60 protein-coding genes, 3 pseudogenes and 3 other annotated features are annotated in these 57671 nt (G+C 33.9%); of the genes and pseudogenes, 49 read left to right on the forward strand and 14 right to left on the reverse strand.

Annotated elements, in window-relative coordinates:
• Nucleotides 1–728, forward strand: a 728-nt coding sequence (locus tag AC3WTA_RS00205; RefSeq protein WP_492332769.1) for a 3D domain-containing protein, incomplete at its 5' end; no start/stop codon positions are given.
• Between the two features lie 108 nt (nucleotides 729–836).
• On the opposite strand, the gene AC3WTA_RS00210 is transcribed toward AC3WTA_RS00205, so the two are convergent.
• Nucleotides 837–1361 carry a kinase gene (locus AC3WTA_RS00210; RefSeq protein WP_000070099.1) on the reverse strand — a complete coding sequence of 175 codons (525 nt, stop codon included), beginning with the start codon at nucleotides 1359–1361 and terminating at the stop codon, nucleotides 837–839.
• A 100-nt stretch (nucleotides 1362–1461) separates the two neighbouring features.
• On the opposite strand from AC3WTA_RS00210, the gene AC3WTA_RS00215 reads away from it, so the two are divergent.
• The 3 genes and pseudogenes from AC3WTA_RS00215 (at nucleotide 1462) to AC3WTA_RS00225 (ending at nucleotide 2859) form a co-directional block, all read left to right on the forward strand.
• The gene (locus AC3WTA_RS00215) at nucleotides 1462–1758 is read left to right on the forward strand and encodes a YfzA family protein (protein ID WP_002096505.1); all 297 of its coding nucleotides are present in this window, start codon (nucleotides 1462–1464) and stop codon (nucleotides 1756–1758) included.
• Between the two features lie 21 nt (nucleotides 1759–1779).
• Nucleotides 1780–2313, forward strand: a pseudogene (locus AC3WTA_RS00220) (GNAT family N-acetyltransferase); the annotation flags it as partial.
• Between the two features lie 15 nt (nucleotides 2314–2328).
• Nucleotides 2329–2859: a cysteine hydrolase family protein gene (locus AC3WTA_RS00225; protein ID WP_033657764.1), complete on the forward strand. Its 531-nt coding sequence runs from the start codon at nucleotides 2329–2331 to the stop codon at nucleotides 2857–2859.
• A 170-nt stretch (nucleotides 2860–3029) separates the two neighbouring features.
• Here AC3WTA_RS00225 and AC3WTA_RS00230 read toward each other — a convergent pair whose 3' ends face one another.
• Complete coding sequence (locus tag AC3WTA_RS00230; RefSeq protein WP_001013097.1) at nucleotides 3030–3473, reverse strand: YndM family protein; 444 nt, start codon at nucleotides 3471–3473, stop codon at nucleotides 3030–3032.
• A gap of 180 nt (nucleotides 3474–3653) precedes the next feature.
• Between AC3WTA_RS00230 and AC3WTA_RS00235 the strand changes: the two genes are divergently transcribed.
• From AC3WTA_RS00235 to AC3WTA_RS00275, 9 genes are all read left to right on the forward strand, one after another.
• The gene (locus AC3WTA_RS00235; RefSeq protein ID WP_000265237.1) at nucleotides 3654–7133 is read left to right on the forward strand and encodes a DUF4020 domain-containing protein; all 3480 of its coding nucleotides are present in this window, start codon (nucleotides 3654–3656) and stop codon (nucleotides 7131–7133) included.
• A gap of 107 nt (nucleotides 7134–7240) precedes the next feature.
• Nucleotides 7241–7477, forward strand: a binding site (T-box leader).
• A 54-nt stretch (nucleotides 7478–7531) separates the two neighbouring features.
• Nucleotides 7532–7767 (forward strand) — a binding site (T-box leader).
• 194 nt (nucleotides 7768–7961) lie between these two features.
• Nucleotides 7962–9038 (forward strand): bifunctional 3-deoxy-7-phosphoheptulonate synthase/chorismate mutase, encoded by a 1077-nt coding sequence (locus AC3WTA_RS00240; RefSeq protein ID WP_001273578.1) that lies wholly within the window; start codon nucleotides 7962–7964, stop codon nucleotides 9036–9038.
• Between the two features lie 9 nt (nucleotides 9039–9047).
• Nucleotides 9048–9267: a binding site (T-box leader), on the forward strand.
• 53 nt (nucleotides 9268–9320) lie between these two features.
• Nucleotides 9321–10493, forward strand: coding sequence for a chorismate synthase (gene aroC / locus AC3WTA_RS00245; RefSeq protein WP_001269422.1), 1173 nt, complete (start codon nucleotides 9321–9323; stop codon nucleotides 10491–10493).
• An 18-nt stretch (nucleotides 10494–10511) separates the two neighbouring features.
• Nucleotides 10512–11612, forward strand: coding sequence for a histidinol-phosphate transaminase (hisC, locus tag AC3WTA_RS00250; RefSeq protein ID WP_001197255.1), 1101 nt, complete (start codon nucleotides 10512–10514; stop codon nucleotides 11610–11612).
• Nucleotides 11605–12705 carry a prephenate dehydrogenase gene (gene tyrA / locus AC3WTA_RS00255; protein ID WP_001228147.1) on the forward strand — a complete coding sequence of 367 codons (1101 nt, stop codon included), beginning with the start codon at nucleotides 11605–11607 and terminating at the stop codon, nucleotides 12703–12705. Before hisC ends, tyrA begins: the two co-directional genes overlap by 8 nt.
• Nucleotides 12706–12721: 16 nt before the next feature.
• Nucleotides 12722–14011 carry a 3-phosphoshikimate 1-carboxyvinyltransferase gene (gene aroA / locus AC3WTA_RS00260; protein ID WP_000664596.1) on the forward strand — a complete coding sequence of 430 codons (1290 nt, stop codon included), beginning with the start codon at nucleotides 12722–12724 and terminating at the stop codon, nucleotides 14009–14011.
• Between the two features lie 135 nt (nucleotides 14012–14146).
• Entirely contained in the window at nucleotides 14147–15307 is a 1161-nt protein-coding gene (locus tag AC3WTA_RS00265) for a GNAT family N-acetyltransferase (protein WP_001100976.1), read from the forward strand.
• Nucleotides 15308–15537: 230 nt separating this feature from the next.
• Entirely contained in the window at nucleotides 15538–16104 is a 567-nt protein-coding gene (locus tag AC3WTA_RS00270) for a TetR/AcrR family transcriptional regulator (RefSeq protein WP_001107298.1), read from the forward strand.
• A 243-nt stretch (nucleotides 16105–16347) separates the two neighbouring features.
• On the forward strand, nucleotides 16348–19464 hold the full coding sequence (locus tag AC3WTA_RS00275; RefSeq protein WP_000040222.1) for an MMPL family transporter: 3117 nt from the start codon (nucleotides 16348–16350) through the stop codon (nucleotides 19462–19464).
• Nucleotides 19465–19493: 29 nt separating this feature from the next.
• Here AC3WTA_RS00275 and AC3WTA_RS00280 read toward each other — a convergent pair.
• A pseudogene (locus AC3WTA_RS00280) lies at nucleotides 19494–19667 on the reverse strand (stress protein); the annotation flags it as partial.
• Nucleotides 19668–19831: 164 nt separating this feature from the next.
• On the opposite strand from AC3WTA_RS00280, the gene AC3WTA_RS00285 reads away from it, so the two are divergent.
• Complete coding sequence (locus tag AC3WTA_RS00285) at nucleotides 19832–21457, forward strand: ABC-F family ATP-binding cassette domain-containing protein (protein ID WP_000633872.1); 1626 nt, start codon at nucleotides 19832–19834, stop codon at nucleotides 21455–21457.
• Between the two features lie 529 nt (nucleotides 21458–21986).
• Nucleotides 21987–23960, forward strand: a complete 1974-nt coding sequence (ltaS, locus tag AC3WTA_RS00290) for a lipoteichoic acid synthase (RefSeq protein ID WP_000811615.1) — start codon at nucleotides 21987–21989, stop codon at nucleotides 23958–23960.
• 58 nt (nucleotides 23961–24018) lie between these two features.
• Here ltaS and AC3WTA_RS00295 read toward each other — a convergent pair whose 3' ends face one another.
• The 3 genes and pseudogenes from AC3WTA_RS00295 to AC3WTA_RS00305 form a co-directional block, all read right to left on the reverse strand.
• Nucleotides 24019–24690 carry a TerC family protein gene (locus tag AC3WTA_RS00295; protein ID WP_000346929.1) on the reverse strand — a complete coding sequence of 224 codons (672 nt, stop codon included), beginning with the start codon at nucleotides 24688–24690 and terminating at the stop codon, nucleotides 24019–24021.
• A 115-nt stretch (nucleotides 24691–24805) separates the two neighbouring features.
• Nucleotides 24806–25468 (reverse strand): annotated as a pseudogene (locus AC3WTA_RS00300) (DUF3841 domain-containing protein).
• 181 nt (nucleotides 25469–25649) lie between these two features.
• Complete coding sequence (locus tag AC3WTA_RS00305; RefSeq protein WP_000551432.1) at nucleotides 25650–26477, reverse strand: peptidoglycan-N-acetylglucosamine deacetylase; 828 nt, start codon at nucleotides 26475–26477, stop codon at nucleotides 25650–25652.
• A gap of 217 nt (nucleotides 26478–26694) precedes the next feature.
• Here AC3WTA_RS00305 and AC3WTA_RS00310 point away from each other — a divergent pair, with 217 nt between their 5' ends.
• The 27 genes from AC3WTA_RS00310 (at nucleotide 26695) to AC3WTA_RS00440 (ending at nucleotide 49033) form a co-directional block, all read left to right on the forward strand.
• On the forward strand, nucleotides 26695–26955 hold the full coding sequence (locus AC3WTA_RS00310) for a hypothetical protein (protein ID WP_001106983.1): 261 nt from the start codon (nucleotides 26695–26697) through the stop codon (nucleotides 26953–26955).
• A gap of 686 nt (nucleotides 26956–27641) precedes the next feature.
• Nucleotides 27642–28463, forward strand: a complete 822-nt coding sequence (locus AC3WTA_RS00315) for an MBL fold metallo-hydrolase (protein ID WP_000248723.1) — start codon at nucleotides 27642–27644, stop codon at nucleotides 28461–28463.
• A 205-nt stretch (nucleotides 28464–28668) separates the two neighbouring features.
• The gene (locus AC3WTA_RS00320) at nucleotides 28669–29058 is read left to right on the forward strand and encodes a VOC family protein (RefSeq protein ID WP_000800662.1); all 390 of its coding nucleotides are present in this window, start codon (nucleotides 28669–28671) and stop codon (nucleotides 29056–29058) included.
• A 166-nt stretch (nucleotides 29059–29224) separates the two neighbouring features.
• Nucleotides 29225–30172 carry a PLP-dependent cysteine synthase family protein gene (locus tag AC3WTA_RS00325; RefSeq protein ID WP_000172773.1) on the forward strand — a complete coding sequence of 316 codons (948 nt, stop codon included), beginning with the start codon at nucleotides 29225–29227 and terminating at the stop codon, nucleotides 30170–30172.
• 237 nt (nucleotides 30173–30409) lie between these two features.
• Nucleotides 30410–31093, forward strand: coding sequence for a DNA alkylation repair protein (locus AC3WTA_RS00330; protein ID WP_000923446.1), 684 nt, complete (start codon nucleotides 30410–30412; stop codon nucleotides 31091–31093).
• Between the two features lie 16 nt (nucleotides 31094–31109).
• Entirely contained in the window at nucleotides 31110–31811 is a 702-nt protein-coding gene (locus tag AC3WTA_RS00335; protein ID WP_000803739.1) for a nucleotidyltransferase domain-containing protein, read from the forward strand.
• Between the two features lie 15 nt (nucleotides 31812–31826).
• A complete protein-coding gene (locus tag AC3WTA_RS00340) occupies nucleotides 31827–32372 on the forward strand; it encodes a GNAT family N-acetyltransferase (RefSeq protein WP_001102509.1) in 546 nt (181 codons plus the stop codon).
• Between the two features lie 34 nt (nucleotides 32373–32406).
• The gene (locus AC3WTA_RS00345; RefSeq protein ID WP_000620337.1) at nucleotides 32407–32907 is read left to right on the forward strand and encodes a GNAT family N-acetyltransferase; all 501 of its coding nucleotides are present in this window, start codon (nucleotides 32407–32409) and stop codon (nucleotides 32905–32907) included.
• 15 nt (nucleotides 32908–32922) lie between these two features.
• Nucleotides 32923–33444: a DinB family protein gene (locus AC3WTA_RS00350; protein ID WP_000653841.1), complete on the forward strand. Its 522-nt coding sequence runs from the start codon at nucleotides 32923–32925 to the stop codon at nucleotides 33442–33444.
• Nucleotides 33445–33513: 69 nt separating this feature from the next.
• Nucleotides 33514–34452 carry a DMT family transporter gene (locus tag AC3WTA_RS00355; protein WP_088107303.1) on the forward strand — a complete coding sequence of 313 codons (939 nt, stop codon included), beginning with the start codon at nucleotides 33514–33516 and terminating at the stop codon, nucleotides 34450–34452.
• 56 nt (nucleotides 34453–34508) lie between these two features.
• Nucleotides 34509–34919: a GNAT family N-acetyltransferase gene (locus AC3WTA_RS00360; protein ID WP_001053323.1), complete on the forward strand. Its 411-nt coding sequence runs from the start codon at nucleotides 34509–34511 to the stop codon at nucleotides 34917–34919.
• 301 nt (nucleotides 34920–35220) lie between these two features.
• Complete coding sequence (locus AC3WTA_RS00365; protein WP_097860256.1) at nucleotides 35221–36411, forward strand: DUF418 domain-containing protein; 1191 nt, start codon at nucleotides 35221–35223, stop codon at nucleotides 36409–36411.
• Between the two features lie 189 nt (nucleotides 36412–36600).
• Nucleotides 36601–37212 (forward strand): hypothetical protein, encoded by a 612-nt coding sequence (locus tag AC3WTA_RS00370; RefSeq protein ID WP_060749002.1) that lies wholly within the window; start codon nucleotides 36601–36603, stop codon nucleotides 37210–37212.
• Between the two features lie 20 nt (nucleotides 37213–37232).
• Nucleotides 37233–38480 carry a glutathionylspermidine synthase family protein gene (locus tag AC3WTA_RS00375; protein WP_070168896.1) on the forward strand — a complete coding sequence of 416 codons (1248 nt, stop codon included), beginning with the start codon at nucleotides 37233–37235 and terminating at the stop codon, nucleotides 38478–38480.
• A gap of 303 nt (nucleotides 38481–38783) precedes the next feature.
• The gene (gene aacC / locus AC3WTA_RS00380) at nucleotides 38784–39584 is read left to right on the forward strand and encodes a BA2930 family N-acetyltransferase (RefSeq protein ID WP_131799179.1); all 801 of its coding nucleotides are present in this window, start codon (nucleotides 38784–38786) and stop codon (nucleotides 39582–39584) included.
• Between the two features lie 12 nt (nucleotides 39585–39596).
• Nucleotides 39597–40286, forward strand: a complete 690-nt coding sequence (locus AC3WTA_RS00385; protein ID WP_070168894.1) for a phosphopantothenoylcysteine decarboxylase domain-containing protein — start codon at nucleotides 39597–39599, stop codon at nucleotides 40284–40286.
• Nucleotides 40287–40423: 137 nt separating this feature from the next.
• Nucleotides 40424–40897 (forward strand): tetratricopeptide repeat protein, encoded by a 474-nt coding sequence (locus AC3WTA_RS00390; RefSeq protein ID WP_070168893.1) that lies wholly within the window; start codon nucleotides 40424–40426, stop codon nucleotides 40895–40897.
• Between the two features lie 12 nt (nucleotides 40898–40909).
• Entirely contained in the window at nucleotides 40910–41959 is a 1050-nt protein-coding gene (locus AC3WTA_RS00395) for a hypothetical protein (protein WP_492332770.1), read from the forward strand.
• Nucleotides 41952–42446, forward strand: a complete 495-nt coding sequence (locus AC3WTA_RS00400) for an NUDIX hydrolase (protein WP_001057918.1) — start codon at nucleotides 41952–41954, stop codon at nucleotides 42444–42446. Before AC3WTA_RS00395 ends, AC3WTA_RS00400 begins: the two co-directional genes overlap by 8 nt.
• Nucleotides 42447–42549: 103 nt before the next feature.
• Nucleotides 42550–43059 carry a ribonuclease FAU-1 family protein gene (locus AC3WTA_RS00405; protein WP_001037868.1) on the forward strand — a complete coding sequence of 170 codons (510 nt, stop codon included), beginning with the start codon at nucleotides 42550–42552 and terminating at the stop codon, nucleotides 43057–43059.
• Between the two features lie 202 nt (nucleotides 43060–43261).
• Entirely contained in the window at nucleotides 43262–43852 is a 591-nt protein-coding gene (locus AC3WTA_RS00410) for a TetR/AcrR family transcriptional regulator (protein ID WP_000822636.1), read from the forward strand.
• Nucleotides 43849–44577 carry a hypothetical protein gene (locus tag AC3WTA_RS00415; RefSeq protein WP_492332771.1) on the forward strand — a complete coding sequence of 243 codons (729 nt, stop codon included), beginning with the start codon at nucleotides 43849–43851 and terminating at the stop codon, nucleotides 44575–44577. The genes AC3WTA_RS00410 and AC3WTA_RS00415 overlap by 4 nt, the downstream gene beginning before the upstream one ends.
• A gap of 227 nt (nucleotides 44578–44804) precedes the next feature.
• The gene (locus AC3WTA_RS00420) at nucleotides 44805–45560 is read left to right on the forward strand and encodes an ABC transporter ATP-binding protein (protein WP_492332772.1); all 756 of its coding nucleotides are present in this window, start codon (nucleotides 44805–44807) and stop codon (nucleotides 45558–45560) included.
• A gap of 15 nt (nucleotides 45561–45575) precedes the next feature.
• Nucleotides 45576–46562 (forward strand): aliphatic sulfonate ABC transporter substrate-binding protein, encoded by a 987-nt coding sequence (locus AC3WTA_RS00425; RefSeq protein ID WP_000277004.1) that lies wholly within the window; start codon nucleotides 45576–45578, stop codon nucleotides 46560–46562.
• Nucleotides 46563–46578: 16 nt separating this feature from the next.
• Entirely contained in the window at nucleotides 46579–47427 is an 849-nt protein-coding gene (locus AC3WTA_RS00430) for an ABC transporter permease (RefSeq protein ID WP_000432139.1), read from the forward strand.
• A 177-nt stretch (nucleotides 47428–47604) separates the two neighbouring features.
• On the forward strand, nucleotides 47605–48717 hold the full coding sequence (gene ssuD, locus AC3WTA_RS00435) for an FMNH2-dependent alkanesulfonate monooxygenase (RefSeq protein WP_000422243.1): 1113 nt from the start codon (nucleotides 47605–47607) through the stop codon (nucleotides 48715–48717).
• A 223-nt stretch (nucleotides 48718–48940) separates the two neighbouring features.
• A complete protein-coding gene (locus AC3WTA_RS00440; protein ID WP_001289320.1) occupies nucleotides 48941–49033 on the forward strand; it encodes a putative holin-like toxin in 93 nt (30 codons plus the stop codon).
• Nucleotides 49034–49261: 228 nt separating this feature from the next.
• Here the strand turns inward: AC3WTA_RS00440 and AC3WTA_RS00445 are convergent, their stop codons facing one another.
• Entirely contained in the window at nucleotides 49262–50083 is an 822-nt protein-coding gene (locus tag AC3WTA_RS00445) for an HNH endonuclease (protein WP_000189697.1), read from the reverse strand.
• 149 nt (nucleotides 50084–50232) lie between these two features.
• Here AC3WTA_RS00445 and AC3WTA_RS00450 point away from each other — a divergent pair, with 149 nt between their 5' ends.
• Nucleotides 50233–51318: an AI-2E family transporter gene (locus AC3WTA_RS00450; RefSeq protein ID WP_000837880.1), complete on the forward strand. Its 1086-nt coding sequence runs from the start codon at nucleotides 50233–50235 to the stop codon at nucleotides 51316–51318.
• A gap of 240 nt (nucleotides 51319–51558) precedes the next feature.
• On the opposite strand, the gene AC3WTA_RS00455 is transcribed toward AC3WTA_RS00450, so the two are convergent.
• From AC3WTA_RS00455 to AC3WTA_RS00480, 6 genes are read right to left on the reverse strand one after another with little or no spacing between them, the layout of a single operon-like run.
• On the reverse strand, nucleotides 51559–51699 hold the full coding sequence (locus AC3WTA_RS00455; RefSeq protein WP_000668504.1) for a YrzI family small protein: 141 nt from the start codon (nucleotides 51697–51699) through the stop codon (nucleotides 51559–51561).
• 25 nt (nucleotides 51700–51724) lie between these two features.
• Nucleotides 51725–51865, reverse strand: a complete 141-nt coding sequence (locus tag AC3WTA_RS00460; RefSeq protein WP_000669812.1) for a YrzI family small protein — start codon at nucleotides 51863–51865, stop codon at nucleotides 51725–51727.
• 25 nt (nucleotides 51866–51890) lie between these two features.
• A complete protein-coding gene (locus AC3WTA_RS00465) occupies nucleotides 51891–52034 on the reverse strand; it encodes a YrzI family small protein (RefSeq protein ID WP_000668981.1) in 144 nt (47 codons plus the stop codon).
• Between the two features lie 26 nt (nucleotides 52035–52060).
• Nucleotides 52061–52204, reverse strand: coding sequence for a YrzI family small protein (locus AC3WTA_RS00470; RefSeq protein WP_000668975.1), 144 nt, complete (start codon nucleotides 52202–52204; stop codon nucleotides 52061–52063).
• 28 nt (nucleotides 52205–52232) lie between these two features.
• Complete coding sequence (locus AC3WTA_RS00475; RefSeq protein WP_000142719.1) at nucleotides 52233–52376, reverse strand: YrzI family small protein; 144 nt, start codon at nucleotides 52374–52376, stop codon at nucleotides 52233–52235.
• 27 nt (nucleotides 52377–52403) lie between these two features.
• Entirely contained in the window at nucleotides 52404–52544 is a 141-nt protein-coding gene (locus AC3WTA_RS00480) for a YrzI family small protein (protein WP_000156191.1), read from the reverse strand.
• Nucleotides 52545–52984: 440 nt separating this feature from the next.
• Between AC3WTA_RS00480 and AC3WTA_RS00485 the strand changes: the two genes are divergently transcribed.
• The 6 genes from AC3WTA_RS00485 (at nucleotide 52985) to AC3WTA_RS00510 (ending at nucleotide 56791) form a co-directional block, all read left to right on the forward strand.
• Nucleotides 52985–53569, forward strand: coding sequence for a DUF4825 domain-containing protein (locus tag AC3WTA_RS00485; RefSeq protein WP_000876702.1), 585 nt, complete (start codon nucleotides 52985–52987; stop codon nucleotides 53567–53569).
• Between the two features lie 179 nt (nucleotides 53570–53748).
• A complete protein-coding gene (locus AC3WTA_RS00490; protein ID WP_000805186.1) occupies nucleotides 53749–54129 on the forward strand; it encodes a GntR family transcriptional regulator in 381 nt (126 codons plus the stop codon).
• Entirely contained in the window at nucleotides 54126–54998 is an 873-nt protein-coding gene (locus AC3WTA_RS00495) for an ATP-binding cassette domain-containing protein (RefSeq protein WP_000560938.1), read from the forward strand. The genes AC3WTA_RS00490 and AC3WTA_RS00495 overlap by 4 nt, the downstream gene beginning before the upstream one ends.
• The gene (locus AC3WTA_RS00500; protein ID WP_000178190.1) at nucleotides 54995–55666 is read left to right on the forward strand and encodes a DUF4052 family protein; all 672 of its coding nucleotides are present in this window, start codon (nucleotides 54995–54997) and stop codon (nucleotides 55664–55666) included. The genes AC3WTA_RS00495 and AC3WTA_RS00500 overlap by 4 nt, the downstream gene beginning before the upstream one ends.
• Before the next feature lie 40 nt (nucleotides 55667–55706).
• Nucleotides 55707–56186 (forward strand): CcdC family protein, encoded by a 480-nt coding sequence (locus tag AC3WTA_RS00505; protein ID WP_000502959.1) that lies wholly within the window; start codon nucleotides 55707–55709, stop codon nucleotides 56184–56186.
• A gap of 95 nt (nucleotides 56187–56281) precedes the next feature.
• Nucleotides 56282–56791: a 2'-5' RNA ligase family protein gene (locus tag AC3WTA_RS00510; protein ID WP_001259192.1), complete on the forward strand. Its 510-nt coding sequence runs from the start codon at nucleotides 56282–56284 to the stop codon at nucleotides 56789–56791.
• Between the two features lie 6 nt (nucleotides 56792–56797).
• Here the strand turns inward: AC3WTA_RS00510 and coaW are convergent, their stop codons facing one another.
• Nucleotides 56798–57628 (reverse strand): type II pantothenate kinase, encoded by an 831-nt coding sequence (gene coaW, locus AC3WTA_RS00515; protein ID WP_000446260.1) that lies wholly within the window; start codon nucleotides 57626–57628, stop codon nucleotides 56798–56800.
• Between the last annotated feature and the right edge of the window lie 43 nt (nucleotides 57629–57671).

The following is a 57671-nucleotide window of genomic DNA, read 5'->3' on the forward strand; positions in this document are numbered from 1 at the left end:
AAGAAGTGAAAGTACAAGAAGTAGTAAAGCCTAAGGAAGAAGTGAAAGTACAAGAAGTAGTAAAGCCTAAGGAAGAAGTGAAAGTACAAGAAGTAGTAAAGCCTAAGGAAGAAGTGAAAGTACAAGAAGTAGTAAAGCCTAAGGAAGAAGTGAAAGTACAAGAAGTAGTAAAGCCTAAAGAAGAAGAGAAAGCCCAAGAAATAGCGAAGGCTAAGGAAGAAGAGAAAGCCCAAGAAATAGCGAAGGCTAAAGAAGAAGAGAAAGCCCAAGAAATAGCGAAGGCTAAGGAAGAAGCAAAAGCCCAAGAGATAGCAAGGGCTAAGGAAGAGGCAAAAGCAAGAGAAATAGCCAAGGCTAAGGAAGAAGCGAAAGCAAGAGAAGTAGCAAAAGCAAAAGAAGAGTCTAAAAATAACACGCAGGCTGCTAAGCGTGAATTAACGGTAGTAGCGACTGCATATACTGCGGATCCAAGTGAAAATGGTACATATGGTGGACGCGTTTTAACTGCGATGGGGCATGATTTAACGGCTAATCCGAATATGAGAATTATCGCAGTAGATCCGAAAGTAATCCCATTAGGATCTAAAGTATGGGTAGAAGGTTATGGCGAAGCAATTGCTGGTGATACTGGAAGTGCTATTAAAGGAAATCGTATTGATGTTTTAATGGGTTCAAAAAGTAAAGCTATGAATTGGGGAAGACAAACTGTTAAAGTTAAAATTCTTTAATCGATATAGTTATCTAGATAGAAGTCAGTTCTCTTTATTGAGACTGGCTTTTATTTTTGTGAAAGTAAAATACAAAGTGCATAAAGAAAATAAGACTAACATATTATGTTAGTCTTGTTTTTTGATCGCAACATTAGTAAGAATCGCATTAAATATATCTTTTTGCGTGAAGTTATCTGTAAAAATAGTTTCTCTAGTAACTTCAATTGTATCGTGCGGATTATACCATTTTTGTAGGGAATCCTCACCAAATTCATGCCGTTTGTCCCTTGTAGTATGTCGTCGAATCGTTTCTTTTAACGATAAATCAAAGTAATATGTATAGACGTTTCCTTCAAAAATATGTATTAATTCTTTCAACATTTCACCGTATCTACGACTGTTTAAAATGCCTTCTAAAATAACAAATTCACATTTTCCTTTTCCGTATTTTGTAATTTCAAATAGTAAATCATGTGATAAATTACCCATCGTATCATGTACCCTAAGCATATCTCTACGTACAACATCTTGTGATACTAAAAGTGTACCTTTTCCGAAATGTTCTTGTAGTTGCTTTGCGATTGTTGTTTTACCACTTGCGGAGTTTCCTCTAAGAATGATTAATGATGATTTAAGGATAGGATTAGACATAATGTATTCCCCCAGCACGAATGATTATATAGAAAATTTTAACAAATAAACCGTGAAAATTGTATAATTAATAGGATGGAAGTAAAAAGGTGGGAGCTAGATGGAACATAAATTAAATAAGGCGCAGCCGATTTTGAAACGGACATGGTTTCGCTATCTAGGGGCATTTATTATTGTTCAATTGTTGTTTATTATTTGTGAGGTTACTGGATGGGCACCAAATTTTAAACCAAGTGGGGAATTTTTAAGTAGAATTTTACATTCCAAATTTTTTACGGAATGGTTCACTCCATATGAAATCCCTCATTTTAATTTGTTTACTGCTCTTTTTGCGGTTACATTGTTACCATACGCACTAATAGGTGCAATGAAAGATTTTAAAAAAGGAAAAATATAAATAATTAAAAAGAGGTACTATATGCTATTTCAAAAAGATAATGTATCAGTTAGGTACGTAATAGAAGAGGATGCAACAACTATTTCAAAATGGTTAACAGACCCAGAAGTCTTGCGGTATTACGAAGGACGAGATAATCCGCAATCTGTAGAAATGGTACTGAATCATTTTATACATAATCCAAATAGTCATGAAAAAAGATGTTTAATAGAGTTTGATGCCGTTCCAATTGGTTACATACAAATGTACCCAATTGATTCTGAGTGGAAAACATTATATGGCTATGAAGAATCACAAAATGTATGGGGAATGGATCAATTTATCGGAGAGCCGACTTATTGGGGAAAAGGAATTGGAACGAAAATCGTTCAGGCAGCAATTACATATATTATGGAGAACACGGGAGCAGAAGCAATCGCAATGGATCCGAAAGTAAATAATGAACGTGCGATAAAATGTTATGAAAAATGCGGCTTTAAAAAAGCGAAGATATTAAAGGAACATGAGCTGCATGAGGGGAAATTAGAAGATTGTTGGATGATAGAATACAAACAAAGGGAGCTGCGCGAAATGAAAAAAGCTTTAATAGTAATTGATGTGCAAGCAGGTATGTATACAGCAGGAATACCAGTACATAATGGGGAAAAGTTTTTAGAAATATTGCAAGAGCTTATTGGGGAATGTCGTTCAAATGATATTCCAGTTATTTATGTACAACATAATGGGCCAAAAGATCATCCGTTAGAAAAAGGTACAGCTGGTTGGAAAGTGCATGAGGCAGTTGCCCCGCAAGAAGGGGACAGTATCATTGAAAAGACGACGCCAGATTCATTCCATAAGACGAACTTAAATGAAGTATTACAAGAAAAAGGAATTGAACACGTTATTATTTCAGGGATGCAAACAGAGTACTGTGTGGACACGACAACGCGAAGAGCGTTTAGTGAAGGGTATAAAGTAACGTTAGTGAGTGATGCACATAGTACGTTTAATACAGAAGTGTCACGTGCTGAAGACATTGTAAAGCATCATAATGTAGTGTTTGGAGCGTTTGCTAATGTTGTTCTGTTAAAAGATTTGAAAGTGACTGCCTCTAAATAAGAGGCAGTTTTTTTATTGTAAGAAATAGTTTCAAATATTGCTGGTAAGTCGATATTCTTTGTCGAAACGTCGATATATTTGAAAAATCGTTCATATAATTTCACGTACCATAATGAAAACAAAATAAAGGAGCACCACATAATTAAAAAGGGCGCTCCTGCATCAAAATGTCATTTCTTCTTATTCTTATCTTTATCCAATACATTCTGTTCTTCAGCAAATTCCGTACCATATGCAAAGCGGCGATTAATATGAATGTTATCATTGTTGTGCCTTGTGTGTGAGTTAGAAAAGCGATGAACGATTACTTCAGATAATGTAAAGACAGTAGCGGAAAGGAAACTACCCCATGCAATTTGCATGTAATTGTCTAATAAAATATTACCGAAAATCCATACGCTTAAATACGTTAGTAAGAAATCCGACATAATGGCACCGGTATTGCCTATTCGGTTTAATATGATTTTATCGACGAACATATAGGATACGATTGTAACAAAGAGACTAAATGAAATAATTTGGACGAACGTTGCAGGGAAAAATAAAGCGAGTCCGATACTAAATGCGATAATGCACGATATAAACTTAATAAGAACTACAGTAAAACCATTCAATATTTACACCTCCGATTTATACATAGTTTTACAATAAATTTAGGAGTTCATACATTGTAACAAATATATTTACATAAAACTTTTTCACGTTCGATTTTTGTCTAAATATTAAAAAAACAAAGAAAAAATGTTATAGTAAAATGAGAGTATATGACATTTTTAGGTAAGGGGGAATCCATGATGTGGATTACTTCAGAAGTAGAAATTCCAGAGGAGTTAATTGATCATCTTGAACAAGGAAAGTTAGTACTATTTGTTGGAGCGGGAGTTTCTATGAAAGGGAAATCAAACTTACCGAATTTTGATGATCTAGTTGATGAGATTGCGAAAACGTTATATGTAGAAACGCGTGAAATAACAGAACCTCATGATTATTATCTTGGTAAAATTGCGAAAACAAAAGATATACATCAAGTTGCAAGAGATTTAGTTCATATTGAAAAATCAAAGCCGAATCCTCTTCATTATGCGATTCCGAGATTGTTTCCTTTAGATACGGAAGTCCGCATTGTAACGACAAATTTTGATCGGCATTTTACAACTGCGATGAAAGAAATGAATAGAGAATTAAACGTATATTACGCACCTGCGTTACCTACAGGTAGAGCGTTTAAAGGACTCGCCTACATACATGGCAATATAGAACAAGAGAAAGAAGCATTAATATTAACAGATGGTGATTTTGGAAGGGCTTACTTGACGGAAGGATGGGCAAGAAGATTTTTAGTTGATTTATTCTCGAATTATACCGTTTTATTCGTTGGATATAGCCATAATGACCCAGTAATGAAATATTTAGCAACTGGTTTACCACCAAGTACAAGGCGTTATGCATTTGTTGCGCAAGGGGAAAATACGTACCATTGGGAGCATTTAGGAATACGGCCGATTGTATACCCGAATAAAGGTAATAATCATCAATCTCTTGTTAAAGCAGTGAAGCGATGGGCGGAATTAATGGGAGATAATTATATTACAAAACGAATGCGGATTCGTGACATAGTAACAGTTCCACCGTCAGTAGAGCAGGAACAATTATCATACATAAAACAATCCATAAAAAAAATTGAAACAGTCCGCTACTTTGTTGAATTTGCTCATGATTATGAATGGGTGGAATGGCTTGAAGCAGAAGGGACATTACAAAATTTATTTTTAGTTACATCAAACGATAATGAGGTAGATGAATTACTTGCAGAATGGTTGGTGGAACAATTTCTTTTTAGTCATCAAAAAGAATTATTTCAATTAATTTTTAAAAATCATTCTAAACTATCTCTGTTATTATGGAGAACAATTTGTAGCTACTTAAACGAAACGAAAATTAAAATGGACCCGTTGTTGTTTGCAAGATGGACACTTCTTTTACTAGAAACAGCTGAAAAAGATAGTAAATCAATTGAAAAAATTTCTTACTTACTCCAAAAATGTTCTTTTCCTGAGCATAAAGAGATTGCTTTATTATTACTAACGTTTATTTTGGATGGAAAGCTTAAGTTAAAGCGGGAGAGAAAATGGGGAAATGATACACAAGAATCAATAGAACTTGAGGAATCGAGTCGTTTACCAGTTTCTACATTTTCTTATGTGGAGCAAATTTGGAATGAGAAGATGAAACCTCATATTTCCTATTACGCCGTACCAATTATGATGATGGGAATAGAGAAGATGCGAATGTTATCACTACGACAAACGGCACTGAAAAAAAAGGATAAGGAAAATGTTGAAAAAGAGTTTCAGCAAAATGATCTTGCATTTTTAATTCAAATTGTAAAAGAGTGTTTAGCCTATTTGTGTGAAAATAATGAAAAAAAAGCAAATTATTATATTACAGAAATGATAGAAGCAAACAGCATGCTTCAGAACCGAATTGCAATTGATGCGATGAATAAAAATATATTCGTTAGTGCCGATGCCAAAATGAAATGGTTGTTACAGGAAGGACTTCTTTTAGATGTCACGTATAAACACGAAGTTTTTCAACTTATAAAAAATCATTTCGCACTCTCTTTAGAAAAAACAAAGGAAGAGGTTATTCAAATTGTATTGAAGGACCTTGCAGAGGAGAGAGCATTTGATGCTTGTTTAGTTTTAGATTTATTATTCACTTGTGATTCGAATAGTCCATCTACAGCAAAAGGTTATGAGTTAATGAAGCAAAAACATCCTCACTTTCATTCTGATCGATATAGTGTACAAAAGAAAGAGACGGCAGAACAAAGTATTACTTGTAATGTAACTGCTGATGGATTATTGCAGTTGAAAGACGATGAAATTATGAAGCAAGTTCGTCAATTTTCTCAAGATGGTGTTTTTGAACAACGCCATTTTTTAGAGATGTTATCGAAAGCATGTAAGTTGAATACAGAATGGAGTATTTCATTTGCCTATCAATTAGTTGGTATGCACGAAATAAGTAATGAAGTATGGTTTGTTTGTATTAGAGAGTGGCGAAATAACCGAGGATTGACAAATGAACAAATCCAAAAAGTTATTCCGCTATTGCAGAAATTTGTTAGAAATACTGCTTTTCATTGGTTAATTAGTAGCTTTCTATATGAAATTAGTAATCGATTAGAAGAGTTAGAGGAAAATAGTATACGCAATGTGAAACGGTTTGCTTTTTCGGTATTCCCTCAAGTAATGAAAAGCGATACAGATTTTAAGCTTGGAAAACAAGATTTTTACAATGAATCGATCCAGCATCCAGTTGGGAAAATGACAGCTGTATTATTAAAACTGTTATCATATGATCATTTATACGATCGTAACGTGTATGAATATTTATTTTTATTTGAAGAACAAGTAAGAGTTAGTACAGAACGGACAAATTTTATGTTAGCTCGTTTAGTAGCAGATATTACATTTCTTTATCATATTGAGAAGCAATGGTGCCGAAAATATTTGTTACCGTACTTAGATTTAAAGCAGGAAAATGAGATTACGAAATATGCATGGGCAGGCTTATGTTACACGCAAATCAATTTACCTTTATTTACAGAGATGAAGCGATTTATTAAGTATGCGGTAGAACATTTGGAAGTATTACATCCGCATACGAGGGAAGCTTTCTTGAAATGGCTTAGTTTTGTATTTATTAAATGTGTACTGTATTGGGAGCAAAAAACAGATTGGTTATACCCGTTACTTATACAAGAAAATGAAGAAAATAAAATTAAATTTATGCAGTTTTTATGCTATTACGTAAAAACGCTAAGTGCAAAAGAACAACAAAAATTTTGGGCATCTTGGCTCAGTGTATTTTTGCGGGAGCGACCGAAAATGGCTGAAATCACAGCTAGAGAATATGTAATGCTTTTGCGTATTATTTTATTTATGGATGAAATAGTAGAAAGAGGATTATCTATAATAAAAACATTTTCAGATGTGCTTGGAAAAGGGAATCAAACGGAGTTAAAACAGTTGTTTAATGAAATACTTGAAAAGACAGAGAGTATAAAAATGTATAAAGAATTGTATGCAAATGTATTTTTCACTTTACTACAAACGCTTCAGGAAGCTGATTTACTTGAAACTGAAATTATTCAAATAAAAGAAATATTAATCCAGTATGGAGTAGAAAAATATGTATTAAATGCAATAGATAATGAGATAATTCGCATCGGAATTGTTATGGAGAATTTACAAGAAGAAATGTAGGACGGAAGTGGAATTTTAAAAAAAATATAAAAAGTTGTTGACAGTGTTTTGAAAAGCGTTCTATAATACGAATCATACTTATTCAATTTCAAAAACATTTGAATAAACAAAGTGCAATGAAGAGATCACAGTAGTGGTTAGTCTTACTGTAACAGAGAGCTGGTGGTTGGTGTGAACCAGTACAGGGATAATCATGAATTACAGTCTTGGAGCATCTTTTTCGTAGTAAAGATAGTATTGTCTTTATGAAGAAAAAGCGGTCAATTGATCGTTAACAGTGAAGAGAGGTAGACGGAAAGTTAGTCTACAACTAGGGTGGTACCGCGATAAATATCGTCCCTACTGATTTATTCAGTAGGGACTTTTTGTATTTTAGTGGTCTAACTTGAAAATTAAATATATATGCGTTGAAAGGAAAAGCAGTAGTTGTTGTTTCCCTGTAACAGAGAGCTGGTGGTTGGTGTGAACCAGTACAAAAACAAGAGCGAATTACAGTCCTAGAGCATCTTTTTCGTAGTAAAGATAGTAATGTCTTTATGAAGGGAAAGACGGTCAGATGATCGTTAACAATGAAGAGAGGTAGACGAAAGAAGTCTACAACTAGGGTGGTACCGCGATAAATATCGTCCCTACTGATTGGATCAGTAGGGATTTTTTGTACAAAAAAGTGGGTTTTTAACTAGTAGATAGTGTCCTTATAGTAAGTATTCGTTTAAAATAAGAAGAGGTATCGATTCCACTAAAATTTTGTATAATTTATCAGTTCAGAAAATAGAGAATTTTTCATTCTCTTACTATACTTTTAAAACATTAGAGGAGGATTTCCAAATGGCAAATCATGAATTAGATCAATTACGTAAACAGGTAGATGAAATTAACTTACAACTATTACACCTTTTAAACAAACGTGGTGAAATCGTTCAAAAAATTGGAGAGCAAAAGCAAGTACAAGGTACGAAACGTTTTGATCCAGTACGTGAGCGTGAAGTACTTGATATGATCGCAGAGCATAACGAAGGACCATTCGAAACGTCAACTGTCCAACATATTTTCAAAACAATCTTCAAAGCTAGCTTAGAATTACAAGAAGATGATAACCGTAAAGCATTACTAGTATCACGTAAAAAGAAACAAGAAAATACAATCGTTAATGTAAAAGGTGAATTGATTGGAAACGGAACACAAACGTTCATCATGGGACCTTGTGCGGTAGAAAGCTTAGAGCAAGTTCGCCAAGTAGGGCAAGCGATGAAAGACCAAGGTCTAAAATTAATGCGCGGTGGTGCTTTCAAACCGAGAACATCTCCATACGATTTCCAAGGTTTAGGAGTAGAAGGATTACAAATTTTACGCCAAGTAGCAGATGAGTTCGACTTAGCGATCATTAGTGAAATCTTAAATCCGAACGATGTTGAAATGGCGCTAGACTACGTTGATGTCATTCAAGTTGGCGCACGTAACATGCAAAACTTCGATTTATTACGAGCTGTAGGTAAAGTTAACAAACCAGTATTACTAAAACGTGGATTAGCAGCAACAATTGATGAGTTTATTAACGCAGCTGAGTACATCATTGCACAAGGTAACGACCAAATTATTCTATGTGAGCGTGGTATCCGCACATACGAAAGAGCGACACGTAACACATTAGACATTTCAGCAGTACCGATTTTAAAGAAAGAAACACATTTACCAGTAATCGTTGACGTAACGCATTCAACTGGACGCAGAGATTTATTATTACCAACAGCGAAAGCAGCACTTGCAATTGGCGCAGATGCAGTAATGGCTGAAGTACACCCAGACCCAGCGGTTGCATTATCAGATTCTGCACAACAAATGGATATTCCAGAATTCCATAGATTCATGGATGAGTTAAAAGGTTTCAAAAATAAATTATCTTAATTCCATATCATATATGCGCTGAAGAGGAAACAGTAGTGCTTATCTCACTGTTAAAGAGAGCTGATGGTCGGTGTGAATCAGTACAAAGATAAGCATGAATTACAGCCTTGGAGCATCTTTTCCGCCAACTTTTGGAGGGAAAGACGGTCAAACGATCGTTACAGAAGAAGAGAGGTAGACGATAGTTGTCTACAACTAGGGTGGTACCGCGATAAACATCGTCCCTACTGAGCGCTCAGTAGGGACTTTTTTGTACAAAAAAATAGTAAAGGGGCAAGAGAAATGAGATACATTACAGCTGGAGAATCACATGGACCGCAGTTAACAGTTATTTTAGAAGGTGTACCAGCAGGTTTAACATTAACAGCGGAACATATTAATAAAGAATTATTAAGAAGACAAAAAGGGCACGGACGCGGAAGACGCATGCAAATAGAAACTGATACAGTTGAAATTGTAAGTGGTGTTCGTCATGGGATGACACTTGGCTCACCAATAACGTTAATCGTTAAAAATGATGATTTCAAACATTGGACGAAAGTAATGGGTGCAGAGCCAATTTCGGAAAAAGAAAGTAAAGATATGAAACGTACAATTACAAAACCACGTCCAGGACATGCGGATTTAAACGGCGCAATTAAATATGGACATCGTGATATAAGAAACGTACTAGAGCGCTCATCTGCAAGAGAAACAACAGTTCGTGTAGCTGCTGGTGCAGTTGCGAAACAAATTTTGAAAGAATTAGGCGTAGAAATTGCAGGGCATGTTCTTGAAATTGGTGGGGTACAAGCGAAACGAATTTCAAACTTACCAATAGAAGAAATTCAAACGATTACTGAAAATTCACCAGTTCGATGTTTAGATAAAGAAGTAGAACAAGAGATGATGGATGCGATAGATAACGCTAAAAGTAGTGGGGATTCAATCGGCGGTATTGTTGAAGTCATTGCAGAAGGTATGCCAATTGGCGTTGGTAGTTACGTTCATTACGATCGTAAATTAGATGCAAAACTTGCTGGTGCAATTATGAGTATTAATGCATTTAAAGGTGCTGAAATTGGCGTTGGTTTTGAAGCAGCAAGACAGCCAGGAAGTAAAGTGCACGATGAAATATTATGGGATGAAGAAAATGGATACACGAGAAAAACGAATAATGCCGGTGGTTTAGAAGGCGGTATGACAACAGGAATGCCAATTGTCGTAAGAGGTGTTATGAAGCCAATACCTACATTATATAAACCGTTAGCAAGTGTTGACATTGATACGAAAGAAGCATTCCAAGCGAGTATTGAAAGATCTGATAGTTGTGCAGTACCAGCAGCAGGTGTAGTAGCTGAATCTGTTGTAGCATGGGAACTTGCACATGCACTAGTCGAACAATTCGGAAAAGATCGTATGGATTTAATTCAGCAAAACATTACGCAACATAACAAATACGCAAAAGAATTTTAATAAAAAGGTGGTTTTAACATGCAAGTAAAAGATCAGCTATCATCATTACAACCATATAAACCAGGTAAATCACCTGAACAAATGAAAGAAGTGTACGGAGATCATTCATTTGTGAAATTAGCATCAAATGAAAATCCATTCGGCTGCTCACCACGTGTTTTAGATGAGTTGCAAAAATCGTGGTTGGAACATGCTTTATATCCTGACGGAGGTGCTACAACGCTCCGTCAAACAATTGCAGATAAGTTACATGTCCAAATGGAACAAATACTTTGCGGTAGTGGTTTAGACGAAGTCATTCAAATAATAAGCCGTGCAGTACTTAAAGCAGGAGATAACATCGTAACGGCTGGTGCAACATTCCCGCAGTACCGTCATCATGCAATTATTGAAGGTTGTGAAGTGAAAGAAATCCCTTTAAATAACGGTGTATACGATTTAGACGAAATTTCGTCAGCAATAAATAATAATACGAAAATCGTATGGATTTGTAATCCGAACAACCCGACAGGCACATATGTGAATGATCGAAATTTGACTCAATTTATTGAAGGTATTAGTGAAAATACGTTAATTGTCATTGATGAAGCGTACTATGAATACGTAACAGCAAAAGATTTCCCGGAGACATTACCGCTTTTAGAAAAACATAAAAATATTCTTGTACTTAGAACATTTTCTAAAGCGTACGGATTAGCTTCTTTCCGCGTTGGATATGCGATTGGACAAGAAGAGTTAATCGATAAATTAAATGTCGTACGTTTGCCATTTAACGTATCTTCATTAGCGCAAAAAGCAGCGACGATTGCTTTTGGTGATAATGAGTTTATTGAAGAAATAGTTCGTGTGAATACAGAGGGATTACAACAATACGAGAGCTTTTGTAAGGAAAATGAAATTCCATTTTATCCATCGCAAACCAATTTCATCTTCTTGCCAGTTGAGAATGCTGGAGAGATTTATGAAGCTTGTGCACACGCAGGGTTTATTATACGTCCGTTCCCGAATGGTGTCCGTATTACAGTCGGAACAAGGGAGCAAAATGAAGGAGTGATTTCAGTGTTAAAACAACACTTTGAAAATAAAAAAAGAAAGTCTCGAGATGAGGCAAATGCGTAAAAAGGTAGTATTAATTGGAACAGGTTTAATAGGAGGCTCTCTTGCATTAGCAATTAAGAAAGAGCACGATGTAACGATAACAGGTTATGATATATTTCAAGAACAAGTAGAGCGTGCAAAAGAATTACACGTAGTAGATGAAGTAGCAGTAGATTTACAGCATGCATGTGAAGAGGCACATTTAATTGTGTTTGCTTCTCCAGTTGAAGAAACGAAGAAGTTATTACACAAATTAGCGTCATTTCATTTACGGGAAGATGTTATTGTAACAGATGTTGGTAGTACAAAAGGGACGATCATGAATGAAGCGGAAGCTTTATTTTCAAAGGAAGTTTCTTTCATTGGTGGACATCCGATGGCAGGTTCTCATAAAACGGGAGTTGAAAGTGCAAAAGCACATTTATTTGAAAATGCATTTTATATTTTAACGCCGATGAATCATGTGCCAAATGAACATGTGGAAGAACTAAAGCGTTGGTTACAAGGAACAGGATCTCATTTTCTCGTTCTAAATACAGAGGAACATGATTATGTAACAGGGATCGTTAGTCATTTTCCGCATCTTATCGCAGCTGGATTAGTAAAGCAAGTGGAGAAACATGCAGGAGATAATCCGCTCATTCATCAACTAGCTGCGGGAGGGTTTAAAGACATTACACGTATCGCATCTAGTAGCCCAAAAATGTGGAGTGATATTGTTAAGCAAAATCGCGAGCATTTAATGGTATTATTAAAAGAGTGGATCTCTGAAATGGAAGATTTATATGATACAGTTTCTACTGGAGATGCAGGCGAGATTCAAACCTATTTTGCAGACGCGAAAGAATACCGTGACTCTTTACCAGTACGAAAGAGAGGGGCAATTCCTGCCTATCACGACTTATACGTCGATGTTTTAGATAAAGTAGGGGCATTGGCTCATATTACGAGTATTTTGGCACGCGAAGAAATTAGTATTACGAACTTGCAAATATTAGAAGCGCGTGAAGGGTTGCTTGGGGTATTACGTATTAGCTTCCAAAGAGAAGAAGATCGTATGAAAGCAAAGCTAGCGCTTGGAGAAGAAAAATACCAAACTTATGAAACAATTTAAATGAGAAGGTGAAAACATGAAGGAAAGAACAATAGAACCTGTTAATAACGGATTAAATGGTATTATTACAATTCCAGGAGATAAATCCATTTCACACCGCGCTGTCATGTTCGGCGCGATTGCAGAAGGAAAAACAACGATTAAAGGTTTCTTGCCCGGTGCAGACTGTTTAAGTACAATTTCTTGCTTTAAAGAAATGGGAGTAGAAATCGTGCAAAACGGTGATGAAGTCACTGTAGTTGGTAAAGGATTAGAAGGCTTACAAGAACCGAAAGCTGTATTAGATGTTGGCAATTCTGGTACAACAATACGTTTAATGTCAGGAATTTTGGCAAATACACCATTTTTCTCTTGCGTACAAGGTGATGCATCTATCGCAAAAAGACCGATGAAACGTGTTACAAATCCATTAAAACAAATGGGTGCAAACATTGATGGCCGCGAAGAAGGGACGTTTACACCGTTAACAATACGTGGTGGAGATTTAAAAGCAATTGAATACACTTCACCTGTAGCAAGTGCGCAAGTAAAGTCAGCTATTTTACTTGCAGGACTTCGAGCAGAAGGTGTAACAGCTGTTACAGAACCACATATTTCACGCGATCATACGGAAAGAATGCTTGAAGCCTTTGGAGTTAAAGTAATTCGTGAGGGAAAAACAGTGAAACTTGCAGGTGGACAAAAGTTAACAGCAACAGACGTTCAAGTGCCAGGTGACGTATCGTCAGCAGCATTCTTCTTAGTAGCGGGCGCAACCATTCCAAATAGTAAACTAGTATTACAAAATGTAGGGATGAATCCAACTCGTACAGGGATCATTGATGTTTTAGAGAAAATGGGTGCTACGTTCACTGTAGAGCCAATTAACGAAGGAGCATCAGAACCAGCTGCAAATATTACAATTGAAACATCTTCATTAAAAGGAATCGAAATTGGCGGAGATATTATCCCAAGATTAATCGATGAAATTCCTGTTATCGCCTTAGCGGCAACGCAAGCAGAAGGAATTACAGTAATTAAAGATGCGCACGAATTAAAAGTAAAAGAAACGAACCGTATCGATACAGTCGTTGCGGAGTTAACGAAACTAGGAGCTCGCATAGAAGCAACTGATGACGGCATGATTATTTACGGGAAATCAGCACTAAAAGGCAATACAGTAAATAGTTACGGTGATCACCGCATTGGAATGATGCTTGCAATTGCCGGCTGTCTAGCAGAAGGAAAAACAACAATTGAAGACGCAGAAGCAGTAGGCGTATCATATCCTACATTCTTCGAAGAACTTCAAAAGTTAGCAAAATAAAGTAATAAAAAGCAGATACGGGATGTATCTGCTTTTTATATTGGATTCTTGTCGTTAAGTCTATATAATTTCATTCACCGCGCTGGAATATTGAGAATTGTGGTACAATTCAAACAAGGAATGGAGGAGAAATATATGAACGTTATACGATTAAAAGAAGATAGATTTAGAGAAGCATTACGCTTATCGGAATACGCTTTTCAATATAAAGTTGATGAGGAACGATTGCAGCAACAACTTACAAAGATGAAAGAAAGTCATGAAATATACGGTATTATGGAAGGTAAAGATTTAGCAGCAAAACTGCATCTTATTCCGTTTCATATATACATAGGCAAAGAGAAATTTAAAATGGGAGGCGTTGCAGGGGTAGCGACGTATCCAGAGTATAGAAGAGGCGGGTATGTAAAAGAATTGCTTCAACACTCACTTCAAACGATGAGAAATGACGGATATACAGTATCAATGCTACATCCATTTGCTGTTTCATTTTACCGTAAATACGGCTGGGAACTTTGTGCGAATCTCTTTGTATGTCATATGTCAAAGAGTGATTTAGTTATGAAACAACAAGTAAATGGTACTGTGAAACGTTTCAATAAAGAAAATCACCCAGAAGAGGTCGAAAAGATTTATGAAACATTTGCAGAACGTTTTTCCGGTATGCTAGTTCGCGATGAAAAATGGTGGTTACAAGCTGTTTATGATGATTTAACATTAGCGATTTATTCCGATAAAAATAAAATGGCAGCTGGCTACATGCTATATAAAATAGAAAACTATAAAATGACAGTAGAAGAATTTGTTTCACTGCATAATGAAGCGCGAAATGGTCTGTGGAACTTTATTTGTCAGCATGATTCTATGATTAAAGAACTTGAAATGACAGTAAGTGAAAAAGAACCGTTATTATATACACTGCAAGAGCCACGCGTGAAAGCAGAAATAAAGCCATATTTTATGGGCAGAATTGTAGATGTGGAGCAGTTCTTAAAACAATATGAGTTGAATTGGAACAATGCACAGCAAGAAGTGATTTTACATATTACAGATTCATTTGCACCGTGGAATAACGTTACAGTGAGGCTTGCAAATCATGAAATAACAATTATAGAAGAAGAAATAAAGGATAAAGGAATTAGTCTAGATATAAATGCATTATCTACAATAATGTTTGGATACAAACGTCCGTTACAACTTAATGAACTAGAATTAATTAGCGGAAGTGAAGAGGAAATACGAGCGTTTGAGAATATAGTTCCAGTACGTAAAGCATTTATTTATGATTTCTTTTAAGTTATAAATAGGAAATTGAGCTGTCCCAAATAAAATTTTGGGACGGCTTCAAATTATACTGTCAGTTTTTGTCGGTAAATCGATATATCTTGAAAATCGCTGATATAATTTTTTCACAAACAAGGGATTAAAAACCGAACCGATACTGGTCACGCACTTGACTTTTAATCCATGTAATTTATAATTAAAAACGGAATGAATTTTCATTCCTGAAAATAGAGGTGGAAAAAATGGCTAAAAACAAACAAGAGGATATTTTTGATGCTGCGATGAAACTTTTCGCAGAGCGTGGTTACGATGGTACGACAATTCCAATGATCGCTGAAAAGGCAAAAGTCGGTGCGGGTACTATTTATCGCTATTTTGAAAATAAAGAGGCACTTGTTAACTCATTATTTTCAAAAAGTATGTTAGAGCTTTCTGAAATGATAAAAACGGATTTTCCTGTTGAAGCAAATATTCGTGAACAGTTTAGTCATACGTACAACCGTTTATTTGAATTTGCGAGAAACAATGTGGATGCTTTTTTATTTACAAATTCTCACTGTGATAGTTATTTTCTTGATGAACAAAGTAAGAAAATATTTGAAGATTTTATAGGCTTCTTTATGAATATTATTGAAGATGGAATCGCAAAAGGTTTTCTTCGTCCATTGCCTCCAGTTGCTTTAATTATTATTGTATATCAACCGCTAGAAAAACTAACGAAGGTAATTGCAACAGGGCAATTAGAATACTCAAAAGAATTAGTAAAAGAATTGGAAGAAAGTTCTTGGAACGCTATTAGAATCATTTGATTCTATAGCTAATAAGTATAGGAATGAATATTCATTCCTGAATAGATTTAAAACATGAGAGTAGGAGAGGATATTTGTGTAACAATAGGAATGAACATTCATTCCGGAAAAGGTAGTTTAATAAAGTTAAAAAAATAATGTAATAGAACGAGAGGAATGAACGTTCATTCCGAAAAAGTATTTTTAAAAGGATAGGAATGAATATTCATTCCCTTTTAATTTTCAAAATGGGAGATGATTAAAATGAGTAAGCTGAAAAATTGGAAAAGTTTATCTTTTCTATTATGGATAGTTATTACTATTGCAATGATCGTAACGATGCCTAATATGGATAAATTAGTGAAAGAAAAAGGGCACATTACGATTCCTAATACAGAACAAAGTAGTATTGCTGACAAGATGATAAAAGAGATGGATAAAGACGGGACTGAAAAGTATGAAATTATAGCTGTTTTTAATAGTGGAAGTAAAACAGCTTTAACAACTGAGCAAAAAGAGGAGATCGTAAAAACAATCCATGCTTTACAAAATGAAAAAGAGCAATTAGGAATTAAGGAAGTTGTTTCACATTTAGATAATAAAGATTTGGAAAAACAGTTGATATCTAAAGACAATACAACCATTTTAACGCAAATCTCTGTAGATAAAAAAAATGGTGAAATATCAAAAGTTACGAATGGACTTCATAAAAAAGTGCAAACGAAGGGTGTTAAAACGTACTTAACAGGAAGTGATTTAATAGCGGGTGATTTTCTTACTTCCTCCCAAGAGGGAGTGAAGAAGACGGAAGTTATTTCTATCATTTTCATTCTAGTTGTATTAATCATTGTATTTCGTTCACCAATTGTTCCAATTGTTTCCCTTCTTACTGTTGGTGTATCATATTTAGTTTCAATGGGGATTATTGCCCATTTAGTAGATCAATTTAATTTTCCGTTTTCTAACTTTACACAAGTGTTTGTAGTCGTTGTCCTGTTTGGGGTTGGAACAGACTATAACATTTTATTATATACAAGATTTAAAGAAGAATTAAGTAAACAAGAAAATGCATTTTTAGCTACGAAAGAAACTTTCAAATCAGCAGGGAAAACCGTTTTATATAGCGGAATAGCAGTACTAATTGGTTTTGCATCTCTTGCTTTAGCGAGTTTTAAATTATATCAATCTACTTCAGCGGTAGCAATTGGTGTCGCAGTATTATTACTCGTATTAACTACGTTAAATCCATTTTTTATGGTGCTTTTAGGAAAAGGAATGTTTTATCCAGTTAAAACATTTAAGGGGCATGAGGATAGTCGTTTATGGGGATTTCTTGCGAAAAACTCAGTAGTAAGACCATTCGCAGCTTTAATCATCGTATTTGTGATATCGATTCCTTTCGTAATGAAATACTCTAACACACTAAATTACAATGATTTATTTGAAGTAGATAATAAATATGAGTCGAAAATGGGGATTAACGTAATAGAAGAGCATTTTCCACCAGGTTTTTCTTCACCAAGTACGTTAGTCATTCAATCAGATAACAAGTTAAATGAGGCGAGTTCGTTGCAAACTTTAGACGAACTAACTGATAAGATTTTGAAAGTGAAAGGTGTTTCAGAAGTATATTCACCGACGCGTCCAACCGGTGAAAGGATAAAAGAACTATATATAAATAAACAAGCGGGAGAACTGAATACAGGTTTAGGAGATGCGAATGGTGGTATAAAGGAAATTAATGATGGATTAACTACTGCAAAAGATAAAATGGGTAGTAAAGATTCAAATAGTCTTGCAAACGTTCAAAAATTAATTGATGGAACAACGAAAGCGAAAAATGGTGTAACAGCATTAGGAACAGCTTTAAATCAACTTTCAAATGGTATAAATGACGGAGCACAAGGTGCGCAGCAAATTGAGAGTGGGTTAACTTCAGTAAATGAAAATATTAGTGTATTATCTAATGCAACTTCACAACTTCATGCTGGCTATGCGCAGTTAGAAAAAGGTTTAAGTTCTTACGATCAATACTTCGGAAGTATTTCTCAAGCGATTGATGGGGCGAAAAAAGGTTACGAACAAATTGAAATGTTAATGACCAATTTCATTCAAACGAAACCAGAATTAGCAAATGATCCGAACATACTGCAGACGATAGGAATTGCTAAAGAGGCTCAAAAACAATTAGGTGGGCTTTCAAATGAATTAAACCAATTAGCAACGCAACATAAAGCAGCAATGGGTTCATTTAAAGAAGCAAATCAATCGTTATCGAAAGTGGATAACGGCTTAAAAGAAATGAGCGATGGAGTTACTAAGTTACAAAAAGGAGCAGCTGATCTTAAAAATGGATTAAATGAAGGTGCTTCAGGCTCAAAACAAATTGCGAACAAGTCATCTGAGTTACAAACCGGATTAACAAAAATAAATGATGGGCAAGGCCAGTTATTAACCGGGCTGAAAGACTTGCAAGAACAGATGGGGCAATTACAATCAGGATTATCTAAAAGTACAGAAGGGCTTGAAAAGGTAAGTAACGGCCTAGGAGATGCTCAGAAATATTTAGGGGAACTAAATGAATCAAAAAGCTCTGCGAAATTTTATATACCAAAAGAAGTTTTAGAGGGGGAAGATTTCCAAAAAGCATTGAATACGTACATGTCACAAGATAGAAAGACTGCTAAAATGACAATCATTTTAGACGTAAATCCGTATTCCAAAGAAGCGATGCCAATTATTGAGGAAATTAATAAAACGATAGACGGTACGCTAAATGGTACAGAATTAAATTCGGCGAAAAAAGCAATCGGAGGTACAACAGCTAGAAACGTTGATTTAAAAGAAGTAACAGGTCAAGACTTCTTACGTACAGCTACAATTATGTTAATTGGCATTGCGATTGTATTACTCGCTATTACACGGTCATTTTTAAATACAATCTTTATTATTGGATCTTTAATATTAGCCTATTTTGCATCACTTGGCATAAGTGAACAAATTAGTACACACGTATTAAACGTAGAGTCATTAAGCTGGAATGTACCATTCTTTAGTTTTATTATGATTGTCGCTTTAGGTGTGGATTATAGCATTTTCGTAATGATGCGATACAATGAACTAGAAGGGGACCCAGCAACGAAAATTGTAAATGCATCTCGTCACATAGGAGGAGTTGTATTATCAGCGGCACTTATTTTAGGCGGAACATTTGCTGCATTAATCCCTTCAGGTGTATTGACACTTATACAAGTAGCATCCGTTGTTGGTGTTGCACTGTTACTATTAGCTATCATTGTGATGCCAATATTGTTACCTGCATTAATAGGGTTAACGAGTAAAATGAAGCATTATACGAAAAAATTAAGTAAAAGAAAATAAAAGAATCCCTTTTTAAAAGGGGATTCTTCTTATTTAATAAACTTGTCCATCACGTCTTTATATTTTGCAAATTCTTCATCTTTCATATCTCCATTCATTTGTAAAAGAAAATTGCCTTTTGCATGTGTATGCGAGAATAACATAGGAGTAGAATTTCCTAATTCATCGTAATATTTCTTAACTTTTTCTAGGTCTTCTTTCTTTTTATTCAAGGTAGAAAAGGGATGAATAGCAATCAACCGTTGCTATTCATCCATCTTCTACTATATAATAGCTATAGTCTACAATAATTGAGTCGTAATATGCGATTTTTTAAGACAATCGGTGAGAAAACGCTGAAATAAGCGGTATTAGTAGGAGGACACAAATGATTACAGTAAGTAACGTTAGTTTGCGTTTCGCGGATCGCAAATTATTTGAAGATGTTAACATAAAATTCACGCCAGGTAACTGCTACGGTTTAATCGGAGCAAACGGTGCGGGTAAATCAACATTTCTAAAGATTTTATCTGGAGAAATTGAACAATCAACAGGTGATATACATATTACGCCAGGTGAGCGTCTAGCAGTATTAAAACAGAATCACTTCGAATATGAAGAGTTCCCAGTATTAGAAACAGTAATTATGGGTCACACGCAACTTTACAAAGTAATGCAAGAGAAAAATGCCATTTACATGAAAGAAGACTTTAGTGATGAAGATGGTATGCGTGCTGCTGAACTTGAAGGTGAGTTCGCTGAGCTTAACGGTTGGGAAGCAGAATCAGAAGCTGCAATCCTTCTTAAAGGTTTAGGTATTGGTGAAGATGTTCATGATAAGAAATTGTCAGAATTAACTGGTGCAGAGAAAGTAAAAGTATTACTTGCTCAAGCATTATTTGGTAAACCTGACATTCTATTACTAGATGAGCCTACCAACCACTTGGACTTAAAAGCGATTCAATGGTTAGAAAACTTCTTAATGAACTTTGAAAATACAGTAATCGTTGTATCCCATGACCGTCACTTCTTAAATAAAGTTTGTACGCACATGGCTGATCTTGATTTCGGTAAAATTCAACTTTATGTTGGTAACTATGACTTCTGGTATGAGTCAAGTCAATTAGCTTTAAAATTAACACAAGATGCTAATAAGAAAAAAGAAGAGAAAGTAAAAGAGTTACAAAACTTTATTGCACGCTTTAGCTCAAACGCATCTAAAGCGAAACAAGCAACTTCTCGTAAAAAATTATTAGATAAAATTACATTAGATGATATTAGACCATCATCACGTCGTTACCCATTTGTTGGCTTTACACCTGAGCGTGAAATAGGAAATGACTTATTAACTGTTGAAGGTCTTTCTAAAACAATTGATGGTGAAAAAGTGTTAGATAATGTGTACTTTACTTTAAATAAAGGTGATAAAGTTGCATTTATCGGTCGTAACGATATTGCGATGACAACATTATTCAAAATCCTTATGGGTGAAATGGAGCCAGATAGCGGTTCATTCAAATGGGGCGTTACAACATCTCAATCTTACTTCCCAAGAGATAACTCTAAATACTTTGAGAACAGTGACTCCAACTTAGTTGATTGGTTACGCCAATTCTCTCCACAAGATGAGTCAGAAAGCTTCTTACGTGGTTTCTTAGGCCGTATGTTATTCTCAGGTGAAGAAGTTAAGAAGAACGTTTCTGTATTATCTGGAGGCGAAAAAGTTCGTTGTATGCTATCTAAAATGATGTTAAGTGGTGCGAATGTAATCACACTTGACGATCCAACGAACCACTTAGACCTTGAGTCTATCACTGCATTAAACAACGGTTTAATCGCATTTAAAGGTACAATGTTATTCACATCTCATGACCATCAGTTCGTACAAACAATTGCAAACCGCATTATCGAAGTAACGCCAAACGGTGTAATCGATAAAGAGGCTACTTACGATGAGTTCTTAGAAAATGAAGAACTTCAAAAACAAGTAGAAGCAATGTACAAAGGTCAATAATAAATGATGAAAAACCTCGCTCTCTTTATGAAAGCGAGGTTTTTTTATAATCTTTGATTTTATGAATTATGAATAATTATTCAAAAATAACTTTAGAGAAGGAAAGACATTTTGAAGTTACATATAGAGGAATGGCTGAAGTATGAATAAACTTGAAATACATTAAGATATTTAATATACACCGAAAAAAACAAATGCTATCTATTGTGAATTTCATTATATTACATTAATGTTCCAGAACTGGAGACATATTTATTTGCGAAGCAGTGAATAAAGGTTTATAGTATGTGGAGTCATAATTAGTGGATGAGACTTGGGAGAAAACAGAAAATGTTACAAATTTATTTTATTAAATAGAAACCAAGGTCAAAATGTCTAGAAAGAAATAGTTGAATAAATACTAGCTTCAAATTATAATTACTAATATTCTTCATTTAGTTAAACAAACAAAATCTATTTGAAGATAAAAAATTGAATAAAGACAGACTTATAAAAAAATAAGCCTTGGATGATCAAAAGAGGTGGAGAGATGAAACAATTACTATTAAAGAGTAAGCGAGTGTTAAGCAATCACTTTGGATTTTTCGTGTTTGCCATTATTTTATTCTGGTTAAAAACATACGCAGCATATGTGACAGAATTTAATTTAGGGATATCCAACACAATCCAAAAGTTTTTACTGTTTTTCAACCCGTTAAGCTCAGCAGTTTTATTTTTAGGGCTCGCATTATTCGCAAAGGGGAAACGTGCTTACATTTGGTTAATTGTTATTAATTTGTTAATGTCTATACTGTTATACGCAAACGTAGTATATTATCGCTTTTTCAGTGACTTTATTACGTTCCCGACATTAACACAAACGAATAACTTTGGAGATTTAGGTGGTAGTATTTTTGCATTGCTACACGTCTATGATCCACTATATTTTTTAGATACAATCATTTTAATTGCTTTAGTCGCAACAAAATTTGCAAGTCCAAAACCAATTCGTGTTGCGAAACATAAATTATCACTAGTATTTGTAGCAGGTATTTTATTATTCAGTATTAACTTAGGTCTTGCAGAATCTGATCGTCCTGAATTATTAACAAGAACATTTGACCGTAATTATATTGTGAAATATTTAGGGGCATACAACTATACGATTTATGATGGCATTCAAAGTGCGAAAGCATCAACAGAACGAGCGTTAGCTGATGGAGATAATATGACAGAGGTTAGAAATTATCTTGCATCAACATATGCAAGTCCAAATCCTGAGTACTTTGGTAAAGGAAAAGGAATGAACGTAATTTATATTCATTTAGAATCATTCCAAAACTTTTTAATTGATTATAAATTAAATGGGCAAGAAGTTACACCGTTCTTAAACTCATTTACAAAAGATGCGAATACGTTATACTTTGATAACTTCTTCCATCAAACAGGACAAGGTAAAACATCTGATGCGGAGTTCATGCTAGAAAACTCAATGTTTGGATTACCACAAGGATCTGTTTTTACAAATAAAGCTCATAACACGTTTCAATCAGCACCAGCTATTTTAGGTCAACAAGGATACACATCAGCAGTGTTCCACGGTAACTATAAAACGTTCTGGAACCGTGACGATATTTATAAATCATTTGGTTTTAATAAATTCTTTGATGCGTCATACTACGATATGAACGAAAAAGATGTAGTAAACTATGGATTAAAAGATAAACCGTTCTTTAACGAATCTATACCATTATTACAAACATTGAAACAACCGTTCTATACGAAGTTCATTACGCTATCAAACCATTTCCCTTATCCAATTGATAAAGAGGAAGCGACGATTGAACCAGCTAAAACAGGTGACTCTTCAGTAGATACGTATTTCCAAACAGCACGTTATTTAGATGAGTCTGTAAAAGGATTCTTGGATTACTTGAAACAATCTGGTTTATACGATAACTCAATTATCGTTATGTACGGTGATCATTACGGTATTTCTGATAATCATGGCGCAGCAATGTCTCAAATAATGGGTAAAGAAATGAACTCATTTGAAAATGCACAACTGCAACGTGTACCATTAATCATTCGTGTTCCAGGAATGAAGGGTGGCGTACAACATCAATACGGCGGAGAAATTGATGTTCTTCCGACACTATTACACTTACTAGGTACAGATACGAAAAATTATGTCCAGTTCGGATCAGATTTATTATCACCAGAGCATAAACAAGTCGTTCCATTCCGTAACGGTAACTTCGTAAGTCCAACAGTTACTGCACTGAATGGAAAATACTATGATACAGCTACTGGTGAATCTGTAGAATTAACAGACGAAATAAAACAAAATGAACAAATGGTTCAAAAATCACTGAAATACTCTGACCAAGTTGTTAACGGTGACTTATTACGATTCTATACACCGGAAGGATTTACACCGGTCGATCGTTCGAAGTACAACTATAACCATCGTGATAAAAATAAAACGAAGGTAAAGACGACTGAAGACGGAGAAACGAAATAAATATTAAAAAGCGCTACTCATTTGAGTAGCGCTTTTGTTTGTACATATAACGTTGGCATTATATAGAATTATCTTTCGTTTTTTGTTTCATCTTTCCAAAGAATACTACACCGGCAATGATAATAATGATAAATACCCATTTTATGAAAGGATTACTTTCGAAAAATCCAGCGAACCATTTTTCATCTACAATCATTTTCGCGGCAGTATAAGCTAAAACAGCTGCTCCAATTGTAATGATGACAGGGAATCGGTCCACCCATTTTAAAATTAATGTACTACCCCATACTACTACTGGAATGGACACTAATAGCCCGATGATGACTAAAGAAAAATTGCCATGCGCAGCTCCGGCAACAGCGAGAACATTATCAATTCCCATTAACGCATCAGCTATAATAATGGTTTTTATAGCAGACCAAAATCCTTCTTCTGCTTTAATATCATGATCTTTACCTTCAGCAATTAATTTGTAAGCGATCCATATAAGGAGTACACCACCAATTAGAAGTAGCCCTGGTATTTTTAACAACCAAACGACAACTAAAGTAGCGAGGGCTCTAATCGCGATTGCCCCGATAGTTCCCCATATAATAACTTTCTTTTGTTGATCTTTCGGTAATCGCCTTGCTGCTAATCCAATTACTATGGCATTATCACCGGCTAACACTAAATCAATTACAATGATGGCAAGTAATGCTGATAAATATTCGGCTGAAAGAAAATCCATATACACATCACTCCTTAAGAGTAATATGTGCTAAAGTGTTGATAATATAAAAAATAGGATTGAATTTGTATATTCAATCCTATTTTTTGACTGTCTTTTGATATGTATATGTGTTTTAATTCCGTATAAGTCGCTTTTGTAGTTTTTTTTGCTTATCTTTTTTCTTTTTTAATTTTCGATTCATCTTATTAATACGGCTTTCTTTTCTGTTATCCCATTTATCACTTCTGATTGTATTAATAGACTTATCTTCCTTAGCACGAAAACGTCGTACTTTTTTCACGAAGGAAAGGGGAATTCTACCAATGACACCTTGTTTTTCTAATGAATCCTCTTTGCCTAGACACCAATCAGGATGTGATAATAAATAGTCGAAATCGAATATTATCCCGTATTCTTTATCCATATAGGTATACCATTCATCTAATGTACACTTATTTTTTGTATGTAAATATATTGATTCATCAGTCATAGCGCAGCACCAATAGTCAAAATAGCTCCATAGCACCCATTCATTCGGCACATCAAGTGTTAAAATTACCATTTTTGAATTTTCTCTACCCCAAGCTATCTGATTTCGGTTTGGATAATTATTTTCTTCCCATACCCAAATAGGATAGTTACCTTCGTAGTAGGGTAATCTTTTTTTAGCTACACGTACCATTCAATCGTATGAATATATAAAATCAGGATCGATGTATTCTTTACTTCCTTCTAAATAACCAAGATTCTTAAATTGTTTCCACGCTGCTTCATTTTGAACTGTATATACGATCATGTGACACCTACTTATGTAATGTAGGTTACAGTATAGCATGTGATGATACTAAATTAAATTAATGTGATTTATATTTTCTATTGATATAAAGGAAGAGGGGGGAATCGAATATACGAGAAGAAATTTCAAAAACGATAAAAAAAGACTCAATAACCTACTAGAGGAAATCAAGTCTTTTTTATTACATACGGTTATCGTGCCAGAAGTTTAATGGGAAGTGTTCGTTCTCACTATAACTTTCTAATTCATATCCTTTTTCTTTCAACCCTTTAATAATTCCAGGTACTGCTTTAACGGATTGTGGATGAATATCGTGCATTAGAATAACTTCTGTTGGCTTGTTAGCTCCATTTACAACGTTTTGCACAATTTTAGCTGATGCAGCATCAACAGGCATTTTACTGTATGTCCAGTCTAAAGAATCAATTGTCCAATCCCAAACTTTTAATCCGTTTTCGACAACTTTGTTGCGAAGAGCTTCGTTTAATCCTGGCATTGAGCCGTAAGATGGACGAGTTAATACTGGTGATTTACCTAGAACACCAGCGATTAAGCCTTGATCTTCCTTCATTTCATCTACATAACGACCTTCTGTGTAAAGTTTCTTGTAGTTATGAGTCATACTGTGCATCCCAACGTAGTGGCCTTCAGCATCTTCACGTTTTACAAGATCAGGGAAAGCTTTTACGTTTGAACCAATTAGGAAAAATGTTGCTTTTGCATTTTCTTTCTTTAACATATCTAAAAGCTCAGCTGTGTATTTTCCAGGACCGTCATCAAATGTTAAGTAAGCTACTTTTCTAACTTGCCCATTATATTGTTTTGGAGCTTCTTTCGGTGCAAGAGATGATTGAATTTCACTTACAAGTTGAACAGATTTTGCTTCATCCTCTGTACTTGCTAGAGCAGTATGTGCTGATCCTAAAGCCGCTTCGTATGTAAATAATACCCCCGCGCAAATCAACATAGCCCTTTTTACTAAAGTTGTCATTCGAATTCCATTGTGCATAATTTTCCTTCTCTCTATAAAAGTTCTACTCTACTATATTAGCAATTATAGGGCGGTAATTGCAAAAAAACTTTTTTACAAGAGTAAAAAAGTTTGGTCAAAAGTATGCAAGATTTTAAAGGGGTATCATTTCGAAAGAAACGTCACAAATAATTGGATAATTTTAATTATGAGTTGGAAACAATACAAGGGATATTAATTTTAGGAGGTGCTTTAATTGAATTATAAAAAAATGCTTTCAATATTTATGACAAGCATATTTACAGTAGGATTATTAATTGGCTGTAATCCAGCTCCAAAAGACGAAAAGGAGCCAGATCCAACGGAGGAACCTTCTGAACAAAGACAGGAGGAAAAAAATGAAAAACAAGATCCTGCTAAAGAAAAAAATAATGAGTTAAACAAAAAGGATGAACAAGAACCAGATCCAACAGAAGAGCCATCTGAGGAACAAAAGAAGAAAAAAGAAAATGAGTAGTTGTAGTTTAATGAAATATGTAACGTGATTTTGTAACGAAGAATATTTTCTAAAATATACAACCACTTTTCTTACTTTATAAAAAAGTGGTTGTATAAAATTGCATATGCATTTAAATATTTCATGGATATAAATTTTGTCTCAAGGCTACTTTTTAATTCATGTAGTTTGTGATGTTTATTTCCCCTAAAATGAAGCTTGAAATCAATATTCATTTATCTTTACAAACTCTTCAATCATCAAATTAAATTCACCCGATAGTTTTATCAACAAACTTTATGTTGCTACTGCTTTCTGTATTACATACTTCGTACAGTATAATTACAATTTTTATTATACTCTCTCCTTAATTTAAATCTACTATCCCCCTGATGTGTATTAGTAAGTATTATAGTGATAAAGTTGTAACAAAATCTTTCAATTGCTTCATTTATTTTATGAAGATTTGCTCTTTCTTTTAACGATTAAAGGTTTAAGTATATTAGAAAGTTTTAATATAATTAAAACTCTATTTTCTTGGAAGCAGCAAATAAAAATTAAAGAAATTAGACTAAAGTGTTAAAAGGAAGGGGGCTAATCATACTTTCGTATTACTTCATTTTCATTCCAATTATTGATTCGAATATTTTTGTTTTCTATTAAAATATTGGTATAAGAACAATTAAATTTAAAAAGGGAGTGGGAATATGGTTAATTATATTTGCACTACATGTGGAGTACAGTATCCCGAAAATGAAGAAGCACCTTCTCGTTGTAATATTTGCAATGAGGAAAGGCAATATGTGAATCTAATTGGGCAGTCATGGACAACATTAGAAACTATGCAAAATAGCAATTTATACAAAAATGAAATAATAAAAGAAGAAAGTGGTTTGTATAGCATTACTACAAAACCTAAATTTGCAATTGGACAAACAGCATTTTTAATACAAAGTAAAACTCTACATGTTATGTGGGATTGCATTAGCTATTTAGATGATAAAACGATTAAGAGTATATATGATTTAGGTGGTATTCAAGCAATAGCACTTTCTCATCCACATTATTACTCTACACAAGTAAAATGGGCGGAAACATTCAATGTACCTATCTATATTCATGAAGATGATAAAGAGTGGGTGGTTCGCCCGAGTAAACAAATTAAATTTTGGTCTGGGGAACATCTGATATTATCGGAAGAACTTACATTGCATCGCTTAGGAGGCCATTTTAAGGGCGGGACTGTTATGCATTGGAAAGAAGGTAACGAAGGGAAAGGAATTTTGTTATCAGGTGATATTATACAAGTAGTTTCCGATCAAAAATGGGTGAGTTTTATGTATAGTTATCCAAATCTCATCCCATTACCAGCGAATAAAGTTAGAGATATGGCAGAGAAAGTAAAAGATATCCAGTTTAGTCGACTATATAATGCATTTCATGGTGTGGTGGAAGATGCGAATAAGGCTGTACAAAGATCTGCTGATCGGTATATAAAGGCCCTGCAAGGAGAACTTTTTCATACGTAATAAAATATAAGGAAGAACTATTTATTTCATCTCAATATTTATATAACTACTTTTATATGAATTTAATACTAAAGTCCTACTATTTATAAACTAATAGGTCTTTCAACTTAGGTAGTTCTCACACTAATGAGGGATATGAAAGGGAATATATGTAACTTATAATAATTACTATAAAGCTTTGGAAAATGAAAAGGAGGAGATTTGCATGAAGAATTGGGTTCAATTTAGAATTGCAAGACCAACAGATAAATTTGAAGAAGTTATAGGTTTTTATGAGAAGGGGTTAGGGTTAAAGCGTATAGGAGAATTTCATAATCATGAAGGATATGATGGGGTTATGTTTGGAGTACCGGATGCCGAGTATCATTTAGAGTTTACAACGCACGTTAATGGAAGTCCATGTCCGGCACCGACAAAAGATAATTTACTAGTATTTTATATGCCTAATAAAGATGAAATTGAAAAAATAGTGAATCGATTAAGTAATATGGGCTATCATGAGGTGAAACCAGAAAATCCGTATTGGATAGAGAAAGGGACAACAATAGAGGATCCAGATGGTTGGAGAATTGTGCTTATGAACGCATTTGAATAAAGAAGCTCTTTTCGTATGTAATGTAGTGTAACAAAATGATTTAGTCATAAATCCCTACAGCATTTGTAGGGATTTTTATATAAAAAGATTTAGCCAAGAGAGTTATGAAAATGTAGAAAGTATTTTAGCTAAAAATAAATATGATTTATGTAGGAGGAATAGAAGTATGACATTAAAGCATTTTAATGAGTTCGCTAAAAATGTTGGGAATACACCTCTCATTAAATTAGAATGCGAAGAAACGAAGGATCTTTCTGTTTATGCTAAATGTGAATGGCACAACCCTACAGGATCGATTAAGGATAGAGCCGCACTTGGAATGATTAATAAATATTTACAAGAAGCGGACAAAAAACAACCTATTTTAGAGTATAGCGGTGGAAGCTTAGCGAGATCAATTGGCTATATTTGTTATTGTTTAGGAGTTCAATGCACGTTAGTTTTAAGTTCTGGAACTGGTAAATCACTACTAAATGAACTTAAACATTATGGAGCTAACGTGATTTTAGTTGATAAATGTATGGGTTTTTACGCAGTAATTGAAAAGACAATTGAGATTAGCAAACAAAAACCAGAGTTATACTTTTTATTCCAACATTATAATAATGCAAATCTATTAAGTCATATAGAAGGAACAGGACGAGAAATTATTACACAAATGAATGGAAAACCAATACACGCATGGGTAGCATCTGCTGGTACTGGTGGAACTATAATGGGGGTCTATAAAGCAGTAAAGAATTATACAAAAAAAGCTGAGCTACATTTAGTAATGCCTGCTGAATTGCCTTATGGTTCCGAACAACCACCAAATGATTTAAAGAAATATGCTGGATCAGGTGGGTTCGGCCTAGGAAGGAAACAACATTTCATAGAACAGGAAGACAATTTGATAGAAAAACAATGGACATATTCATATAAAGAAACCTTGTATGAAATGGCACGTTTTTATAATGAAACTGGTATGAAAATAGGAACGTCTGCGGCAGCGAATTTATTAGCTGCTAAACAAATTGGAAAAGAAAAAGGCGCGAATTTTAATGTAGTTACAGTTTTTCCGGACGCCGGGTCTATAGAAGAGTGGTCAGATGTAAAGAGCTTACAACAATTATAGAGAAAATCAAACAAAAGTTCTATCATATTCTATTTCTTACAATATGAGAAATTGAAGAAATGAAAACCTGTATATGTAAAATGTACAGGTTTTTAGTGGTTGTTTTAGTTATCTGTAGAAACTTTAAAATTTCACATACCGTATTTTTAAAAATAAATATAGGAAAACCAAAAAGTAATGTAGAATATATCGTACATACATATATGAAGTCAACATAAAAGATAAAGAGGTGGGCATATGTTACTTGAAGAAGTAATGCAGCAACTAGAGGAATATGGAACAGAACAAAATCGTAAAACGTATAAAAACCACGGAGCGAAAGAGCCACTATTCGGAGTTAGTTTTGCCAATTTAAAATTGTTAAAAAAGAAGATAAAAAAAGATCATGATTTAGCAATTTCATTATGGAAAACAAAAAATATGGATGCAATGACTTTAGCAACAATGATTTTAGATCCAAAGAAAGTTACGACAGAACAGCTAAATAAATGGGTACAGGAAGTTGATTATTATTGTTTAATGGACGTTTTGATGACGGCTATTTGTACTTCGCCAATCGCGATAGAAAGAATGGAAGAATGGACAAAGTCTGATGATGAATGGATTGGAAGAGCTGGCTGGTCTTTATTAGCAAATATAGCGATTAAAAATAAAACGTTACATGATGATTTCTTCTCTCCGTATTTAGAAGAGGTTAAAACAAATATACATAATGAAAAAAATAGAAAAAAAGAAGCGATGAATAGTGCTTTAATCGCGATAGGAATTCGTAATGAAGACTTAGAGGGAAAGGCGATTGTAATTGCACGTGAAATTGGAAAAGTACAAGTTGATCACGGGGCAACATCATGCAAAACACCAGACGCAGAGCCGTATATAAAAAAAGCGAGAGAAAGAGCTGAAAAAAAGAAAGTGAAATAAGAAAAGGGGAACGGTTATGAAACCAATGGAAGCGGCACAAAGCATAATTACATCACAATTTCCGAATTGTGATGTAGCTTTACTGGGAGGAAGCGTTGTACGAGGAGAAGCGACAAAAACATCTGATCTGGACATTGTTATAGTTGATCAAAATTTAACGTCTTGTTATAGAGAATCTTTCTATAGTAATGGATGGCCTGTTGAAGTGTTTGTACATAATTTTGAAACGTGTAAAACCTTTTTTAAAATGGATTGTGACCGAGGGAGACCTTCGTTACCACAATTAGTTTCAGAGGGTATTGTATTGAAAGGGGAAAATGAAATTGTTGAGAAATTAAAAAGAGAAGCAAATGATTTACTAAATAAAGGGCCAGCTAAATGGACGGAAGAAATGATGAAGCAGAAACGGTATTTTATTACGGATACTTTGGACGATTTTATTGGTGCATCAAAAAGAGAAGAAGAATTGTTTATCGCAAATTTATTAGCTGATTTATTACATGAATATGTATTAAGAGTAAATGGTAAATGGCTTGGAAATTCAAAATGGTTTATAAGGGTACTTAGAAGGTATGATGAACAGTACGCAGATCAATTTGTAGCAGCGTTCGATCATTTTTATACAACGGGAGAGAAAAGAAAATTAATTATTTTTGTAGAAAAAACGCTAGAACAGTACGGAGGAAGAATGTTTGAAGGGTTTTCTATAGGAAAATAAAAAGGAGATAACGCAATGAATGTACCATATGTTCAATTAAGAGAACTTACACTAGATGATGTAGAAGAGCGATATCAATGGTCATTAGATAAAGAAGTGACAAATCATTTAGTTGTACCGGATCAATATCCACCCTTCACTCGTGAAGATACGAAAAAGTGGATTGAAGCATGTATAAATCGAAAAAATGGTTATGAACAAAGAGCTATCACTACAGAAAACGGCATACATATTGGGTGGGTAGATCTTAAAAACTTTGATAAAACAAATAAAAATGCAGAACTGGGAATCGCGATTGGTAATAAAGAGTATTGGGGTAAAGGATATGGATTAGCAGCTTTATATAGTATGTTACATCTAGCATTCATTGAATTTGAATTAGAAAAAGTTTGGCTACGTGTAGATGAAGATAATTTTCAAGCTAGAAAGAGTTATGAAAAGGCTGGTTTTATTTGTGAAGGATTAATGAGAAATGATCGATTACGTCAAGGGAAGTTCATTCATCGTTATCGTTATAGTATGTTAAGAGAAGAATACGAATCTTTAAATGGTAGTTTATAAAAATATTATGTTAACTAAAAGGAGCTGGAGAAATATGATTCGATTACTTACGAAAGAAGATGCGAAAAAATATTGGGATTTACGTTTACAAGCATTACAAGTAAACCCAGAGGCATTTGTAACAACTTATGAAGAGGCGATTCGCCAGGAAAATCCTATTAAGCGAGTGGAAGGTAATTTAACAGCTACTACTAGTTGTACATTCGGTGCTTTTAATGGGGATCATCAATTAGTTGGAGTTGTCACTTTACTAACTGAAGAAAAAGAGGCGTATAAACATAAAGGGCATATCGTTGCGATGTATGTAGATGCAAGCAATCGAAGAAGTGGTCTTGCACGTGAGTTAATACGTAAGGCAATTGAAAGAGCAAGAGAGATGAGCTTAGAACAATTGAACTTAGGTGTTGTATCTACAAACGAACCAGCAAAAAAATTGTATGAATCAATGGGCTTTAAAACGTATGGGATTGAAAAGAGAGCTATAAAGATGAATGGTGTGTATAGTGATGATGAACATATGGTCTTGTTCTTTTAATAGAGGGAGTTTAGTATGAAAGATCTCCATTTAGAAAAAAATATGAACCCGCAAGTAGCGATTTTGTATGCGACGGTTACTGATACATTTAAACGATTGCAAAAGTTAGTAGAAGGTACTGATGTGAAAGAACTGTCCTTCAAAAGGTCAGAAAATAATGAAAACAGTATTGGGCAACTACTTCAGCATTTAGCAATAGTCGATTTACACTGGGTGTACCGTTTAAAAGGAGAGGAAGTTCCACCGACACTTGAAAATAAATATGGACCAATGTTGAATGAAATGGGAGGATTGCCTAGTTTAAGAAAGTATAAATTACAAGAATTAATGCAAGATTATGAAGCGGTGCAACATATGTTTTATGAGGAGTGTATGAAACTAACAGAAAATGATTTAACAAGGGAAATTTTTTATGAGAAGGGAGAAACTGCGACTATAAGGTGGGGAATATGGCATATAGCCGATCATAATCGGTACCATCAAGCTCATATTAGTCAGTTAAGAAAACTATATAGAGCTAGAATAGATGCGAGATAAAGATTTCGAATTTTAATTATATTTAATTTGTTGTATAGTATAAGAAGAAACTAAACAAGGGGTTTTATAATGAAAGCTATTGCAGTAGGGATATTGGCATCATTCTTCTTTGCCTTTACCTTTGTTTTAAACCGGGCGATGGACTTAGAAGGTGGAAGCTGGATTTGGAGTGCTTCATTACGGTACTACTTTATGGTTCCAATGCTTTTACTTATTGTCATGTATAGAGGGAACTTAAAGCAACTCTTTCAATATATGAAAAATAATCCGAAAGAATGGTTAGTGTGGAGTATCGTTGGATTTGGTCTCTTCTATGCACCACTTAGTTTTGCCGGAGCTTTTGGACCCGGTTGGCTTGTTGCATCAACATGGCAAATTACGATTGTCGCAGGAATTTTGTTAACACCATTTTTTGCAGTAGATCCATTACATAAAAAACTTCCAATGAAGGAATTAGTTATGTCTGGGGTTATTTTATGCGGTGTTGTACTCATGCAAGTAGAACATGCTTCTTCATTAGGAATTCGAGAAACCGTTTTATGTGTAGTTCCTGTACTTATTGCAGCGTTTGCGTATCCTCTTGGAAATCGAAAAATGATGCAAGTTTGTAAAGGCGAATTAGATGTATTCCAGCGAGTTCTCGGTATGACATTAGCAAGTTTACCATTTTGGTTTTTACTATCTGGTTATGAAGTATCAACAGGCGGATTACCGTCAAGTAGCCAAGTTTTCCAATGTTTTATTGTAGCAGTTAGTTCTGGTTTAATCGCGACAGTACTATTCTTCTTTGCGACAGATCTTGTAAAAGATGATCCACAAAAACTAGCAACAGTGGAAGCAACACAGTCCGGTGAAGTTTTATTTGCGCTAGTAGGAGAGCTCATCTTGCTATCTGCGCCAATTCCGTCATCTTTATCTTGGATCGGAATGAGTTTTGTTATTGTCGGAATGATACTACATAGTTATGTAGCGGTCGTTGTGAAAAAAGAAGAAAAAATAACGGCATAGTGAGATTAGCTCTTTATATAAAGAGCTAATTTTTTTTCATAGAAAGGGATGAAGAGATGAATTTGCAACGCGTGGAACAAATTGAGAAAAATCCAATTTTAAATGTGTTACAGTATGCAGTCGGGCCAAGTGAAACTAGCTTAAAGAAAGCAGTTTTATATTATGAAAGTAATAAAGGGACTTTGTACAGATATGAAGAAGAGGCTTGTATAGGTATTGAAATAATCGGAGCAAATAAAGCGAGAATATGTCATATAGCAGTCGCTCCACAATATCGTAATAAAGGAATTGCGTTGCAAATGATAAAAGAAGTAGTAAAAATGCTTCAATTAACTTATATAGAAGCAGAGACAGACAATGAGGCAGTAGAATTTTATAAAAAAATTGGTTTTCAGGTTAAAAGTTTAGGAGAAAGATATCCGGGGATTGAAAGATTTCATTTGTATTTTAAAAATAAAACATATTAAAATCATCTTAGAATATAATATCCGGAATAGGATTTGAAGAAATAGTTCGTTTTATATGTATCCCGTTATTTGTGGACAGTAAAACTCCCACCTCAAAATTCGGCTGGAGTAAGGAAGCTAGGTGGAAGCCCTGAAGCCCGTAAACGCCAATTGGTACGGGGATAATAATCAGTGCGTGAATGAACAAAAGCTCCACTGATTAAAGTTTCACTTTATTTTTTCTAATTTTAATAGCAACTAGTTATTAGTTTTTGACAAAAATGTAAGAAAGGTTAGTTGATGCTAAGGAAGGAAGTAAAATATGAGTAAATCAATAAATAATGGAGCAATTGAGAAGAAGCGTGCAGTCTCATTAGATTTAGCAAGAGGTACTATGTTACTATTAATCGTACTTGCCCATGCACCGCTTTACTTGTATGCTGCAGATCCTGGAATTATGCATAGGGTGGAAAGCGGAAGTTTCTTTGATCAAATTGTAAACCTTTTTGGTATATTCATAATTGATAACCGTGCAAGAGCGATGTTTGCCGTATTATTAGGCTACGGTTTGGTTCTAGCACTCGAAGGGCAAATATCAAAAGGGAAAAATGAAAATCATGCTGTAAAAAGAGTAAGAAGACGCTCTTGGTATTTAATACTGTTTGGGGTTGTGTTAGCAGTCTTAATTGGAGGGCAAGATATTCTTATGGCCTATGGTGTAGCGGGGCTTCTTGTTAGCCCGCTATTAAAGTGTAAAATGAAAACATTAATTCGAACATTTACGATTATCACTATATTGTATATCATTTTTATTCCAATAATATGGGGATTTAATATGCAAGCAATAGGCGATTACGGTTTTTCACCAGATGTTTCAGCAAAAGACACGTATCTAAGTACTATAATGTTACGATTACTTTTCTTTCCTGTTATACCTGTTCTCATCCATTTTATGTTCCCAATTCTTCCTTCGGTAATTCTTGGTTTGTGGATTGCTAGATATCAGTTATTAATAAAACCAGAGCAACATTTAAAAAAATTATATTTTATAACAATTATAGGATTAGCAATTTCCTTAATAGGTGCTTTGCCTCTATCTTTTATAGGGACTATATGGTATCCAAGTGTATTTACAGCTGGAATGATAAATGGAATCCATATTTTAACTGGAATTGTTGGAGGGTTAGCATATGCAACGGGTTTCGGTATAATAGGGAGTAGATTGAAAAATCTAGGGTACTTTAGCCTTTCATTAATTGCTTTGGGAAAGCGCTCATTAACATTTTTTGTTTTGAATGAGGCACTGCTTGTTATACTTTTATCACCTGTAGCATTTGATTTAGGTGGGTATGTAAGTAACGCTCTTGCTGCATTGATAGCTATAAGTATTTGGATATTGTCTGTCATATTAGCTACAATAATGGAGAAAAACAATCTGAATGGACCATTAGAGATTTTATTGAGACGTTTAATATATAAAAATAAAACAATTGAAAGACGACCCGGGTATTAGGTCGTCTTTCAATTTATTATAGTCTATAAATAAAATTATAATCTAATGATAGTTTGTTTTTATTCATGGAATAAAAAGTATAAAATATGCAAATGTGCATATAGGCTTTAGTTTGAAAAAATTAACATATACATTATATAATAAAGTTATCTGGAAAAATATAGATAAAAGAAATTAGGTGTATAACACATGAGAATGGATAAAAGTAAATTTATAAAAGTTGCTGCATCAATAGGAGTATCATCATTTTTATTAACTGGGTGTGGTGATTATGAAGAAGAAACTGCACAGAAAGAAAGTACCGCTGTTAAAACAGATGGTGCAAAGCAAGGCAATGAACAAGAAGCTTTACATTGTGATGATAAAACTCCTACCAATGAAAATGTAGAAAATGATGAGTTATGCAAGGAAATTAATCCATCGTTTTCATCGTATAATGAAAACTCACATTTACCGATACTGCCATTCGTAGCAGGGTATTTATTAGCAAGCAGAACTTCAAATATGAATTATACAGCAAAACCCAATGTAATGAAGAAACCGTATGCAAATAATATTATTCCATATCGTGAAAAAGACCAAAGTAGAACTGGTGGCAGCGGTGGTGGTGGATACTACGGTGGAACTAACAGTAACAACAATAATTCTTCCAATAAAGTAGATTTAAACAAACAACAGCCGAGTACATCAAATAAAGTGACGCCGGATACAAATACGCCGAAATCATCTACGACTCAAACGCCGAAAGTGAATTCTGGTTCAAGTGGAATTGGAAACGCAAAAGCGCCAGCCGGATCGTAATACGAAAGGATAATAGGATCATGTATACAGAACAAGAGCAGAAAGAGTATATGAAAGTATGGTTTTCACTTGCGGAAGAGGCTGGTCGGAATGGCTTTACATGGCCGAGTCTATTAGAAAATGAAGAATGGAATCAATATATGGCAACAGGTATGTATCGCATGCCAGTAAAAACTTATACTGCTATTTCAAAAGCGACAGAGGAAGTTATGTACGTGTTATATAGAACGTATCAATATATTGTCAATACGACAGAAGATTTTCAAAAACTAGGATTTCCAGCTGAAACGTGGGAAATTGCGAGAATGAAACATATTGGTTTGTTTTCATATTTTACAAGGTTTGACTTTATCGTAAATGGTGAAGATATAAAGTTAATAGAAGTAAATTGCGACACACCAACAGGTTATTTGGAGCCGTCTGTCGCAAATGAAGTGTTATGCCGTTATCACGACGTGAATCACCCAAATCATATAGAAGAGCATATTGTGCAGGCGTGGGAACAAATTAAACATGACTATAATATAGGTCCTGAAGAGACGATATATTTTACTAGTTATGATTGGCACGATGAAGATCATCAAACAGTTCAATTTTTAAGAAGCTATTGCTTAGATCAATCAACGGACTATATAGGAATACAAGATATCGTCGTTGCAGATGATGGTATATATACACCAAATGGTGAACGAATCCATTATTTATATAGACTATATCCAATTGAATATTTAGTGTCAGATACCGATAAAAATGGGAAAAGAATTGGACTTCAGCTTTTAGATCATATAGCGCAAGGAAGAGTGAAAATTATTAATCCACCTGCTGCTTTTCTTATGCAAAATAAAAGTGTACTCGCATTAATTTGGAAACTGTTCGAAGAGGGCGATTTCTTTGAGAAAGAAGAGCGAGAAATCATTCAGAACTACTTCTTACCAACATATTTTACAAATAAACCGTTTATAGACAGAAATGTATCATATGTTTCTAAACCTTTATACGGCCGTGAAGGCGGAGGGGTATCTATATACGAAAATGATGAACTATTAGCTGAAGATAAAACGGAGTATTACTTTGAACAACGGAAAATATATCAGCAATACATAGAAATGCCTGACTATACAATTGACACATGGGATGGTCCGTATACTGGTAAACTATTAATTGGTTCACACTGTATTAGCGGGAGAGCCGCAGGGTTATTTTTACGTGTAGGCGAGAAAATAACGGGAAACTTATCGATGTTTACAGGGGTTACAATTGAAGGGTAAATAAAATGGAAGAGCTTATCAGTTGTGATGGGCTCTTTCGTTTATATATAGTGTTTGTATTGTTTTGACGTATTACTTTTATTTTTCTTCATACTGAAAAAACGTATGCAATTAAGTAAATTAGTTCAAATAGTAGAAAAGAGAATAAAGTTTTTTTATTTATCTGCTTTTGTTATTTGATTATTATGCATGTGAATATATAACCTTTTTTTGTAGTGACAGAAATGATTAAGTTAAAAATTAAGAAAAATATGATAATATATGTATGTAGTAGTTTTAAAAAATGGGGGAACAATCGTGAAAATGAATGACATAGTGGCAAATACACAATTGCCAAATACAATCAAAACCATTACAAATGATTTAAGAGAATTAGGGTTAGAAAAAGGAATGACGGTTATTGTGCATTCTTCGCTCAGTTCTATTGGCTGGGTATCTGGCGGAGCCGTTGCGGTAGTAGAGGCGTTAATGAAAGTTATTACGGAAGAGGGAACAATTATTATGCCAACTCAATCTTCGGATTTATCTGATCCGAAACATTGGTCAAGACCACCTGTACCTGAAGAATGGTGGCAAATTATTCGAGATAACGTCCCGGCGTTTGAGCCACATATCACACCAACAAGGGCAATGGGAAAAGTAGTTGAATGTTTTCGTACATATCCGAATGTAGTACGTAGCAACCATCCATTAGGAAGTTTTGCTGCATGGGGAAAACATGCAGAAGAAATAACGATGAATCAGTCGCTATCAATGAGTTTAGGAGAGGAATCTCCATTAAGAAAAATATATGATTTAGACGGATATATATTATTAATTGGTGTTGGATATGATTCCAATACGTCTGTACATTTATCTGAAGTACGTACTGGTGCATGTGAGTTAATAAAAGTAGGGGCACCAATTATAGAGAATGGTGCAAGAGTATGGAAAGAGTTTGTTGATATGGGTTACGATTCTGATAAGTTTGTAGAAATCGGTGTAGAGTTTGAGCGAAAAGGAACTGTAACAAATGGGAAAATAGGAAATGCAACGTGCCGTCTTATGAAGCAACGAGATATCGTTGACTTTGGAACAGAATGGTTTCGTAAGAAAAATCAGTAAGGGATGGTTACAATGAAGGGGAAAAAGGTATTAATTACGAGTGGTGGTTGTTTAGAAAAATGGGACCAAGTGCGTGGTCATACGAATATGGCAAAAGGAACAATTGGTAGAATAATCGCGGAAGAATTTATAAGTAAAGGAGCACATGTTATATATTTACACGGTTATTTCGCTGAGAAACCGAACGATGTAAACAATCAATTAGAATTACACCCGTTTGAAGGAATTGTTGATTTACAAGATAAAATGAAAAGTATCATTACGCATGAAAAGGTCGATGCGGTCATTATGGCAGCGGCTGGATCAGATTGGGTTGTAGAGAAAATTTGTGATCAAGATGGTAATGTTCTTGATATGAATGGGAAAATTTCAAGTGATATAGCGCCAATTATTCATTTTCAAAAGGCTCCAAAAGTATTAAAGCAAATAAAAGAGTGGGATCCAGAAACCGTACTCGTTGGCTTTAAACTTGAAAGTGATGTAAATGAAGAAGAATTGTTTGAAAGAGCGAAAAATAGAATGAAAGAATCTAAGGCAAATGTAATGATTGCAAATTCACCACATTCTTTATATTCACGCGGAGCGGTGCACTACGTAATTGGACAGGACGGTAAAGGGAAGTTATGTAATGGGAAAGATGAAACGGCGAAAGAAATTGTCAAAAGGTTAGAAGTACTATGTAATCACATTACTGCTTTATAATTTTAAGTATTTGGATAAGAGTGAATCCGCATAGTATATATAGGTAAGCGAAACTTTAATTTATGGGAATTTTACTTTTACACAAATGTTAACCATTCAAGATGGATACATAAAATAATTGGTGAGGAGTGGATTCTATGGAACATTTATTAAAGCAAGCGATTAAACTAAGAAATGAAAAGAAATATGCGCAATCTAGAGAGATACTTATGGGGTTAACCAATTTTACGCGGGATGCAGAAGTGCTTTTTCAATGTGCCTGGATACATGATGTAATGGGACTTGAAACAGACGCTGTGCCGTATTATGAACAGGCAATTGCAAATGGTCTTGATGGGGAGTCACTTTGCGGTGCATATATCGGTCTTGGCAGTACATATCGTTGTATAGGTGAGTATGACAAAGCAATTACTGTTTTAGAAACAGGTTTGCAGCAGTTTCCGGATAATGCCGTGATGAAAGTATTTTTGTCATTAGCAAAATATAACGTTAACAATCATGAATCCGCGATGAAATTATTACTTGAAACGGTTATAAAAGTAGACGAAGTTAAAGAATTTGAACGTGCCATTACATTTTATAAAGATCATTTAAACGAGGTTTTTAAATAGAGGAGTGAACGTATGAATGACTCACTATCGCGAAGGCGAAAAGGTATTTGGATTGGACTCGTATCTTTCATCTTGTTATCAAACTATTTATTGTATGCCCTTCCGATTGTACCAGCCGCTCCGAAAGAAGTAGTGCTTGGTTCTTTGTTAGATTGTATGTTTGTAATTCCGCTTATTACATATTTCTTTATTATTCGAAAAAGATACTCGCTAACGTATATATTTCCTGTCGTAATAGCTGGATATATATTTGCGAGATTTATTATTCCAAGTAACTATTTACAAGCTTTTTCAAACGTTTCTTATATTATAGTTGCTGGAGAAATTGCTTTTGTAGGTCTAGAATTATTCCTTCTCTATAAAATCGTTAAAGTGCTTCCTGAAACAATCAAACGATATAAAGAATATAGAAGAGAATATTCTTCATTTTCTTATGCGATTGATGCAGCGTTTGATGCTACTATGAAAAGAAATAAATTAGTAGATATCATTGTAACAGAGTGTAAGTTAATCTATTATGCATTTTTATCGTGGCGTGCAACAGTACCGGAAGGTAAATCTGTATACTCATATCACAAAAAGACTGGTGCAATAGGTGTATATATTATGATTATCCATGCAACCTTAATAGAAAGTATTGGTTTTCATTATTTGCTTCATCAATGGAATCCAGTTGTAGCATGGGTGTTACTTATTTTAAATGTATATGCAATGTTTTATTTTTTAGCTGAAATTCAAGCAATGCGTAAAAATCCAATTATTGTTACGGAAGAACAGGTAATTATTCAAATTGGATTAGGGAAGAAAATCATTATACCGTTTACACAAATTGATAAGATTACGTTTTATAAAGGAGAACTTTTAAAAAAAGAGAAAGAGGTTCTTGACGCAACGGTGATGGAATTTATAAAGGAACCTCCAACATTTGAAATAATACTCAAAGAGCCAATGAAAGCACAATTATTATATGGATTTTCTAAAACAGTAAGTCGTGTTTACTTAAATGTTGATGAGGAACGAAAATTTTATGATGTGATGGTGGAGAAATTGAACCATGAATAATGCTACTAATTTTTATCGTGCGCTTGGTGTGTATGGTATTTGTATCGAAAATAATAATATATTAGTAATTGATAAATCAAAAGGTCCATATAAGAACAGATATGATCTACCTGGTGGGAGCTTTAATGAAGAGGAGTCGTTGTTATCGGCACTCCATAGGGAATGTAAAGAAGAAACTGGATTAGAAGTAAAGGTTATAAAGCAAGTAGGTACGGTTGATTTTCAATACCCTTCAAAGTTTAAAGATTATACACATGTACACCATATTGCAGTTTTGTATGATGTTGAAAAGAGTGCAGGGAAAATCATAGTACCAAAACAATTTGAAGGTCAAGATTCTTTAGGAGCGAGATGGGTTTCTATAGAAAGCATTACAGAAGACAATTCATCTCCACTTGTATGTAGTGCAGTGAAGTGGTTGAAAACGAATGAGCTTCCATTAGAAGTGAAAAAATATGAAACATGGACAGTGAAAAACTCCTTCTAAAATAAGAGGGAGTTTTTATTGTGTATTTGGAGACCAAACACTTCTTTATCACTATATAAATGGATATAATTAAGATTAGAAATAGCATAAGGGGAAACAAAGAATGAATAAATTACTAACACCAAAAAGTGAAATTATAGAAAGAAAAATTCGGTATGACTCGACCGTAGTAGATCACACTTGCTTATTACTTGAAAAGCAGTTGCAAAGTATCGTGTTATTTCATGAGGTTCAGTATTCATTTACAATGACTGCACATCGTGCGAGTTTAACAATCCCAAAAGGAAGTTACACCATTGCATACTACTGGGAAAATCGTCCGTACAATTTATACATATGGAGAGATAAAAATGGAATGTATTTAGGCTCTTATTTTAATGTTGTAAAAAATACGCAAATAACAGACGAATTAGTGTCATTTGAAGACTTAATTATTGATATATTGGTACTTCCAAGTGGAGAATATTTTATTTTAGATGAGGATGAGTTACCTGAGCCTTTAGAGGGTTTTGAGGGTGGTTATGTGAATGAAGCTCTTAATGTATTAGAGGAAATAATTCAAAAGACGCTTCCTCAAATGATTGTAGAGACAGAAATGGTGTGGTTAAACTAAAGCGATTTGAAAAGAAAATATGTGTTTAATGAAATTGAGTAGTCTTAAGTTATATGATCTAACTTTTTGATAAGTCTAAGGTTAGATGTATATTTCTTGAGATTACTCTTTTTTTGTGGAAACTAATATTGACTGAATATAGTTCAGTCGTTTATGATTGAATCAGATTCAGTCGAAGGTAAAAGATAGTAGGAGATGACCTATGAAAAGAATATCAAAAGAACCAGATGTTAGAAGGCAAGAGTTGATGGATATTGGTTTTGAACTATATATGAAAAATGGTATGAAAGGATTTGGCATAAAAGATGTTGTGAATCAAGCAGGTGTAGCAACGGGCTTATTTTATTATTACTTCAAGTCTAAAGAGAATTTTGTTGATGAAGTATTAAATGATTTTATTGTGAAAAATATGGAGTTAATTGAAGAAATACTTATTTCTAATGAACGGTCTGTCATGCAAAAGCTGAAAGATTCTCTAAATATATTTTGGACATTTATCGAAAAATTAGCACCCTATAAAAATGTGAGTTCGTTTCAGACGGAACAACATTTTCAACTGGAACAGAAATTATTTACGCGAATGCAGCCATTAATTCGACAAGTAATCGAAGAAGGGGTGAAAACTGGGATTTTTAATACTAATAACTCATTATTAGCATCAGGATTTATTTTATACGGTCTTAGCAGTATTGCTCATTCAGAGGTGAATTTGAATCTAGACACGAAGCAAGAAATGATTAATTTAGTATTAAATACACTACGATACGATCAAATCGAAGGAGAATGTATATGAAAATTATTATTGATGGAAACAATATTTCGAATGAACAACTTACAAAGTGGAAAAGAGAACGTATTAAAAAAGTTTTAAATACATTAGGACATAAAGAACCGGAATTAAATGATACAGACGTTATGAAAAAAAAACTAACGGAACTAAAGTTAAATCATTCATACAATGAAATGTATGATAAGTTGAAAATTAAACTGAAATTAAGTGAAATGGGTATGCGTATTTGTACTGTTTTATCTGGTGATAGACGAAAATTTTCAAAAACAAGTATCTATTTAGATGGGATTACAGCAGAAGAAGCGATAAATGGAATTGATAGTTTTATGCTTGAACAATCAGATGAAAATGATCAAGTGAATTTATCAGCCTGTCCAGATCACTACGTACTAAGACCCTTTGGGGAAAATGAATTAGAGGTTATCGAAACTACTGGTAATTCTCCATTTCCAGTTCAATTTTTTATTGTTTTTGGTGACGAAACGGGATTGAAGACACCTCGAGATAAGTCTTATCAATATCAATCACCAGGTGTTGCACGTATGAAAGACGGTACTACTATTGGTGGAGTTCGACATCAATTCAAAGATACAGATACTGGTATAGAAGTAAGTCTAGTTGTAGAGTTTCCGGCACTTTGTCCTAATAGCCTTATTAAATCGCATCAAATGCATTTGGCATGTGAGTTTTCTTATTGGTTACAGTGGATTAAGAACCATAAAAAATAATTTTTAAATAAATAACAATAAGGATGTTCAAACGAATCATATGTATTTTTTAATAAAACCCAGTTGACTTATCGGAAATATTTGTATAATATGTACTTAATTCTATTACGTATTGCTGATTGGAGAAACCAAAGGCATTTTATCTATTGATAAAATGCCTTTGGTTTTTTTATTGCATAAATACTGAATCTGTTCATTTAGATGAATCATTTCAAGGAGGCGAAGAAGTGACTGTTTCAATTGATGGAGTATCAAAATATTTTTCGAAACAAACTGCTACGGTTCAAGTATTAGAGAATATTAATTTTCAATTAGAGAAAGGGGATTTTGTTACAGTAATTGGTCCGAGTGGTTGCGGAAAAAGTACACTATTAAAAATTATTGCAGGTTTAGACAGCGATTTTGAGGGAGAAATCATTATTGACGGGGAGCGTATAACAAAACCGAGTAAGAAGCAAGGATTTATATTTCAAGAGCATCGATTGTTTCCATGGCTAACAGTGGAAGAAAATATTGCAGCTGATTTGTCATTAAAAGATAAGTATGTGAAAGATAAGGTAAAGGAATGGGTTGAAATCGTTCGATTAGACGGTTTTGAAAAATCTTATCCGAAAGAAATTTCAGGCGGGATGTCACAACGTGTTGCGATTGCGAGAGCCTTATTAAGAGATCCGAATGTATTATTACTTGATGAATCATTTGGGGCACTTGATGCTTTTACTAGAAGTCATTTGCAAGAAGTACTGTTGAACATTTGGGAACAGAAGAAAACGACAATGATATTCGTTACACATGATATAGACGAAGCAATATATCTTTCGAACCGAATTGTCATCATGAGTGCAAAGCCTGGAAAAATACATAAAGTGATTGAAAATAATTTATCTTATCCGCGTAGTAAAACTTCGGAGTCATTCCAAGAAATTCGAAAGAAAGTATTACAGCAGTTTGAACACGGGGGATTAATTCAAACAAGTATATAGGGAAAGAGTGAGTATATGTATAAAAAAATTAAAGTTCTTTCTTTTGCAGTAGCTATTTCTTTATTTTTATTTGGATGTGAAAAAAGCACAGCAAGTAGTAAGAAGGAAGATGTAACAGTACAAATTGGTATACAGCAAGGATTAAGCCCGCTATTATTAGCACAGAAAAAAGGATGGTTTGAAGAGGAGTTTAAAAAAGAAGGGGTTAAGGTGAAATGGACAGAGTTTCAAAGCGGACCTCCCTATTTTGAAGCGATCGCATCAAATCGATTAGACTTTGGTGAAGTCGGGAACTCCCCAGTTATTTCAGCGCAAGCAGCTGGGATTGAATTTACCGAAATTGCTAATACAAGTTATGCGAGGAAAGGGACTGGAATTCTTGTACAAAAAGATAGCAAGATTACGAGTGTAAAAGATTTAAAAGGTAAAAAAATTGCAGTAGCAAAAGGAAGTAGCGCATTTAATTTATTATATCGAGCATTAGAAAAAGAAGGTATAAATGCGAAAGATGTAAATGTCATTCAACTGCAACCAGATGAAGCGCAGCCGGCATTTGAATCCGGATCAGTAGATGCATGGGCCATTTGGGATCCGTTTATTTCACTACATACGTTAAATAAAGGGGCAAAGATTATTGCAGATGGTGAACGATTAAATGTTTCTTCACCAGAGTTTTTAATTGCGAGAACAAAATTCGCGAAGGAGCATCCAGAATTAGTTGAGAAATTCCTTAAAGTTTATGAAAAAGCACGTGTATGGCAAGAGTCAAACTTAGATGAAGCGATAAAAATATATACTTCTGCAAAGAAGATAGATGCAGAAATTGTAAAAGAAGTGTTTGATCACGACAAACCAATTTTAGTTCCGGTAACGAAAGAAATAATAGCTGAACAGCAAAAAACAGCGGATTTTCAATATAAACTCGGTTCAATAAAGAACGAAATTAAAACAGATAAAGTTGTAGATAATTCTTTCGTAGAAAAAGCATTAAAGGCGAAATGAAAAGAGGTTTTGTAAATTGGAGAATACGAAAGCTGTTATGAAACCAACGGGTATAACGATTGGCAAAAACAATGTAAAGAAAGTGCGAAAGACGAATGTAAAAGTGCTAGTAAGAGCGATTACTATACCAGTTATCGTATTAATAATTTGGCAATTAGCCGGCGTATTCGATCTAGTTTCTAAAACAGTATTACCAACGCCATTAGATATATTTCTAGCTTTTCAAGAACTTATAAAAACAGGAGAGTTATTCGGTCATTTAAGTATCAGTGTATTCAGGGCTGCGGCTGGTTTCTTTATTGGCGGGAGTTTAGGAATTATTTTAGGAACGATTGTTGGATTTTCAACGAGAAGTGAGCAATATTTAGATCCATCTGTACAAATGTTAAGAACTGTACCTCATTTAGCAGTTGCGCCACTTTTCGTATTATGGTTCGGTTTTGGTGAAACATCGAAAGTATTATTAATTGCGGACGGTGCATTTTTTCCTCTATACGTAAACGCGTTTTTAGGGATACGAGGTGTAGATTCAAAGTTATTCGATGTTGCCAGAGTGTTAGAGTTTAGTAAAAGAAAATTAATTACAAAATTAATTTTACCTGCCGCATTGCCGAACCTATTACTCGGAGCAAGGTTATCTTTAGGAGTTGCATGGGTGAGTTTAGTAGTAGCAGAACTTATGGGGTCTACAGAAGGTATTGGCTATATGATTATGGATGCAAGGCAATTTTCAAATACAGATATCGTATTTGTCGGCATTATTATTTTTGCATTCGTTGGAAAGTTTTCTGATTCACTCGTACGTTTACTAGAAGTGAAGTTTTTAAGATGGCGAGATAATTTTAAAGGAGAGACAGGGAATTAACATATAAAGTGAAACTTTAATCAGTGGGAAGGGTCATCCCCCACCTAACTTCTTTGCTTTCGCTGAATTTTAAGGTGGGGATCTTACTGCCCGCAAATAGCGGGGTAAATTATTAGGGGTAATTTATATAGAGTATGTTAGTATACGTTTCAAAATAAATAAGGGGTGTGTAAAGGTATGGAATTATTATGGTTTATTCCGGCTTATGGAGATGGTCGATATTTAGGAACGACAAAAAGAGGAAGAGCAGCTGAGTATGGTTATTATAAACAAGTTGCAGCTGCAGCTGATTATTTAGGATATTCGGGTGTATTACTTCCAACTGGTCAAGGGTGTGAAGATCCATGGGTATTAGCATCGGCACTTGTAGCTGAGACAGAGAAATTAAAATTTTTAGTAGCAGTTAGACCAGGACTAATGTCACCGACAGTTGCAGCGAGGATGGCATCTACATTTGATAGAATTTCAGATGGGAGATTACTTATTAATGTAGTAGCTGGAGGAGATCCTGTTGAATTGCAAGGTGATGGATTGTATCTTGAACATGATGAAAGATATGAAGTAGCAGATGAATTTTTAAAGGTTTGGAAGTCAGTATTACAAGGTGGAACAATCTCTTTAGAAGGAAAACATATTAAAGTTACGGATAGTAAAGTTGTATTTCCTCCGGTTCAAACACCGTATCCACCAATTTATTTTGGCGGATCGTCCGCTGCAGGTAAAGAGGTTGCAGCTGAGCATAGTGATGTATATTTAACGTGGGGAGAGCCACCAGAGCAAGTGAAAGAGAAAATAGAAGAAGTAAGAAAACTTGCGGAAGAGAAGGGGCGTAACGTACGATTTGGTATTAGACTACACGTAATTGTAAGAGAGACAGAAGAAGAAGCATGGAAAGAGGCTGAAAGGTTAATTCAATATGTAGATAATGAAACAATTGAGCTCGCTCAAAAAACATTTGCAAGATATGATTCAGTCGGACAAAAAAGAATGACACATTTAAATAAAGGTACGAGAGAGTCGTTAGAGATAAGTCCTAACTTATGGGCTGGAATTGGGCTTGTAAGAGGTGGTGCTGGTACTGCGCTTGTTGGAGATCCGCATACAGTAGCAGAAAGAATAAAAGAATATGAAGCGTTAGGAATTGATACGTTTGTATTATCAGGATACCCCCATTTAGAAGAGGCATATGAAGTGGCAGAACTGTTATTTCCTTTATTGAAAGACGAGAAGAAACAAGAAAATAAAATTGTTGGTGAAATGATAGCTGATGCATATGCTTTAAAAAAATAGTGAGAAATAAAGTTGAACCAATCGGGCTTTTACAGGCAGTTTCACCTATGTTTTGCTTCATTTTGTTTACTGCCTGTTAATACGGGATAAAAAAACTCGCAAGTATTTCACTTGCGGGTTTTCATCGTAAACTATTAGAAAATATGGTAAAATTAAATAGTAACTTAAGGTACGGTTGGTTGTTCAATTATCACTTCTCCGAATAGGAGGGGGGTGATAATACGTGAGTGAAATAGCGTTGCTACTGCAGGGTGGACTGTTTCTCGTTGCATTGTTAACGTTCGTCGTCGTTTTAATAGACAAGCTCAAAAAATAACAACCCACCTATGCCAATAGAATGTGGGTTGTTTTGTTTGTAAGAAACAAATAGGATAAATGAACAATCCAATCTGCTAAGTTACGTGGACTAGTGTGTAGCCGCACACTGGTCTTTTTTATTTATTTACAATTAATAATTGGTTTATGTGATTGTATTGTTCTTTTCATACTTATTATAACACAGTGTCTTTTCGTCAAGAAAGGAGACCGTATGTTCTGATTTCGATTAAATAGAAGGTTTTTTTTCTTTAAATAGCCCATCCATATACTGTTTTAAAGTTTGGACATAAAATTCCTGCCTATTTACATCATTTACGCCGACAATTGGAGATGAAAGTTCATATCTCTTTTCTGATAAATGAACGACAACGTCAAATATATCAAATAGACGAATGAAACAGAACAGGCCATCTTTATCACTTAATAAAATAAAGTAATGGTTCTCACTATTTGTATTTAATGTATTCCATAAAGAACTTTTACTTAAATCGCGAACTATACTTTTTTCTTTTAATTCCATAAAATCGCCATTTGATAGAATGTTAGAAATATCAATCGCATCTGGATCTTCAAAATAGCCATCAACAGCTTGTACAGCGAAAGTATAAGCCATTTTTAATACACTCATTTTGTATTTACGGTTATCTAAAAGTAATTCACGTTGAATAGAGCTAGCTACTTTCGTTACACGTTCTTCTTTCCAAATTTCATTATGTAGTGAAATATCGTGCTTTTTACATAGTTTCATAATTAATGCATTGGAATAAAGTATTTCATCACTTACTTCAACAACATCTGTCTCAGCAGCCGCAAGTTCCTCACCATGTTCATTCGTATAGAGCGGGGAATCAATTTGTTTTTTCATTTGCTCAATCTTAAATTGACTTAATTTATGCCGAATTAAGGGACGATCAATATTTGTTGTCATTTGTTCATGGCAAGTATCACAAATTGAGTTTGTGAAATAATATCCACATAATATTTCGGGGATGACATATTGTTCACTAAGTTCTTTCGTATCTTTTCTGCATATGATGCATTGTGTCATTTTTATCACCTTTACCTGCAAATTTGTATGTAATCTCATTGTAGTGTATTTATTGGTATTTTGGAATATTGTAAAGGAAAATATTATGTGAAATTCTTGCTTATTTTGGTACAATGAAGAGAAGTGCTAGTTTAAAGGAGGACGTTTTTTTGAAATCGAAAGTGCACTTTTGGACATTAGAAGTGCTAATGGTTGTAGCGATCATATTTATTTGCACAAAAATATCGTTTCTATTTCAACCGATTGGTATCTTCATATCAACGTTGTTTTTCCCAATCTTAATCGCGTTATTTTTATACTTCATATTTAACCCATTGTTAGTCTTTTTGGAGAATAAAAAAGTACCTAGAAATTTAGCGATTTTACTGTTATATCTTTTTATTATAACATTAACTGCAGTTGGAGTTGGGGTAGTTGTTCCAACGATCTCACAACAGTTAATGGATTTAGTAAAAAATATGCCCGGTTATATTAAAGAGGGAAAACTATACATACAAGATTTATCCCATCACAGATTATTTGAATGGTTATCTACACAAAACTACGTTTCCATTGAAACAATTGAGAAAAATGCGATTGAATACTTAAAGGATATACCAAACACGATTACGTCGAGTGCAACGGCTTTATTTGGTATTATCACAAACGTTGCATTAGTTATCTTCACAGTACCGTTTATTTTATTTTATATGTTTAAAGATGGACATGCGTTTCCAGGGAAAGCAGTTAGTCTATTACCTGAGTCTTACCGTGAAGAAGGACTTCGTATCATTAAGGAAACGAACGAAACATTATCTGCATATATTCAAGGGCAAGCGCTCGTTTGTATATTTGTAGGTGCTTTTACTTTTATCGGTTATTTAATTATCGATTTACCGTACGCTTTCGTTTTAGGAATTATAGCAGCATTTACAAATATCATTCCTAACTTAGGTCCATTTATCGGTGCAGCACCAGCTGTTATTGTAGGTCTGTTCGTATCTCCGATGCAAGCGTTGTACGTAATTATTATCGTAACAATTGTACAACAGTTTGAAAGTAACATCATTTCACCGCGTATTATGAGTTCGAAATTAAATATCCATCCGTTAACAATTATTATTTTAATTTTAGGGGTAGGTAACTTTGCGGGAATTATCGGAATGATTTTGGCAGTACCAGTTTATGCAGTAACAAAAACAGTTGTATCGAACTTAGTGAGATTGTTTAAGACGAAACGAAGTAATCGAAAATAGTATAAGTTGAGAAAGATACACCACTTTTTAAGTGGTGTATCTTTTGTTTATTACTCAATATTAAAAGTGTACGGGTGTAATTTTATTATATATTTATTACACATCAAATATAACGATATACTTGTGTGATAGTATGTCTATAAAACTATGTGGAATCCCTCTGAACTATCCAAATCATTTCCTTACAGCGTGCTAGCAACATCATAATCGACCCCTTTCAAATTTTATATTTTTAAAGGATTATAGATGAGAGTAGTACTTGCTTCTACGATCTCGAATTTCGTCCATAATCTCTTTATATTGTTCTTTTTGTTTTAATTCAGCTTCAGAAAGGTTCTTTTTCTGAATTGTAATTGTTAAAAAGAATAGGTGAAACTTCATGGTACATTCCTCCTTTCGAAAGGAATTATAGATGGCTACAGTAATGACTTTGACGTTCTTTTACATCTTCCATAGCTTTATTAATTTGATGGTCATGCAATATCTCACTGTCTGAGAACTTAGTTTTTTGAATGGTGATCGTTAAAAAGAATACTTTAAATTTCATTTGTTTTTTCCCCTTTAAAAGTTATTTAGAAAAGACGGCTATAATAAGAGGCTTGACGCTCTTTCACTTCGCCCATAATAGTTTGAATGTGTTGCTCACGCAAAATTTCTTGCTGTGAAAGCTTACGCTTTTGAATGGTAATCGTTAAAAAGAATGCTTTAAATTTCATTAGGATAATGCTCCTTTAAAAGTTATTTAGAAAAGACGGCTGTAATAAGAAGCTTGGTGCTCTTTCACTTCGTCCATAATAGTTTGAATGTGTTGCTCACGCAAAATCTCATTCTGTGAAAGCTTACGTTTTTGAATGGTGATTGTTAAAAAGAATGCTTTAAATTTCATGAAGGTATTGCTCCTTTAAAATATATTTTTAATACATTTGCGTATAGTATGAACTTTTAATGTCAGTCATTTTATCAGTTAGTTGTTTTAATTGTTGTTTACGAATGATTGCATCTTCAGATAAAGTGTTTTTCTGAAGTACAGTTGTAAAAAAGAAAATATGAAAAGTCATAAATGAATTCCTCCTTTCGAAAAGGAATTACAGGTGATCACAATAAAGCGTTTGGCGCTCCTTAACATCATTCATAGCTTTTTCAATTTGCTCGTTATGAAAAATTTCATCTTTGGAAATTGTATTTCTTTGAATCGTAATACTTAAAAACAATACGCTAATAGTCATCGAATGTTGCTCCTTTCTTTAAAAAATAATATAAGAGGCTAAAAAATCGCACAAAAAAGCCACAGGAAGATATAGTTCTCCTATGGCAGGGCGTGAAAAAGCCACAGGAAAGTATATGACCTCCTGTGGCGAATTTATGAATTAATCGAAATAATGTACGATTTTCAATTCTCCATTAGGGTGGTCGAATTCATATTTAATTGTCCGAAAAACAAAGGTGCAGTTAACGCTAAAGTTAAAGCATGTAATTGTAATTTCATCATTTCCTTCGACCTCCTTTTAGAATATTTTTCTTACGTTAGTAAGTATATACAATTAATGGATAATTGTAAACACAAAAATTGAAAATTTTTAATTTTGATTAAAATGCGTATGTTTTAAAGGGTTTTAAGAAGAAGTATTGTAATTAACGAAATATTGATAAAAATGGGGGATGCTAAATGAAATATATGCAACGTAATATGGTTGTTATGCTAACAATTTTTTTATTTATTACTGCTTGTTCTAGCAGAGAAAGAATAAAAGAAATATCCGATGTTGAACCTAGTGATTTTAAGAAATATGCTGGGACATACGTTGGTAATAACTCAGATGTAGTAGCAATTGTGAATCATTTACCCGGTGGTGAAACATTTCAAAGTATAAGTTTGGAGAATGAAAGCATAAAGGTGAACTATGGCGCAAAAGGAAATGGAAACCTTACAGAAGACATGGTTGAGACGTATTGTTTTGATGGTAAGGACACGATGGAGAAGAATTTTCTCTTTAACGTTATTTATCTAGCGATTTTAGTACCAAATGCGAAAACTTACGAGTTTCAAGTCGAAAATAAAAATTTCACGATAAAAAGAGAAGAAATACTATCAGTCCTGTATGAAAAATTTGATGATTTTCCAAAAGAAGATGATATGTGGAATAAAAGGAAAGTATTAAAGTTCCTTAATGATAATAACAAAAAAATTAATAGGTTTGTGAATGATAAAGATTTCCGAAAATCTTTATTTGTTAAATATCCAATAAAGTAGTCGAAATAATTGGAGGGACAAAGATGGAGTTAGTATACAAAATTTCTTATTTTAGAAAGAGAGTCATTCGTTTAAGAATGGCTCTCTTTTTTGTAAAAGAAATTTATGGAAATAAATAATTTAATGTGATATGGTTAATTACATAAGTAATGAACCTATGAACCTAAGGTGGTGAAATTGTGAAACCTACTCTAGAGCAAAATAAATTAATATACATACAAATTGCAGAAACCATTGAATCTGATATTTTAAAAGACATATTGCTTGAAGAAGAACAAGTTCCATCAACAAATCAATTTGCGAAGATGTTACAAATAAATCCAGCTACTGCAGCTAAAGGGGTAAATGTATTAGTGGATGAAGGGATTTTATATAAAAAGAGAGGGATCGGGATGTTTGTTGCAAAGGGAGCGAAGAAAGTTGTACTAAAAAAAAGACAAAACACTTTTATGACCGAATATTTACCTAAAGTGTGGGAAGAAGCGAAAGTGCTAGAAATATCAAAAGATGAATTGATGGATATGATTCAAAAAATTACGAAGGAGGGGAAAGAGGGATGATTGCACTTGAAACGTTAGAGTTAACGAAAAAATATAAAAAGAAAATAGCTGTAAATGAAGTAACGATTTCATTGGAAGAGCATAAAATATATGGTTTGCTTGGAAGGAACGGAGCAGGGAAAACGACTTTATTAAACTTACTAGCAGGACAAATTATTTCGAGTAGTGGAAGCGTATCTGTATTTGGTGAAAATGTATTTGAAAATAGTAAAGCGATGCAAAATATTTGTTTTGTTAGAGTAAAAGAAGAGGCTCATTTAAGTTATAAAGTAAAAGAATTTTTTAAGATGTGTAGCATGTTTTATAAAAATTGGGATGGAGCTTATGCTGAAGAACTGGCAGATAAATTTCAGCTGAATATGACAGAGAAATACCATAAACTATCCCATGGTATGCAAACAGTCGTAGGAATTATTCAAGGATTAGCAAGTAGAGCACCAATTACTATTTTTGATGAACCAACTACAGGTTTAGACGCAGCACATCGTGAGTTATTTTATAATTTACTACTAGAAGATTACGGTGAATATCCACGAACAATTATATTATCAACTCATTTAGTAGAAGAAGTTACTCATGTTATTGAAGATGTAATCATCATAAAAGTAGGCGCACTTGTTGTTCAATCATCGGTGGAAGATTTATTGCAAAAAGCTCATATTATTTCAGGGAAAAAAGATAAAGTAGATGAATTTTCGATTAATAAAAAAGTAATAAATCGAGAAGTTTATGGAAATAAGGGGATTGCTGTTATATGGGAAGAACTTTCTAATGAAGATTATTACTCTCTTGAAAAAGAAGGGTTACTAATTGATAGAATTACATTACAAAAACTATTTATACATATAACGGGTGGTGAAGTGAAATGACGATGTTAATGAAGCAGTTGAAGTTACATATAAATTTTCATTATAAAGCAATTATAATATTTTGGATTGTAGCTTTATTAATAAAAGGGGCTTTAAATGCTGCTCATTTAAATGGAGCGAACATTGGTTATTTACCTGAAATTATAAATAACCCTTCAATAGCAATTATGTTATTTATAGTAGGGAGTGTTTTCATCATACAAGATGAGCTGTTTCGTTTAGCGGTTTCATTCGGTGTAACGAGAACACAATATTTTATCGGAGCAATTTGTTATATTGTACTTCAATCTGCATTATTTTCATTTCTTCAAGTTATGCTTTTACAAGATTTAAAATATAACGTAGTAAATGTTAACTTTGGGGAGCAATTGGTACAACAATTTATTTTACAATTTTTATTTTATGTTACGACAGCATGTTTCTTTCAACTAGTAGTCGTGTTTAAGCAAAGATTTAAGTGGATCGGTCTTATGATTGGTGGGACACTTTTCTTATCAATGAATAGTGTACTTTATGGAGAAGCGGGGATAACAGGTTTAATTTTTACAAACGATGCATCTTTAATCGACATTCCTTATTTTACTGTTATTTCAATCGGATTAACTATTCTTTATATCATAACTAGTAGTATATTTATTCGTAAAGTATCATTTGAACGAACGGTTTAAAATAGTAATAGATTATTATTTTAGAGAGAAGGAAAAGTAAATGGGAGATACTTCTTCATTAATAACAGTCTTTTTATGTATTGCACTACTAATATTTTGGCGTCGTTATCGCTCCATGCATAAGCCAATAAAGGGATCGGGAAAACGTATTTTATGGCCATTCCTATTTTTAACACCAGGTATTGTATGGTTTTTAGGTCCCGTACATCCAGCTATATTACAAGTAGTTATAGCGGGATTCATTGGTGTACTTTTCGCTGTGCCGCTTATAGTATTAACAAATTATGAGCGGAGAGATGATGGGAATATTTATACGAAAAAAAGTGCAGCTTTTTTAATTACTTTTATTGCACTTGTCGTTTTGAGATATGGTTCAAGACAATATATTGTTGACTTAGATCAGCAAACGATTGGTTTATTATTTTATGTTGTTGCAGTATCGTATATTATTCCGTGGAGAATTGCTTGTTATATAAAGTTTAGGAAAGTTTGGCGGGAAAATAGTAATCATGCTTTATAAGAAAAAACTTTTCTTTTGAGAAGTTTTTTCTTTTTATATGTAATTGAAATCATTTGTTGAAGTGCAAGCTATCATACAATATGATGAATATAAAAATGCGTACAATTTTACTTTTTCTAAACGACATGTCTATTAATGAAATAGAGGATATTAGGAAACAACATGATCCTTTATTCGGTTTAATCCCACCGCATATTACAATTGTATTCCCATTTGAAAGCTCGACTTTAAATGATGAGCTGAAATTACATATTTTAAAATTATCAAAAGGGATACAGGAGATAGAAATTGAATTTGCGAATCAAATTAAGAGTGAAAGAGAATATTTATTTTTACGAGTTGAAAAGGGACAAAAACAAATAGAAGAACTTCATGATATGCTGTATACAGGCGCTTTATTACAATTTTTGAAAGAAGATATTCCGTACATACCGCATGTAACAGTCGGGAGAAAAGAAAGTACTGAGTTAGCTGCTGAAGTAGCTAAGGATATTCATAGTTTCCCTGAAAAGTTACAATGTGTAATTGATAGAATTAGTGTAGAGCGAATTGGAGAAAACGGGGAATCAATTATTGAATTTGAAGTACCGTTGCAAAAAAGCTGACAAAAGTCAGCTTTTTTTATTCGTAACATGAAGTAAAGCACCAATCGCACCACTATTACCACCATCTTGTAAAAAGATTGGTGTTTTATTTTGATATTTTGTGTAGTTACTAATAATATTTTGAAGGTGTACGTTATTACATAGAGTCGAACCAATATAAATAATATGGTCAATGTTTTTTGTTTCGGCGAATTGAAGGCTTAATGCAGTAACGACTTCACCAACAAGCCCTTGCACAGTTGCTAGTATATCAGCACTACTAAAATTTGAATCTGTTTTGGTAGCTTTTCCGAAATTGCTTGCAGTTAAGCTATTATCAATAGGGGAGAGAATGCCACCATAAATATCACCAACCGTAATATCTAGTTCTTTTCTAGAACCTAATTTTGTTAAAGGAATCACATCTTCAAAATGATCTATATTTGTTAACAATCTTGAAAGCCCCATAATAGTACCACCGCCAACACCAGTTCCACCAGCTCGAATATATTTGTCATTATAAACGTAATGAATGGAAGTACCTGTACCGATATTTGTTAAAATAAAGTTGTTTACATCATATTTTTCTTTTTTTAATATGTATCGGACACCTACATGAGTAGCTTCAAATTCGTTTAGTTCTACTATTTTATATGAATCTGAAAGTAGTTGCTGTATTTTTTTTGCTTTACCACCTGTTATACATATTTGTTTTATATGAGTTTTTTTCTTAAGCCAGTCTATTATTTTATCTTGTTCATTTGAATAAAATTTTTCAAAAGCTAATTGCTTTTGTTCGTTCAAATAAGCAATTTTCGTTAATGTTCCTCCGGCATCGATACCGATAGTGCTTTCCATTTTCCTGCCCCTAACCAAGTAATTTATTTACTCTGTTCATGTT

This window comes from Bacillus sp. EB106-07-01-XG149, assembly GCF_058791555.1.

Excerpts from the sequence above, each read along its gene's own strand:
- AC3WTA_RS00210 (WP_000070099.1), bottom strand. The coding sequence starts at position 1,361 with ATGTCTAATCCTATCCTTAAATCATCATTAATCATTCTTAGAGGAAAC.
- AC3WTA_RS00215 (WP_002096505.1), top strand. The coding sequence starts at position 1,462 with ATGGAACATAAATTAAATAAGGCGCAGCCGATTTTGAAACGGACATGG.
- AC3WTA_RS00225 (WP_033657764.1), top strand. The coding sequence starts at position 2,329 with ATGAAAAAAGCTTTAATAGTAATTGATGTGCAAGCAGGTATGTATACA.
- AC3WTA_RS00235 (WP_000265237.1), top strand. The coding sequence starts at position 3,654 with ATGTGGATTACTTCAGAAGTAGAAATTCCAGAGGAGTTAATTGATCAT.
- AC3WTA_RS00240 (WP_001273578.1), top strand. The coding sequence starts at position 7,962 with ATGGCAAATCATGAATTAGATCAATTACGTAAACAGGTAGATGAAATT.
- aroC (WP_001269422.1), top strand. The coding sequence starts at position 9,321 with ATGAGATACATTACAGCTGGAGAATCACATGGACCGCAGTTAACAGTT.
- hisC (WP_001197255.1), top strand. The coding sequence starts at position 10,512 with ATGCAAGTAAAAGATCAGCTATCATCATTACAACCATATAAACCAGGT.
- tyrA (WP_001228147.1), top strand. The coding sequence starts at position 11,605 with ATGCGTAAAAAGGTAGTATTAATTGGAACAGGTTTAATAGGAGGCTCT.
- aroA (WP_000664596.1), top strand. The coding sequence starts at position 12,722 with ATGAAGGAAAGAACAATAGAACCTGTTAATAACGGATTAAATGGTATT.
- AC3WTA_RS00265 (WP_001100976.1), top strand. The coding sequence starts at position 14,147 with ATGAACGTTATACGATTAAAAGAAGATAGATTTAGAGAAGCATTACGC.
- AC3WTA_RS00270 (WP_001107298.1), top strand. The coding sequence starts at position 15,538 with ATGGCTAAAAACAAACAAGAGGATATTTTTGATGCTGCGATGAAACTT.
- AC3WTA_RS00275 (WP_000040222.1), top strand. The coding sequence starts at position 16,348 with ATGAGTAAGCTGAAAAATTGGAAAAGTTTATCTTTTCTATTATGGATA.
- AC3WTA_RS00285 (WP_000633872.1), top strand. The coding sequence starts at position 19,832 with ATGATTACAGTAAGTAACGTTAGTTTGCGTTTCGCGGATCGCAAATTA.
- ltaS (WP_000811615.1), top strand. The coding sequence starts at position 21,987 with ATGAAACAATTACTATTAAAGAGTAAGCGAGTGTTAAGCAATCACTTT.
- AC3WTA_RS00295 (WP_000346929.1), bottom strand. The coding sequence starts at position 24,690 with ATGGATTTTCTTTCAGCCGAATATTTATCAGCATTACTTGCCATCATT.
- AC3WTA_RS00305 (WP_000551432.1), bottom strand. The coding sequence starts at position 26,477 with ATGCACAATGGAATTCGAATGACAACTTTAGTAAAAAGGGCTATGTTG.
- AC3WTA_RS00315 (WP_000248723.1), top strand. The coding sequence starts at position 27,642 with ATGGTTAATTATATTTGCACTACATGTGGAGTACAGTATCCCGAAAAT.
- AC3WTA_RS00320 (WP_000800662.1), top strand. The coding sequence starts at position 28,669 with ATGAAGAATTGGGTTCAATTTAGAATTGCAAGACCAACAGATAAATTT.
- AC3WTA_RS00325 (WP_000172773.1), top strand. The coding sequence starts at position 29,225 with ATGACATTAAAGCATTTTAATGAGTTCGCTAAAAATGTTGGGAATACA.
- AC3WTA_RS00330 (WP_000923446.1), top strand. The coding sequence starts at position 30,410 with ATGTTACTTGAAGAAGTAATGCAGCAACTAGAGGAATATGGAACAGAA.
- AC3WTA_RS00335 (WP_000803739.1), top strand. The coding sequence starts at position 31,110 with ATGAAACCAATGGAAGCGGCACAAAGCATAATTACATCACAATTTCCG.
- AC3WTA_RS00340 (WP_001102509.1), top strand. The coding sequence starts at position 31,827 with ATGAATGTACCATATGTTCAATTAAGAGAACTTACACTAGATGATGTA.
- AC3WTA_RS00345 (WP_000620337.1), top strand. The coding sequence starts at position 32,407 with ATGATTCGATTACTTACGAAAGAAGATGCGAAAAAATATTGGGATTTA.
- AC3WTA_RS00350 (WP_000653841.1), top strand. The coding sequence starts at position 32,923 with ATGAAAGATCTCCATTTAGAAAAAAATATGAACCCGCAAGTAGCGATT.
- AC3WTA_RS00355 (WP_088107303.1), top strand. The coding sequence starts at position 33,514 with ATGAAAGCTATTGCAGTAGGGATATTGGCATCATTCTTCTTTGCCTTT.
- AC3WTA_RS00360 (WP_001053323.1), top strand. The coding sequence starts at position 34,509 with ATGAATTTGCAACGCGTGGAACAAATTGAGAAAAATCCAATTTTAAAT.
- AC3WTA_RS00365 (WP_097860256.1), top strand. The coding sequence starts at position 35,221 with ATGAGTAAATCAATAAATAATGGAGCAATTGAGAAGAAGCGTGCAGTC.
- AC3WTA_RS00370 (WP_060749002.1), top strand. The coding sequence starts at position 36,601 with ATGAGAATGGATAAAAGTAAATTTATAAAAGTTGCTGCATCAATAGGA.
- AC3WTA_RS00375 (WP_070168896.1), top strand. The coding sequence starts at position 37,233 with ATGTATACAGAACAAGAGCAGAAAGAGTATATGAAAGTATGGTTTTCA.
- aacC (WP_131799179.1), top strand. The coding sequence starts at position 38,784 with ATGAATGACATAGTGGCAAATACACAATTGCCAAATACAATCAAAACC.
- AC3WTA_RS00385 (WP_070168894.1), top strand. The coding sequence starts at position 39,597 with ATGAAGGGGAAAAAGGTATTAATTACGAGTGGTGGTTGTTTAGAAAAA.
- AC3WTA_RS00390 (WP_070168893.1), top strand. The coding sequence starts at position 40,424 with ATGGAACATTTATTAAAGCAAGCGATTAAACTAAGAAATGAAAAGAAA.
- AC3WTA_RS00395 (WP_492332770.1), top strand. The coding sequence starts at position 40,910 with ATGAATGACTCACTATCGCGAAGGCGAAAAGGTATTTGGATTGGACTC.
- AC3WTA_RS00400 (WP_001057918.1), top strand. The coding sequence starts at position 41,952 with ATGAATAATGCTACTAATTTTTATCGTGCGCTTGGTGTGTATGGTATT.
- AC3WTA_RS00405 (WP_001037868.1), top strand. The coding sequence starts at position 42,550 with ATGAATAAATTACTAACACCAAAAAGTGAAATTATAGAAAGAAAAATT.
- AC3WTA_RS00410 (WP_000822636.1), top strand. The coding sequence starts at position 43,262 with ATGAAAAGAATATCAAAAGAACCAGATGTTAGAAGGCAAGAGTTGATG.
- AC3WTA_RS00415 (WP_492332771.1), top strand. The coding sequence starts at position 43,849 with ATGAAAATTATTATTGATGGAAACAATATTTCGAATGAACAACTTACA.
- AC3WTA_RS00425 (WP_000277004.1), top strand. The coding sequence starts at position 45,576 with ATGTATAAAAAAATTAAAGTTCTTTCTTTTGCAGTAGCTATTTCTTTA.
- ssuD (WP_000422243.1), top strand. The coding sequence starts at position 47,605 with ATGGAATTATTATGGTTTATTCCGGCTTATGGAGATGGTCGATATTTA.
- AC3WTA_RS00445 (WP_000189697.1), bottom strand. The coding sequence starts at position 50,083 with ATGACACAATGCATCATATGCAGAAAAGATACGAAAGAACTTAGTGAA.
- AC3WTA_RS00455 (WP_000668504.1), bottom strand. The coding sequence starts at position 51,699 with ATGAAGTTTCACCTATTCTTTTTAACAATTACAATTCAGAAAAAGAAC.
- AC3WTA_RS00460 (WP_000669812.1), bottom strand. The coding sequence starts at position 51,865 with ATGAAATTTAAAGTATTCTTTTTAACGATCACCATTCAAAAAACTAAG.
- AC3WTA_RS00465 (WP_000668981.1), bottom strand. The coding sequence starts at position 52,034 with ATGAAATTTAAAGCATTCTTTTTAACGATTACCATTCAAAAGCGTAAG.
- AC3WTA_RS00470 (WP_000668975.1), bottom strand. The coding sequence starts at position 52,204 with ATGAAATTTAAAGCATTCTTTTTAACAATCACCATTCAAAAACGTAAG.
- AC3WTA_RS00475 (WP_000142719.1), bottom strand. The coding sequence starts at position 52,376 with ATGACTTTTCATATTTTCTTTTTTACAACTGTACTTCAGAAAAACACT.
- AC3WTA_RS00480 (WP_000156191.1), bottom strand. The coding sequence starts at position 52,544 with ATGACTATTAGCGTATTGTTTTTAAGTATTACGATTCAAAGAAATACA.
- AC3WTA_RS00485 (WP_000876702.1), top strand. The coding sequence starts at position 52,985 with ATGAAATATATGCAACGTAATATGGTTGTTATGCTAACAATTTTTTTA.
- AC3WTA_RS00495 (WP_000560938.1), top strand. The coding sequence starts at position 54,126 with ATGATTGCACTTGAAACGTTAGAGTTAACGAAAAAATATAAAAAGAAA.
- AC3WTA_RS00500 (WP_000178190.1), top strand. The coding sequence starts at position 54,995 with ATGACGATGTTAATGAAGCAGTTGAAGTTACATATAAATTTTCATTAT.
- AC3WTA_RS00505 (WP_000502959.1), top strand. The coding sequence starts at position 55,707 with ATGGGAGATACTTCTTCATTAATAACAGTCTTTTTATGTATTGCACTA.
- AC3WTA_RS00510 (WP_001259192.1), top strand. The coding sequence starts at position 56,282 with ATGCGTACAATTTTACTTTTTCTAAACGACATGTCTATTAATGAAATA.
- coaW (WP_000446260.1), bottom strand. The coding sequence starts at position 57,628 with ATGGAAAGCACTATCGGTATCGATGCCGGAGGAACATTAACGAAAATT.